This window comes from Sphingomonas sp. ABOLE (assembly GCF_003950455.1).
GTDB classification, from domain to species: Bacteria; Pseudomonadota; Alphaproteobacteria; order Sphingomonadales; family Sphingomonadaceae; genus Sphingomonas; species Sphingomonas trueperi.
This window is the reverse complement of the sequence record NZ_QQWY01000039.1, coordinates 1-44,303: the sequence shown is the minus strand read 5'-3', so window position 1 is coordinate 44,303 and position 44,303 is coordinate 1. Positions and strand designations below refer to the sequence as shown.

Sequence of the window (44,303 nt, the reverse complement as noted above, 5' to 3'; positions counted from 1 at the left end):
CCAGCGCCAGCGTACGATGGTAATTACCCGTCGCCTCGAACCCGACGATGATAGGGCGCCCGATAGCAGCGAGTTGCTCGGCAAAGCCGTCATAGTCCTGCCTGGTCGCCATGACGGTCATCCGCCGGCGCCGGCCGCCTTCCGGTCGCTCGATGAGAACCTCCTGTCGGCTCTTGGACATGTCGATGGCTACCAGCACGGCGCCGGCAGGCGTAGAGGTGAGCTTGGTCATGGTCGGTCGGCCTCCAAAGTGTTGTCTCGACAACCTCACTTTAGATACCTGCTGACCGGCCATGGCTTGCCCTGATGAAGTCTGCGGCCGCTACGCGGCCTTGTCTTCATCAGGGCCATAGCGGCTCCCGAACCAGCGCTTCCCAATGTGCTACGGTACCGAATTGACCAGTCACGCCGTCCTTGCCTGGTGCCAGGACACCGGGGTCGAGTGGCATTACATCGCGCCGGGCAAGCCGCAGCAGAACGGCTTCGTCGAAAGCTTTAATGGTCGCTTGCGCGACGAGTGCCTGAACGAGCACCTGTTCCCATCGCTGGCCGCAGCAAGACGGATCATCGAGGCATGGCGGACGGACTACAACACCGTGCGTCCACACAGCAGCCTTGGCGGATTGGCACCCGCCGAGTTTACGAGCCGCCCCCGCCAAGGGCATAGGGACACCGAAGCTAACTTATCGGCGGCCTGAAAACGGGGAGCAGGTCACGGGAAATCGTGTCAATCCCCTTGTCGGGAAACCTGGTGCGCTTAATGCCGTCAATACGCACCTGCGAACCGGTAGCGGTTGCCTCGGTATCGCTCACGTCCTCGTTGACGATGATGTCGGTCGCTGTTCCCATGTTAAAGCTGCGCGCCCGAAACCGACCATCTTCGAAGAAGACGCTCTGCACAGAGAGGTTCTCAAAATATTTCAAGCAGGTAAATCGCCCGAAGCCCTTACCACCATCCTTCGCTTTCAGCGCTGAGTAAATAGTGTCGAAGGAGTTCCTGTGCTGCTCGTTGAACCCGATCCCGTCATCAGACACGATAAATCCATCGACCTCGCCGATTCCGTCCTCAAGATCTGTCTGGCGGCTGCGGAGGATCATTACGTCGACTAGGCTGCCTTTGGCCTTGCTCAGCCGGATTGCCTGTATGGCATTGACGATGAGTTCTATGACGGGAGTATATACGGTCGTCCCGGACCGGATATTCTCTACAGCCCGTAGGATATTAACACCACTCATCTCGATCTTGCCCCAAGAATTTACTGCCCGTTCAAGCCGAATATGGAAGATACTGCAAGCGATGGGCACTGCCCGCCGTCCCGAGGATCTGAAATAGGCTAAGCCGTCCATCGATGAGATTAATTCGCTTCTGGCGCGTGAATCGCCTGGCGTACCACCTCTGGCAGCTCATCATCTGGCGCCTCTCACCCCACTCTCCCTGAGGAATCTGAGAGCTTTCTAGGCCGCAGCCGCTCAGATTCGGACAGAGGTGTGCGCCCATAACCGCGGGGATCCGGGCCCGTATATTTGACGTATATTTGACAAGTTTGGTGCTGAGCCAGCTAAGCCATTGAAAAATGGCGGACCAGGCGGTATTCGAACCTGTGGCCTCTGCCTTCGGAGCGATATGGCCGTTTAATCGTCAGCAACAGGTGATGTGAGCTTCGACTTTTTAGTGTCCTAGCTTGCCTTCAAGCGCTCGAGATAATCTGACCAGTATTGCATCATCCGAACGCGCTCGTCCCAATGCTCGCCGCGGAGATAGGCTCGACGCACGTCATTTCTCTCTACATGCGCGAGCTGCCGTTCGATCGCATCGGGGTGCCATTCCCTGCTTTCGTTGAGAAGGCTGCTGGCCATCGCGCGGAAGCCATGGCCCGTCATCTGCGTCTTGTCGTACCCAAGCCGGCGCAGGGCGGCGTTGATGGTATTGTCGGAAATCGGGCGAGCGTCTGACCGGACGCTTGGAAACAGAAGCTTCGACCTGCCGCTCATCTCCCGAAGCTCCGCTAGGAGCGCAAGCACCTGCTTGGAAAGGGGGACCCGATGCGGGCGGCCCATCTTCATCTTCTCGCCGGGGATGGTCCAGACCTTCGCTGACAGGTCGAACTCTGCCCACTCAGCAGCGCGCAGTTCGCCCGGACGCGCAAAGACGTGCGGGGCCATCCGAAGCGCCAGGGCAACTGATGGCTGACCTTCGTACCCGTCTATGGCGCGCAAGAGTGCGCCGACCTTGTCGGGTTCGATGATCGCGGCATGATGTTTGACCTTGGGCGTGATCAGGGCGCCCTGGAGATCGGCGGTCACATCTCTCTGCGCCCGTCCGGTGGCGATCGCGTAGCGAATTACGCTGCTACAGGTGCTGCGGAGGCGTCGTGCCGTCTCATAGCGGCCCCGAATCTCCACGGTCCTCAATACGGTGAGCAGCTCTGGTGCGCTGATGTCGCCGATCGGTCGAGTGCCGATCAGCGGGTTGGCGAACGCGATCAGCCAGCGGAGCTTTTCGAGGGTCGTCGCCGCTCGCCCTTCCGCCTCGATCTTCTTCAGCCATTCGTCGGCGACGGTGGCGAACGTATCTCCGGCCGAAATGCTGCCCACGCCGCGCGTCAGTTTGCCGTAGGAGGAGGGGTTAATGCCCTTCTCGAGCAGTTTCCGAGCGTTCTCTCGGCGCTCGCGCGCTTCCTTCAGGGAGACGTTAGGATATACGCCCAGCGCCACCGTGCCGCGCTTGCCGTCATGACGATAGTCCCATCGCCAGTACCGACCACCGCCAGGCTGAACGAGGAGGTACATGCCGTGCATGTCCTGAGTCTTGAACGCTTTGTCCCGCGGTTTGATTCGACGGACGGCTGCATCGGTGAGCATGACGGTATCTCCTCCGCTGGTGCAGTGCTGATACCGTCAAATATACCGCCAAGGGCCGCGGGTTCCAATGGATCGACCCGGATTTGGGTGGATCAGATACCGCCAAAACCCACGCAAATCCGCCAGTTTTGGATGCCCTTGAATATCTGTGGAAAGGTGGGGTTGCAGGAATCGAACGGCTAAAAAATAGATTTATAAATTAATTAGTTACCGCGCCGCAGCGGAAACTGAGCCCCACCTGCAAGGCCCCACTTCCTAATTATAAATGGGGTTCGAAGCATAAATGTGAGTTCATATGAGGCCTATAGCAACAGTATGGATTCCCAAGAAACTGTGATTTGCGCGGATCGGGTGCCAACAAAAAATGCCTTTAGGCAAAAAATATTATGGGATCTATCAAGAAATTATTTGTAACAATCTCATATTTGTTGCAGGTGTGTCGTAATACAACTGGCGGCAGCAGGGCGGCATGACGATGCGAGGTTCAGTGCTTTCCTGGCGGAGCGCCCACCTGCCTTCGAGAGGCTCCGAATCGCTTTTCGAGAGCGGTCATCAGGGATGAAGCCCATCAGGCTCTCTGGCATCGCGCGAGCACGCGAGCAGTTGTTGGCGAAACACCATTAACGGTCGACCTCTCCGAACACGATGTCGATCGAGCCCAGCACCGCGGTCACGTCCGCAAGCATATGGCCGGCGGTCATCATGTCCATCGCCTGCAGATGGCTGAACCCGGTGGGGCGGATCTTCACGCGATAGGGCTTGTTGGTCCCGTCGCTGATCAGATAGACGCCGAACTCGCCCTTGGGCGCCTCCGTCGCGACATAGACTTCGCCGGCCGGCACGTGGAATCCCTCGGTGAACAGCTTGAAGTGGTGGATCAACGCTTCCATCGACTGCTTCATCTCGCCCCGGCGCGGCGGTGTGACCTTGTGGTCGAGCACGGCGACCGGCCCTTCGGGCATGTCCCGGATGCACTGGTGCATGATCCGCGCGGACTGGCGGACCTCCTCGACGCGCACCATGATGCGGTCATAGCAATCGCCGCGGGTGCCGACGGGGATCTCGAAGTCCATGCGGTCGTACACGTCATAGGGCTGGGCGCGGCGCAGGTCCCAGGGCACGCCGCTGGCGCGCGGGCACGGCCCCGAAAAACCCCAGCGGATCGCGTCCTGCTGCGAGACGACGCCGATATCGACGTTACGCTGCTTGAAGATCCGGTTCTCGGCGAACAGCGCCACCGCATCCTCGAACAACGTCTTGAAGCGATGATCGAGCCAGTGCGCGATGTCGGTGAGCAGCTTCAGGGGGACGTCCTGCCGAACACCGCCGGGGCGAAAATAATTGGCGTGCATGCGCGCGCCGGACGCGCGTTCGTAGAAGTTCATGCAGTCTTCGCGCAGCTCGAACAGCCAGAGGTTCGGGGTCATCGCGCCGACATCCATGATGTGGCTGCCGATATTGAGCAGGTGGTTCTTGATCCGCGTCAGCTCGGCGAACAGGACGCGGAGATACTGGCCGCGCAGCGGCACCTCCAGGTCGAGCAGCTTCTCGATCGCCAGAACATAGGTATGCTCCATGCACATGGGCGAGCAGTAATCGAGCCGGTCGAAATAGGGGATCGACTGGAGATAGGTCTTGTACTCGCAGAATTTCTCGGTGCCGCGATGGAGCAGCCCGACATGCGGGTCCACGCGCTCGACGACCTCGCCGTCGAGCTCGAGGACGAGGCGGAGCACGCCGTGCGCGGCCGGGTGCTGCGGCCCGAAATTCACGGTAAAGGTCTCGATCGTGTGATCGCGATAATGCTCGGGAGCGACGGAATCCTCTTGATAGCGCGCTGGCGACGGGCGTCTTTCTTCGACCATGTGCATACTCCTGTACCGGGACCGGCCTGCGATCCAATGTGCGCACGCCGGTGGTTCCGGCTGCGCGGTCAGCGCGGCGGAGTCCGCGCGGCGTCTTCTGCCTTCATCCGTGCGCGTACGCCGCCTTCGACCGCGCGGCCCTCGGCCATCGGCCGATGGACGTTGCCGGCGGTCGGCGGTTGCGGCGTGCCCTTGCGCATCTCGGCGCGGTGGATGTTGGCGGAGATGCGCTCGGTCATATCGGGGAACAGGTGGTGCGCGCTCGACGCCATCTGCGCCTTGGCTCCGACCGGGAGTTCCTCGCGCGGGTGCAGCGACACCCAGACCAGCGCGCGAACGACCTTCTCCGGTCCGTCCATCATCGCCATCCGGTCGGCGGTGCCGCTGTAATTGGCTTCGTGCTGGAAGAAGGGGGTGTCGACCGCCCAGGGCATCACCGTCGCCACCCGGATGGTGCGGCCGCCACCGGCGTGGCGGATCTCCTCGTTGAGCGCGCGCCCCAGCGCGAGGATGCCGGCCTTGGTCGCGGCATAGGTGGCGTGATAGGCGAGGGGCACCTCGCTCTCCACCGATCCCATGTTGACCAGTGTGCCCTGGCCCTGCGCCACGAAGCGGCGGAGTGCCGCTTGGCTGCCATAGAGCGCGCCCTTGAGGTTGACGTCCACGATCCGCGCTTGATCGGCCACCGGCATCTCCCAGAACCGGCCGTTGGCGCCCACCCCGGCGATGTTCATCCAAACGTCGATCCGGCCGAAGTGGCGGGTGGCGGCTTCCGCCAGCGCTTCGACCTGCGCGGGATCGGAGACATCGGTAGGCACCACCAGCGCCTGCCCACCCGATGCGCGGACCCGTGCGGCCACTTCCTCGAGCGCATCGGCGCGGCGTGCGGCGAGGACGACATTGCCGCGCAGTTCGCCCACGCGCAGCGCCAGGCCACGACCGAAGCCGCTGGAGGCGCCGGTCACGACATAGGTTTGCCCCGCGACGCGGTTCAGATCGTGCCGCGAGACATGGGTGGAGACGGCGCAGCCCGGCAACGCCGTTGCCAGCAGCAACAGGGGCGCCAGCATGCCGACACGCACCGTCTCAAGCCTCGACGGGAAGGGCGACTTCGGCGACACCGAAGCTGGGGTCTGCCTCCGGCGCCGGCCTGTCCTGCCCCGGCACGGGCGGTGCCGCAGGTCCATAAGTGGCGCCGGCGCCGCCACGGCGCGCCAGGGCGACAGCAAGCGCACCGGCGCCCAGGATTGCCGCCGCCGTCAGCGCGGGGCGCTTGGTAGCCTTCACATAGAGGCTGCCGCCGCGCAGCCAGTGCGGCTCGTGCGTACCGCGTTCGTGACCGCCATAGCCAGCCTCGTACAGCGCCCGTTCGTGGTCGCCATCGACCTTGCGGGTGCGCGACTGCTGGCCGGTATACATCAGAACTTCCAGGATCCGGTCGGTCAACCGCGGCGCCACGGCGCCCATCATCGCGGCGAACTTGGCCTGGCTGCCGACGAACATGTCGCGCTTCGGGTGCGTCGCGCACCACAGGATCGCCTCCGCCACCGCTTCGGGCGGGTAGATCATGCCGCGATGCACCGGCTGCATCGGCATGTAGTTGCCGGCATGCTCGTTATACGGTGTGTCGATGCGGCCGGGATGAATCAGCGAGATCGACATCGGCCAGCCTTCGCTCTCGACCTCCTGCCGCAGCGATCCGGTGAAGCCGTGCACCGCGAACTTGGCCGAGGCATAGCTGCTCTGCACCGCCGGCGCCTTGTCGCCGAAGAAGCTGCCGATATTGACGATCGCGCCCGGCACAACGCGGTCGCGATAGTGGCGCACCGCCGCGAGCGACCCATGGACCGTGCCCCAATAGACGGTGTCGAACATCCGGTGCCAATCGTCCATCGGCACTTCCCACAATCGACCGAAGATCGAGATGCCGGCATTGTTGATCCAGGTGTCGAACCCGCCGAATTCACGGACGGCGGTCTCGACCACCCGCGCGATATCCGCCTCGCGCCCGACATCGCAGACGACATGGGCGGCACGGCCGCCCTCTCCGCGAATCGCGTGCACCAGGTTTCCCAGCGCGGCCCCGTTCCGCGCTGCCACGACGACGGCCGCGCCCGCCTGTGCCGCTAAGCGCGCCGTGACCAGGCCGATCCCGCTGCTGGCGCCGGTGATGACAATCGTCTGCTCGGCAAGCGGCTTTAACTTGGGGGTCATGCCAAGGCTCCTGATGTGTGTTATTTAAGCAGTTGATATTGTTGTATTTAAGATTGATGGTCCAACGAAGGGCGGGAGCAAGAGTTCACAAGCGCTCCGTGAAAAGAAGCGTGGACGCCGGTCCTGTATTCGTGCGCCATCACCGCGATGTTGCTCATTGGCATGCTGCTGAACGCAGGCGCGTCTTCGCCCTCGCATTGGTATTTGCAGGGGGGCGATGGAATGGACGGAGCCGCGTTGGCGATTACATGCACAGACCGACAAAGGTGGCGCCGGTACGGGCCTTTTCCTTCGCCGCCTCGAACGCTTCGTTGATCCGCTCCAGCGGGAAGCGGTGGCTGATCAGCTTCTGGGTCTGCAACTTGCCGCGCGCGAGGAGTTCGATCACTTCGGCCTGCTCTGCATAGAGATCGTGGAAGGCGAAGCTGGCGCTTGGGATCAATGTGATCTCCGACATCTGGATGCGCTGCCATTCGAGCGGGATGGCAATGTCTCCTGCATCGAACCCACCGACGATGACGACCTTCCCACCCCGCCGCACCAGCCGTGTCGCGAGCGGCAGGGTCTGCGGCATGGTCTCGCCACCCGAGCATTCGAAGACGATGTCCGCGCCGCGCCCATCGGTCATCGCCAGGATCGCGGCCTCGGGCGCGCCCTCCTCGGGCGGGGCCACCTGATCGGCGCCGAGGTCCTGCGCCAGCGCGCGGGCATGGGGCACGGGATCGATCGATAGCACGTCGGCGCCGCTCGCCTTGGCGAGCATCAGTTGCCCGAGGCCGATCGGCCCGGCGCCGATGACTGCGACCTTGGCGTTGATCGCCAGGCCCGAAAGATGCTGCGCATGCAGGCAGACGGCATAGGTGTCGAGCAGGGCTGCGTCGTCAAAACCAATCGCGTCGGGCAGCTTGTGCATCTTGTGCTGGGGACCGATCACGAACTCGGCATAGGCGCGCGAGACGCTGGCGCGGCGGGTGGGATAGAGATCGGGGCAACGGTTGTACTGCTGCACCCGACACCAGTCGCAATGGCCGCAGCCGAGCACGGACTCGATCAGCACCCGGTCGCCGGGGCGGACGCGGGTTACGTCCGCGCCGATTTCCACCACCTCGCCGGCGAGTTCGTGGCCCATGATGCAGCAGCGCAGATGCTGGTCGGGTTTCTCCCAGTGCCGCAGGTCGGTTCCGCAGATCCCGGCCATCCGGACGCGCGCCTTCACCCAGTCGGGGGCGGGCAGGCTTGGTTCCTCCACCTCCTCGACGGAGAAGCGTCCGTCGGCAGTCTTCAGCGCGGCCTTCATGGAGCGTTCTCCGATTGAACGGGGGCGACATGGAGTCCCGCCGCGCCCAGCTGCAGCGTGCCCCTCTCCAGGCGGCGGACGAGTTGCTTGCCCTCGCGAAGCCCGTGTTCCCAGCGCTGGCGCACCGAGGCGGGCGAGAAATCCATCGCCTTGCCGGCCACTTCGCGCTGCTGATTGGCATAGAGCAGCTGCGCCAGCGTGACCGAGCAGCCGCGAAAGGCGGGATCGGTGGCATAGTGCGCCTGCCAGCGGGCGATCGTGCGTCGCGTCTGGCTGGCGAAGGTCAGATCCTGCGCGCGCGCCGCCATCGCGCCCAGCGTATCGGGTCGGCCGCTGCGCATCGGCAGCAGGTCGACGGCGATGCACAGCGTGGGGCGTTGCGAAGGCGTCGACAGCGCAGGATCGAGCGGCAGGTTGGCGGAAAGGCCGCCATCCACATAGAGCCGCCCCTCCACCGCAACGGCCGGAAAGGCCGGCGGCAGTGCCGCACTCGCGCGGATATGTTCGGCGCCGATCGTGCGCTCGCGGGAGTCGAAGGTCATTTCCGCGCCGCTCTCCAGATCGACCGCGACGGCCGTGAAACGCGGCACGCCGGCGTTCAGTCGCGCGAAGTCGATGGAGAATTCCAGCGTCGCCCCGAGCGGGCCGGTGTCGTACAGCGCCGGAGTAGGCCCGGCGAACAGCGCAGTACCGAGCGGGCCGAAAAGACCTGGCCTGCCGCCGAGCAGCGTGGCGCTCGTCTCGATCGTCCGGCGCCAGGTCTCGGGCCAGGCCTGCCACCAGTCGAAACCGTCCGATCGCCAGAAGGCGGCGAGCTTCGCCAGCGCGACATCCGGCGTGTTGCCGGCCAAGATCGCGCCGTTAATCGCCCCGGCCGAGGTGCCAATGATCCACTCCGGTGCGATGCCGCCCTCGTGCAGCGCCTGAATGACGCCCGCCTGATAGGCGCCCAGCGCGTTGCCGCCTGCCAGCACCAGCACGATGCGGAGATCGTCCCTCGCCGTCAAAGCGGCTGCCCCGCCTGGCATTGCTCCAGCTCGACCGCGTCGTGCGCGCAGGCGATCGAAACATCCTCCCGGCCTTCGATCGAGAGGCGCCGCAGCCGCGCCTGGTTGTCCATCCGGCTGTCGGCATCGACTTCCATCAGCCGCTGATAGGCGCGCAATCCGGGCGTGCAGCGCCGCCGCGCCTGGCGCATCTCGCCGCGATAGAAATAGGCGTCGCCCGCATGGAGCAGCCAGCGGCCATCGTCGCGGCGGATCGCCACGCCGGCATGGCCCCAGGTGTGGCCGGGCAACGGCACGAGCAGGATCTCGGGCGCCAGCCCCTCCAGGTCACGGACCGCATCGAAGCCGAACCAGCGCTCGCCGCGCGCGCCATAGCCGCGCCATTGCTGGACGCCGTCCAGTTGCGGCAGCCGCCAGCGATTACGCGCAACCATTCCCGCATGCGGTCCGGTGGCGTCGTCATATTCGCGCTGCATCACATGGACGATCGCGTTGGGGAAATCCTCCAGCCCCCCGGCATGGTCGAAATCGAGATGGGTGACGACGATGTGGCGCACGTCGTCCGCGCGGAAGCCGAGCGCCTCGATCTGGCGGATCGCGGTCTCCGCCTCGTGCAGGCGGATGTTGAGCATCGCACGCCAGGCGCGGGTAATCCGCGGTACGCCGGGCCCATGCGGATGGGCGACGTCGCGCAGGCCGTAGCCGGTGTCGACCAGGACCAGGCCGTGCGCGTCCGTCTCGATCAGCAGGCAGTGGCAAACCAGCCGGCCGAGCGGCGCGATTGAGCGACCGTCGAACAGCGCACCGCCCAGCGGGCAATCGGTGCCGCAGTTGAGATGGTGGATGCGCATCATGCTCCTCGAAAGCACCGGGCTGTATGGCCTTCCCAACCGACGAGCGCCGACATCGTCCCGCGGCATTCAGGCTTTAATCCATATTTCTCGGTAACTTATGTTGGCGGACGGGTGCGGTTTGGGGCACCCGGGCGGCTGCCGCACGTTGCCGCGCGATGATCAGCCTGCAGCCGCAACCGGAAGTGTCGTCGGAGGACCGCGAGCGCGGGCTGCGGCTGCTCGTCACCGAGGCGATCTTCTCGGGCGGCACCGCAGCGCTGACTACGGGGGTGATCCTCACTGCCTTTGCGCTGCATCTCGGCGCGTCGAACGCGATGGTCGGTATCCTGGCCAGCGCGCCGTTTCTCGCGCAGCTGCTCCAGCTGCCGGCGATCGGGCTGGTCGAGCGGATGCGGGCGCGCAAGCGGATCGCGGTGTTCACCAGCCTGCTCGGCCGCCTGATGCTGGCGATCATGGCGCTGCTCGCCTTCTTCAGCGGGACCTTGCCGCTGCTCGCCTTTCTCGCGGCGCAGCTGGTGCTGTGCGGGCTGGGCGCAATCGGATCCTGCGCCTGGAACGCCTGGATGCGCGATCTCGCACCCGAGGACCGGCTCGGCACCGTCTTCGCCAAGCGGACGGTGTGGCTGACCGCGATCAGCCTGTTGCTGGGCCTCGCCGCCGCGCTCGCGCTGGACTGGACGGCGCCAGGATCGTTCGACCGCGACCTGGTCTTCGCCGGCATGTTCGCAGCAGGGTGCATCACCGGCCTGATCAGCGCGCGGGTCGTCGCCGGCATGCCCGAGCCGCTGATGCCGCCCGCGCCGGGGCCGGTCGACCTTGTCGAGCTGCTCCGCCGTCCTTTACGCGACGGCAATTTCCGGCGGCTGCTGGTGTTCGTCGCCAGCTGGCAGTTCGCGATCAACTTCGCGACGCCCTTCTTCACCGTGTTCATCGTCCGCCAGCTCCACTTCAACATCAGCTTCGTGATGGTGCTGAGCGTCGCCAGCCAGATCGCCAACATCCTAGCGCTCCGCCTCTGGGGCACGCTGAGCGACCGCTTCGCCAACAAGTCGGTGCTGGCGGTGTGCGCACCCGCCTATATCCTGGCGATCGTGGCGATGGCGGGCGCCTCGCAATTCGCGGACCGTGACCTGGTCAAGTTGTGGCTGGTCGGCCTGCACCTGCTGATGGGTGCGACGATCGCCGGGGTGACGCTGGCCAACACCAATATCGCGCTCAAGCTCTCGCCTAAGGGCGCCGCCACCGCCTATGTGGCGACCAACGCAATCGTGACCGCCGCTGCGGCGGGTCTGGCGCCGATCCTGGGCGGGCTGCTCGCCGACTTCTTCGCCGCGCGCCAGTTCGAGCTGCTGGTGCGCTGGAGCAGCCCCAACGGCGTGTTCGCGCTGCCCTTCGTGCTGACGCGCTGGGACTTCTACTTCCTGACCGCGGGGGTGATCGGCCTCTATGCGATCCACCGCCTGTCGCTGGTGGAGGAGCATGGCGAGATCGAGCGGCGCGAGATGGTGGGGCAGCTGCTCAACGAGACCCGCCGCACGATCCGCAACATCTCGAGCGTCGCAGGCCTGCGCTCGACCACCGATCTGCCCGCCGCGCTGCTTCGCGATGCCCGCGCGCGGATGCGGCAGCGGCGCACGGAACGATCGTAGCGCTCAGCTGGTCTTCTGGACCAGCGGCTCGATCCGCAGGTTGACCACGTCGCTCGCAGCACTGCGGGTGAGCACGAAGCGGATCGCCTCGGCGATTTCCCCGGCATGCAGCATCTCGGCCTTCGCGACCGCCTCGACCTTGTCCTCTTCGCTGCATTCCTGCATGTCGGTGTCGACCGAACCTGGCTGGATCACGCTGACCTTGATGTTCTTCTTCGCGACTTCCTTGCGCAGCGTCTCGGCGAAGGCCTGGATGCCGGCCTTGGTCGCCGCATAGACGCTCTCGCCCTTGGCCTTGATCTCGGTGCTGATCGAGCCGACGAACAACAGGTGCCCGCCGCCCTGCCGCTCCATGCGCGCGATCGCCGCCTTGGCGCAGGCGAGCGTGCCGGTCAGGTTGGTGTCGATCACATAGCGCCAGTCCGCATCGGCCATTTCGTGGATCGGCTGCGCGCCGAGCGCCGCGCAGGTCACCAGCATGTCGACGCCGCCCAGTTCCGCATCGGCGGCCGCGAAGACGCTGTCGACACCCTCCTGGGTCGCCGCGTCGGCGACGATGCCGGTTGCGCGCCCTTGGGTCAGCGCGAGCGCATCGTCCAGCGGTTCGCGATGCCGCCCGAAGGTGAGCAACCGGGCACCTTCGGAGGAAAGCAGGGCGAGCGTCGCCCGGCCGATGCCGGTGGTCCCGCCGGTGAGGACGATGCGTTTGCCGGTGAGTGCTGTTGTTTCAAGCGCCATGATCATTCCCAGATGAGGATCAGCCGGCCGTTCGCCGGCACGACATAGTCGGTGCGATCGTCGGACGTACCGCTCGGGCGGATCGCGTCGCCGCCGGCGGTGGTGAGGCTGCTCTTGGGCAGCGTGCGGCGCTTCAGCCGGACCAGCCGCACGTTGGCGGTGGCGGTCTCCCCGGCGTCAAGCTGGAGCGTGAGCGCCTTGTCGCCGGTCCGCTCCAAAGCGCGGACCAGGGAATCGCAGAACAGCAGGAACGGCGCCCCGTCGATGCGATGGAACGCGCGCGACGCGAAGATGAAGGCGGCACCGGCGCCATAGACTTCCTGCCCTACCTGACCCGCCTGCTGTCCGTCCGGGTACAGATCCTCCAGCGGGAAGGAGAGCGTGCGATCGATATGGCCGTTCGCCTCGCGCTGTTTCTCGGCGATGGCGTCGTCGGGCAGCGCGTCGGGATAATAATACCAGGCGCGCGAGAGCACGTATTTGCAATATTCGCCGATCAGCATTCGTGCTTCGGGTTCGAGCTCGGGCCCGCCATCGTCGAGATAATGGGCGAACGCCACGAAGCTGTCGAAGCACTCGTACATCGCCATGTAGGGCGCGTCCTGCAGGCATGTGACGGCCAGAAAGGTCTCGTACGATGCCGCATGGCCGATCTGGCTGTCCCAGATCACCGCATTGTGCAGGAAGCTGGCGAGATAGACATAGCTCTGCTGCAGATAGACGTCGCGATTGGTGATGCGCCACAGTCGCATGCACGCCGCCGCGCCCCAGGCGGTGAGGTTGGCCTGATAGTTGATGTCGAACCGCAGCCCCATCGCCGCGTCGATCGCCGCGCGCGCCTCGTCCAGATACTGCGTCTCGTCGGTCAGTTCATACGCCTGCAGCATCACCCAGGCATAGATGCCGCCGACGTCGGTCTGGCCGCGACCATCGGCCGGAGCTTCGGCGGTGATCACGCTGAAATCGGTGACATCGTACTGGATCGGCCAGCGATAGTCGAAATGCCGGGCGGCGCGGATGCCATAGTCGAGCGATGCGACGAACAGCTCGCGCGCCTCCGCATCGCCATCGAGGGCAAGGAACCCGAGGTTCACCAGCGGGTGGTAGAGATACCAGCTGTCGACGGCGTCGGCGTCCTTGTCCTTGCCGACATTGGGCAGATAGCGCCGCAGCGTCTTGAGGTCCGGATCGTAGAATTTGCGGAGGCCGCCCTTGAGCTCCGCCTCCAGCGGATGCGGCTCGCCGCGCCAATTGCCCCAGTCGTGCAGGGCGGCAATCACCGACATCTGCACCATGATGTCCGGATATTCGGCGGCGGTGTACGGGTGGACGTAGCGATGACCATAATGGCGGACGGTCGCTTCGGGCGCCTCTTCCAGGTCACGCAGCGACCGTTCGGCGCGCGCCACCCAATCGCGATATGCGACTGGCGGGGGCTCGAGCATCCTGTAGGCCGTGGCCAGCATCTGGAGGAACTGCCTCGCCGATTCCCGCTCGTGCGGCGGCGCTTCGTGGCGGAGCACCAGGATCATGTCCGACAGCGTGACCGTCTCGCCGGCGGCCAGCGCCACCTCGGCCGGGTCTGCGTCCTCGGACGGGACCGGCAGCTTGTAGCCGAGTTCGGGCCAGGCACCGCCCACCACCTCGCGTGGCTTGGTGCCGGTCGTACGGAAATAGTCGTTGGAGGCGGTCAGGTTCTGGACGTAGAGGACGTTGCCGAAGGCCGGTTCGTCGATGCGGAAATAGAGCAGCCCGGTGTTGATCCCCCGCTGCGACGCCTCCACGGTGCCTTCCGCGCGCAGGGGATCGTCGCGGCCACCCAGCGGATAGAGATCGCGGGGCACGAACGGCAGCACCGTCGCCACGGCCGGGGTAAAGCGGGTGACGATCCGGATCTGCTCCAGCGCGTCCTGCGCGGCGACGAACGCAATGACATGTTCGCCCAGCCGGCTCGTCACGCGCAGCCGCGCCGCCTCTTCCGGCGCCTTGCGGGCGGCAACGCAGTCGAAGGGGGCGGGGATGAATGCTGCACGGACGGCAAGGCCGCCCGCGCCCTCGCGACGGATAATGGCGAAGACGGAATCGCTGGTAGCCAGAATCTCCACCTGCAGCCCGCCGATCTCGAACGCTGCGATGCACGCTTCTGTCGCGCGCAGGGCGTCCCGCAGCGTGAGCAGATAGGGACTGCCGGGGGTATGGAGGATCGCCGCATCCGGCATGTGACTCTCCTGTGCAATTGCAGATCAAGGGCAAAGGATCGGGGAGGGCGCGGGTTCCGGGAAACAGGGCATTGCCTGATCCAGGCTAGGCTGTTTTTGCCGGCGTTGCCTGCGGCGGGGAGGCGGCGGCACGTTCGGCCCCTTTGGGTGTCACGCGAAGTGCTTAGCCCGCCGACAGGGCGGGGAGGTTGACGATGTATACCGGCACCGGGCGCGGCAGGTCGAAGCGCTGCTCGGCGGTGCCGTTTCCGGCGGGCGGGTGGCCGTCGAACAGCCAGTGGGCGAGGCGCTCCGCATCCTCCAGGCGCACGCAGCCGGAGCTGGCACGGCGGTCCGCATGCGCGAATGCCGCCTTCATCGGCGTGTCGTGCAGATAGATGCCGAGCCGATTAGGCAGCATGAACTTGATCTGGCCCATCATGTTGTCGGGACCCGGCAACTGGCGCATCCGGATCGTGCGGGCTCCGGCCGCAACCGCCTGCCAGTCGACGGAGGCGGGATCGATGGGGCGGGTATCTGCGCCCGCGGCGGAGAGAAGCTCGATCCGCTCGCGGGTGAGCAGGTCGGCATCGCCCGCCACGATCTTGCGGGCGCGTTCGCGAGCGAGGTCGGGCGGCAGGTTCCAATAGGGGGTGCGCACAGCATAGCGGATCAGCCCCGCCATCGGCGGCGTGGCCATGCCCGGCTTGCCGACGATCACGCGCATATGGTCCGCGATCCGGCCGCCGGCATCGAACATCCACAGCTCGGCCGAGGCGATGTTGACGACGATATGCCGGCGGCCGTCGCCGGGAAGCGCCCGCGCCGCATCCAGGCTCGCGCGGAGTCCGGGCGTCGAGGCGGCACCGGACGCTGCGACTGCCTGGTCGAGCCGGGTGTAGAAGGGGTGTCGGGCCTGCAGCCCTGCCAGATAGCGTTCCGGCGACGGCGCCTGTCTGGCTGCGTGCAGCACGGCTGCCGGCGAGGTGGGCGGTGCCAGTTCGGCATCGACATAGTAGAGGCGGTGCCCAGGGCTGGGCTGCGCCGTATCGGCCACGAAGGCGGCCAGCGCTTGCGACAGCGCCACATCGAACAAGCCCGCTTGCGCGGGACTTGCCGCGGCGAGCGCCTGCAGCCGGGGCAGGTCGTAGTGCGCGGAGTTGGGGATCGCTCGATCGCGCTCCGCCAGCAGGCCGATCAGGGTACGCGACGCGGGGGTCGGCTGGCCGCCGCTGGTCCAGAGCGGCCGATATCCGGCTTCGGCATAGGCAGGAGCAAGGGCCGGGTGCAGGCGCAGCGCCTCGGCCATGCCCGCCGGGATGCCGGCATGGGCGGTTGCATGCGGGGCATGGAGCCCGGTGCTCCCCCAAAGCTCCGCGGCAGCAACCGCGCAGAGCAAAAGGGATCCGGCCAGGCGGCGTCGCCTGGCCGGATCGTCTCCGCTACCGTCCCGGGGGCGAGGGGCGGGGGGAGAAGCGTGGAAGTCTGTCGTCAGCCGCGTTCCCCGGCGGCCGCGCCGCCGCCTGCAGCGCCGCTCGCGCCACTGCCGGTGGTGCCATAGCCGGCCCCGCCGCTGTTGGCGCCGCCGCTGCCGGACGTTCCGCTTCCCGTCGTGCCATAGGCGCCGCTGCCCGTGCCGCCGGACCCGGTCGCGCCCGTCTGGCTGGTGCTGCCGGAGCTGCCGCCGCTACTCGATCCCGTCTGGGCCACCGCAAGGCCGCCCGCGGCAAGTGCGGCCACCGCACCTGCTGTTGCAAGTCGTTTCAACATACGCCACTCTCCATCCGTTGATTGGCGCAAATAGAACTGAAGTGGAGGCAGCTGTGTTCCTGAAATAACTGCCTGAAATATGTCACTAAACTTTGTTGATCGGCAGGTTGAGGCGCCGATTGCGGCAAGCCTGCTGCGCTTGTCGCCAGCTGGCTTGCCGGCTGAAGTTCGAAGCGCCTTGGTTGATCTAAGTCACTGAAATGGTGAGGAACGCCTTTGTGCCGGCCGGGTTGAAGGTCCATCAGAGGAGGCGTTCGACATGGCGCAGAAGGGTGCGGGCGGAAATCCGGGAGCGGTCACGGCCAAGGGCGGCGACGGCGCGCGTGGAAGTACGGGTACAGGCCGGGGCGGCGGCTCACGCTCGGGTGCCAAGTCCACGGCGACCAAGAAATCGCCCGACAAGGTCGGCGGCAAGAACAAGAACTAGGCGTGACCTGGTCGTGGCAGGCTGTACGTGCGGACACATTGTCATAGGAGGGCGTGCGATATCTTTCGAGATTTGCAACGATCCAGTCGACGAGCAGGCGGGGCTAGTCGAGGCGGCTCTCGGCACGACGAAAATTCGATGCGGTTCCTAGCACCAACACGGTATTGAGGCGTTCTGCTCCTATGGATGACCTCGAAGAGCTGATGCGACGTCAGCAGGCGCTGGCCGAGTTTGGCGACTTCGTGCTCGATCATGAAGACCTCGACCAGATCCTGACCGAAGGGTGCCGCCTGATCGCCCAGGCGCTCGGCACCGATCTGGCAAAGGTCATGGAGATCGAGCATGATGCCGAGACGGCGTTCGTGCGCGCCGGCATTGGCTGGCGCGCAGGCGTCGTCGGCGCGGCGCGCGTGCGGTTGGACGATCGCTCCTCCGAAGCCTTTGCAATCGCGCAGGCTGGGCCGGTGATCACCAACGACATCGTCGACGAGGCGCGGTTCGTCTTCCCGCCCTTCCTGCGCGACCATGGCGTGTGCGCGCTTGTGAACGTGCCGATTCTGCTGCCCGGGCGCAGGCCGTGGGGCCTGCTGCAGGTCGATGCCCGCGAACCGCGCGCGTTCGACGACCGGAGCATCCAGTTTCTCAAGACCTATGCAATGGTGCTGGGCCCGGTAATCGATCGTCTGCGGGTCGCGGCGGAGCGCGAGCAGGCGCTGATGGGCGTGCGCGAGCGCGAGGAGCGGCTGCAGCTGGTGACGGACGCCATGCCCGGCCTGATCGCCTATATCGACAAGACATTTTGCTACCGCTTCGCCAATCGCCGCTACGAGGAATGGTTCGGGCTGCCGACCGGAACGATCCTCGGCCGACATTTGCGCGAGGTGCTTGGAGAAGCCGCGTTCGATCGCCTCCTTCCGCACGCGGAGGTCGCGCTCTCGGGCAAGCGCCACCGGTTCGAGGCCGAGGTCGCATTCAAGCTGGGCGGCACGCGGCACGTACAATCCGAGTTCGTGCCGGACATACGCGAGGACGGATCGGTCGCCGGCTATTACTCGCTTGTGCTCGACGCCACGCCCCGTCACGAGGCGGAACTGGCGCTGCGCGAAAGCGAGACGTTGCGCGGGTTGGCTCTGGAAAGCGGCGGCATGGGTGCGTGGCGGTGGGACACGCGGGCGCACACGGTGCATGCCGACGCCGTGGTCCAGAAGCTGTGGGGCGTCTTCGCCACACAGCAGCCCCATGCTGTGGCGCTTTATGCCGGCATGATGGATGCCGAAGGCCTGGCCTGGCTGGAAAGCGGGACGGCGGAGCAGGTTATCCCGGGCGAATCCTTCGGCACGCGCATGCAGGTCTCGCACGGTCGCAATGCCGGGCGTTGGGTGCAACTGCGCGGCAAGGCGGATCTCGAACGCCCGTGGATCATCAATGGCGTGACCTTCGACGTGACCGAGCAGGTGGTGGCCGAACAGGAACTCGCCCGCTACCGCACCGCGCTCGAACAACAGGTCCGGCAACGCACCGCGGAGCTCCAGGCGAGCCGCGACCTGCTGCAGGCGACGATGGACGCCTCGACCGACCTCATCCAGGTTTTCGAGGCCGAGCGGGACGCGACCGGCGCCATCGTCGATTTCCGCTGGGTGCTGATCAACCCCGAGGCCGAGCGACGGTTCGGCCCGGTCATTGGCGAGAGGCTGGTCGAGCGCAACCCCGGCGTTCAGGTGGAAGGAATTTTCGACGCGTTCCGGCGTGTAACCGAGACCGGCATATCCGAGCGCGCCGAACGCCATTATGTGCACGAGCAGTTCGACGGCTGGTTCTACCAGTCGGCGGTCAAGTTGGGCGACGGCGTCGCGACGACCACGACCGACATTTCCGAGTGGAAAGCGGCGCAGGCCGATCTCCTGCGCCTGCGCGATCAGGTGGCGCAGGCGCAGCTTCGGGCGAGCGAGGAACGCTTTCGCCTGCTCGTCCAATCGGTCCGCGACTATGCCATCTTCACCATGGATCGCGCGGGGAGGATCACTTCCTGGCCGGCGGGCGCCGTTGCCGTCTATGGCTGGTCCGAGGAAGAGATGATCGGCCAGTCGGTGGATCGGACCTTCGTGCCCGAAGACGTGGCGGACGGCGCGCCGGAATGGGAGCGCGCAGTCGCGGCATGCGACGGGGTGGCCCCCAATGTCCGCTGGCACCTCCACAAGGGCGGCACCCGAATCTTCATCGACGGCTCGACCCAGCCGCTGTTCGGGGCGGACGGAGAGATCCGCGAGTTCATCAAGATCGGCCAGGACGTGACCGAGGCACGACGCGTGCAGCAGGCACTGTCCGCGAGCGAGGAGCGGCTGCGCGCCGCCGTCGACGTGGGGCGGCTCGGGCTTTGGGACTGGAACGTGGCCTCCGGCGAGGTGCATTGGTCCGACGAGCATTTCCGCATGGAGGGATATGCCGTCGGCGAAGTGACACCGAGCTACGAGGCATGGGCATCGCGCGTCCATCCCGAGGATCGCGCCGAAACCGAAGCGGCGCTGCAGGACGCGCGCGAACAGAAGCAGGAGTTCACCAGGGAGTTTCGCGCGGTGCATCCCGACGGTTCGGTACACTGGCTCTCGGGCAGGGGGCGGTTCTTCTACGACGAGCAGGGCAACGCCGTGCGCATGATCGGGGCGATGGTGGACACGACCGAACGGCGCGAATGGGAGGAGCGGCAGCAGGTCCTCATCGCCGAACTCCAGCACCGCACCCGCAACCTGATGGGCGTGGTGCGATCCATGGCCGACAAGACGGCGCGGGCGAGCGGCGACTTCGACCAGTTCCGTGGCCGCTTCGGCGATAGGCTGGAGGCACTGGCGCGGGTGCAGGGGCTGCTCTCCCGTCTGAACGAGCATGACCGGGTGACGTTCGACGAACTGATCGAGACGGAGCTGGCGGCGATGGGTGGCAACCGGGACGGCATCCGGCTGGAAGGCCCCAAGGGCGTGCGCCTGCGCTCCTCGACCGTGCAGACGCTGGCGCTCGCGCTCCACGAACTGGCGACCAACGCCGTCAAATACGGCGCCCTCGGTCAGGCTGGCGGATGCCTCACCGTGACCTGGCGAATGGCTCAGGATGCGGCGAGCGGGCGGCCCTGGCTGCACATCGACTGGCGCGAGACCGGCGTCGACATGCCGCCGCCGGCATCGGGGGCGCGCGGCGGCGGGCAGGGGCGCGAGTTGATAGAGCGCGCCTTGCCCTATCAGCTCGGCGCGCGAACCAGCTACACGCTGGGCGCGGACGGGGTTCACTGCACCATCCTGATGCCGGTATCCTCCAAGCCGGCCAGGGAAAGCTGAGCATGGTCGATGCTCCTCTCCACGGCTGCCGCGTGCTCGTGATCGAGGACGAGTTCCTGCTGGCGGACGAACTGGCGGATGCGCTGCGCGACGCGGGGGCGACGGTGCTGGGGCCGGTCGGCACGGTGCAGCACGCGATCGACCTCATTCGTGCCGAGGCGCGGATCGATTGCGCCGTGGTCGACGTGAATCTGGGTGGCGAGATGGTGTTTCCCGCCGCCGAGCTGCTGCAGACGCGCGGCATTCCGTTCGTCTTTACCACGGGCTATGACGCTAGCGCGCTGCCGCCCTCCTTTCGTGCGGTCCTTCGCTGCGAAAAGCCGGTCGACCTGCGGCGCTTGCAGCAAGCGATCTCTGCAATGCGCTTGGATCGGTCAGAGGACGGCACGGTGATGCGGGTACCGACCCCGAACCGGTAAAGCGCCACAACATCGCGGCCAATGCGCGGGGAAGCGGGCCCGAACCTAAGAAACGTTAAGGACAGGGCGCCGGGGCCTGGTCACTATCGCGCAGGTCTCTCGCCCAGTCTGGGGGCTTTTGCCGATGCAGCAGCAAGTTCCGGTAGTTGAAGACGGCATCGCGGAAGGGCTGATTTCCGGCAGTCCCGCCGTCGCGCGATTGCGGGGGCTGGCGCGGTCGGGTGCGAGCGGCGAGCGGATCGTCCAGCAGGCGGAGGTGGAACTCGCGGCGCAGCGCGAAAGCGAGGAGCGCCTGCGGAGCGCGGTGGAAGCCGGGCAGCTCGCCTTGTGGGAGTGGAATCTCGACACCGGCGAAATGCACTGGAGCGACGAGAACTACCGGATGCTCGGCTATCCGGTCGGCGCGGTGGAGCCCAATTACCACGCCTGGGCGGACCGCCTGCACCCCGAGGATCGCGACGGCACCGAAGCGGCGATCCGCGCCGCGTTGAACGGCGACGGCAAGTACCGTCACGAATATCGCATCCTACGCCCCGACGGCACGATCCTCTGGACGCTGGGGCGGGGCAGCTTCTCCTATGATCGTGTGCGAAAGCCGGTCCGCATGATCGGCGCGATGATCGACATCACCGACCGCCGGAACGCGGAGGCATCCCGGAGCATGCTGATCGGCGAGTTGCAGCACCGGGTGCGCAATATCCTCGCCGTCGTCCGCTCGATCTTCGCGCGCACGGTCGAGGCAGGGGGGGCGATCGACGATATCGCGCTGCACTTCACGGGGCGTCTGGACGCGCTGGCCCGCACCCATGTGATCGCCACACGCAACCCCGGCACGACACTCGATCTGGAGAATCTGCTGCGCGAGGAACTGCTCGCCGCCGGCTTCGCCACCGATCCGCGGGTCACGTTGGAGGGCCCCGATGTGGCGCTCGATTCCAAGAGCGCGGAAATCATCGGCCTCGCGCTTCACGAATTGACCACCAATGCCGTCAAATATGGTGCGCTCAAGTTTCCGAATGCGCGCATAGAAATTTCCTGGGCAGTTAACCTGCGATATAGTTACGACCCGCAACTCATACTTACATGGCGGGAACAGGGTGTTCCCATCGTAGAAGTACTTCCCGTACATCAAGGATTTGGAAGTGAATTCATCCGTGAAGGCCTTCCGTACCGGCTGGGCGCCGATACGGAGCTCGTCTTCACGGGCGGTGGTGCGCGCTGCACGATTTCCCTGCCGTTGCCGGGCATCCCGGCGTGATCTGGCGCGCGATGGAAAGCCCCTTGCACATGGATACTTCGCTTTCCGGCCTGCGCGTTCTGGTGGTGGAGGACGAGTATTTCATCGCGACCGACGTGGCGCGGGCGATCACCGATGCGGGGGCCGATGTCGTCGGCCCCGTCCCCCAGCTGGACCAAGGTTTGGCGCTCGCCGATTGTGAGCAGCTCGATGCCGCGGTGCTCGACGTCCATGTGGAGGGCGGCTTCTCCTACGCGATCGCTGAATCGCTCACACGGCGCGGCGTGCCGTACCTGCTGCTGACCGGCTACGATTCCTGGGCACTGCCGGAGGCGCTTCAGGATGCACCCCGGCTCACCAAACCCATTCAGCTCCGTACGCTGACTGCGCACCTCCGCGCGCTTCTGGGAGATGCCCCATGTCCATGATGTTCGCGACGCCCCTATCCGCGACGGAGCCGCCTGCGCTCCATCGCCTGTCCCGCATAGCACCGCTGGGGGAAGCGGCGCGCGCCATGGTCGAAGCGGCGGTGCGGGACTCGCGGCGGGTGTCGATGCGGCGCGAATTGCTGACCGAGGGGCGGGCCTTGCCGGAGCCAATGCTGCTCGTCAGCGGTTGGGCAGCGCGAGTGCGCATCCTGGTCGATGGCCGCCGACAGTTCCTGAGCTTCCTGCTGCCGGGGGACCTGATCGGCCTGTGCCGACACGATCGTCCGCTCGCGGTATCCACGGTGCAGACGCTCACCGACGTGAAGGTCGCCACCGCGCCCGACAGCGACTTGTCCGATCTTCACCAGGCCTATGCGGCGAGCAACGCGCTGGAAGAGGCCTATCTGCTCGCGCAGATCACGAGGCTCGGGCGGCTGAATGCGCTCGATCGGATCTGTGATCTGATGCTCGAAATCCACGAACGGCTGGCGCTCGCGGATCTGATCCAGGGACGCAGCTTCGAGGTGCCGCTGACGCAGGAGATGCTCGCCGACGCACTCGGCCTGACGCCTGTCCACATCAACCGCATGCTCCAGCAGGCGCGGCGCGACGGCGATCTGGAATGGCGCGGAAGCCGGGTGACGTTGTCGGATCCGGCTGCGCTCGCACGCCGCATCGGCCGGACACCCGCGCGCGTGTCCGCCGACGTCTGAACGGTTCGTCGCACGCCCTATCCGAGGTAAGCGCAATGGCTTCGGCCATCGGTCAAGCATGTCATCGCGAGAAACGGAGACGATCATGCGGAATGTCGATGACTATCATGATGTCCGTGCGGTTGCCGAACTCGATACCCGCGCAGCGCTCGCTTTGCCCGGAGGCGGTGCAGGCGCACTAGACGTTGGCCGAACAGCATCTCGAGCGTGCGAGTGCTCGCCGTCCCCCCAATGTCGTCGAGCTGCGTGCCGCTTCCCCGGAGCCTGCAGGGCGATTCCGTCAATCTTTGGCGGAAGGCGGGTCCGTTGTGCCGTTGAGGCAGAGGCGAGGGAGAGATTGGGCACCGCAGCATGTCCGGCGCGGAACGGGAGCGGGCTTTGCCGTGGACGGGGCGGGAGGACATCTTCCGGGGGCGATGCCAGTTCTCCGCCCAGATGATGCCGGGGTGCAACGATTCTGTCGTCTCGCGCGTCTCCCATTGACGGGATTTCTCCCCGGTTTCGCTTGGAGTGCCGTTCTGTCGCGCCCTGATGTCTCGACGTTGCCGCAGGGCGGCGGCTCTTTTCCTAGCCAGCCCGCCGCCAGGCATCTGCCGGCGAGGATCAGGGTTCTGGCCGGCATGGGCGCCGGCATTGCAATCGCGGTCGGCGCCGTCGTGCTGGTCGGCTGGATATCGCGCACCTACCCGCTGACCCAGTTCTTTCACCAGCGCAGCGCGATGCAGCCCCTCACGGCGCTCTGCGCCGTCCTTGCCGGCACCGGCATCCTTGCGGCTGCGCGTCGGCATACCGACCGATGGCACGTCCGCATCCTCTGCGCGATCGTTCTGGCGATCGCGCTCCAGGCGTTGGTGCAACAGGCCGCCGAGCTGGACCTCGGGACGGATCGCTGGCTCTTTCCAGCCGCCATCGACAGCCAGCCGATCCCCTATGCCCATCCGGGCCGCATGGCGATGCCGACCGCGATCGCCTTCCTGCTGATCGGTGCCGGTCTGTATCTGTCGCAGGTCGCCGGCCGCATCGCGGGCCTGCTTCTCTCTGCAACATCGTCTGCGGTTCTGTTGCTGGCGGCGATCGCCTTTCTGAGCCACCTCTACGCCGTCGCTCCCTTCCAGGGGCCGTTCAGCTTCACCCAGGTGGCGCTTCCCACCTCGCTGGCGCTGGCGGGCCTGGGAACCGGGGTTCTCGCCTTGCGGCCGCGCCGCGGCTGGGTCGGCCTCCTCGTTGGCAACTCGGTTGGGGCGACGGCGGCCCGACTGCTGCTGCCGCTGATGACGGTGATCCCGATCCTTGTGGCGGGGCTTGCCCTGCGCGGATCCGAGGCCGGCCTGTACCCATCCGATTTCCGCCTGGCGCTAACCACGGCAATCACGGTCGTGTTGCTGGGCGCGCTCGCGTTGTGGGGTAGCGCGCAATTGGACAGCCTGGTCTCGGAGCGCCGCAGCGCCGAGATCCTGCGGCAAAACGAAGCCACGCTTCGCGCATTCTTCGACACCGAGGGCCTGTTCGCATCGATCGTCGAACGTCGGGGAGACGAGGTCCACTATATCGCCGCAAATCGCGCATTCTCCGCATTGTTCGGGCGCGACGACGTTGCCGGTCTGACGCAACGAGATCTCGATCCGAGCGCGCCTGCGCAGGCCATGGCCGACCGGCTGAGGGGGATCGAGGCAAACGGCGTCGCCCAGAGCATGGAGATGCGCCACGTTGCGGAAGCGGGCACGCGCTGGTTTCAGGTGACGATCAGCCCGATCGGCGGCAGTCCGATCGATGCGCCGCGCTTTGCAACCGCGTCGTTCGAGATCACCGAGCGCAAGCGGGCGGAAGCGCACCAGCAGGTGCTGCTGCAGGAACTCAACCACCGCGTGAAGAACACGCTTGCCGTCGTGCAGAGCCTTGCAGCCCAGACCTTCCGCGGCAATCAGGCCGATCCGGTGGCGAAGCGAACCTTCGAGGCGCGCCTGGCCGCCGTCGCCGCCGCCAACGATCTGCTCACGCGGCAGAACTGGGAGACCATCTCGCTGCGCGCGCTGGTTGGCAACACGGTTGGACCCGGCTGCGGTGCCGATAGTGCGCGCATCCACCTCGAAGGGCCGGAGCTCGCGCTCCCCGGCCGCATGGCCGTATCGCTCACGCTCGCCCTGCACGAATTGTGCACGAACGCAGTGAAGTACGGCGCCTTGTCGAACGAGGTGGGCGAAATCTTGGTGCGGTGGTCGGTCACATCCGGCGACGAACCCCGGCTCAACATCGCGTGGACCGAATGTGGTGGGCCGCCGGTCGTGGCCCCCTCGGACCGCGGGTTTGGATCACGGCTGATCGAGCGTGCCTTGTCGGCGGAGTTGCGCGGCCCTGTTCGGATCGAATTCCGTCCCACGGGCCTCGTCTGCGAGATCGATGCGCCGCTGCCGCAATCCTAGCGTAGCCGCTTAATCACCGGCACTGATTTTGGCGCAGCCCGTGCTTGACGAAGGCACCAGGGCTGACTGGTGCCCGCCATTGGGTCGGCAAGCATTGGCTGGATCTTCGGTGGGTATCGCAGGGAACCGCTCTTTTCGTGCCGCATTGATCTTCAATGATTTCAGGTGCTTCCCGCTGGCCGCGCCGTTTGTGGCTGATCCGCCATGGTCAAAGTGCCGGCAACGTCGCCAGAGACGCAGCCCACGCCGCAGGCGCGGAGCGGATCGCGCTCGATCAGCGTGACGTGGATGTGCCGCTATCCCCGCTGGGCGAGCGCCAGGCGATAGCGCTCGGGCGGTGGTTCGCCGCGGGGGAGGGGAATGGCAGGCCGGCCGTTATTCTTTGCAGTCCCTATGCGCGAGCCCATGCGACGGCGCGGCTGCTCCGCGACGCGGGCGGTGCGTTGCCGGACGCCATGCTGTGCAGCGACGAGCGGCTGCGGGAGAAGGAATTCGGGATTCTGGATGGGCTCACCACCGCAGGCATCGCGGCGCAGATCCCCGAGCAGGCCGAGTTCCGGCGCCTGCTGGGCAAGTTCTACCATCGCCCGCCCGGCGGGGAGAGCTGGTGCGACGTGATCCTGCGGCTCCGCTCGCTGCTCGACACCGTGTCGCTGCATTATGCGGGCAAGCCGGTCATGATCGTGGCACACCAAGTCGTGGTGCTGTGCATGCGCTACATTCTGGAAGGGATGAGCGAGGCGGAGATACTGGCGATCGATCGGGAGGGAGACGTCGCCAACTGCTCCGTCACCGAATATGCCTGCGGCGCGCGCGGACTGGAGCTGGTGCGCTACAACGTCGTCACGCCGATGGAAGCGGATGCTGCGGTTACTGCAGCGCCCGACGCCATGGTGGCAGCACGCGGATGATCGCGCTGGACCACGCCTGGCTCGCCGCCAACCCGCTGCCGCCCTTCGACGTCGAGACCGACAAGAATGCGCGCGGCAGGGTGCTGGTCGCCGGTGGATCGGAGCGTGTGCCGGGCGCCTTGCGGCTGACGGGCGAAGCGGCGCTGCGGACCGGCGCAGGCAAGGTCCAGCTCGCCACCGTGGAGCGGGCGGCGCTGGCCCTCGGCGTAGCCATGCCGGAAGCGGCGCTGTTCGGGCTTCCCGCGAACGGCGCGGGCGAACTGGGCAGCGAGGCGGGACAAACGCTCGCGGCCCTGCTGGAACGGTGCGACGCGCTGGTGTTGGGGCCGGGGATGGGCATCGACGCCGATGCCGCGCCGCTGCTCGATGCCATACTGGTCGAGAAGGGAGACGGGATCGCGCTATTGCTCGACGCCGCGATGCTGGCGGTGGTCGGCAGCCGGGCCGAAGCGATCGTCGCCCGGAGCGGCGCCACCGTGCTGACACCGCATCCCGGCGAGATGGCTAAGATGATGGACGAGGATCCCGAGCGCATCGTTCGGGAGGCTGCGGCGGTCGCGTGCGAGGCTGCCGCGCGGTTCGGTGCGGTGGTGGCGCTCAAGGGGCCGGACACGCATGTCGCGACGCCCGACGGTATCGTGCTGCACTATCCCGGCGGCGGGCCGGGCCTGGCCACGGGCGGATCGGGTGACGTGCTGGCCGGCGCGATCGGCGGCCTGTTGGCGCGGGGCGCGGCGCCGCTGGTCGCAACCGGCTGGGGCGTGTGGCTGCACGGGGAAGCGGGCCGGCGGCTCGCCGAGCGGCTGGGGACGATCGGCTTTCTGGGGCGGGAGCTTGCTCCCGAGATCCCGGCGCTGATGGCTTCGGTCTAGCGCGCGCCGCTGTATCGCCGCAGTGTGTACAGATAGGCGGCGATGTCGCGCGCGTCCCGCGGCGTCACGCCCTGCTCCGGCATGGCATTGCCGGGCACGACCTGCTGGGGATGCTGGAGCCAGCGTTGCAGGTTGGGCGAGTCGTTTGGGAGCGTGCCGGCAATGAAGCTGCGGGTCGCGATGCCGTTCAGCGCAGGGCCCGCCACGCCCGTCGCGGCACCGATGCCCGGAATGCGGTGGCAGGCGCCGCAATTGTAGCGTCCAATCGCCGCCTTCCCCGCTGCCACGCTGCCGCCGGTCATCGCCTCGGCATGGGTGCGCGACTGGGCACTGTCCTGGTAATAGATGCCCGCCACCGACAGCACGCCCGCTAGCGCGGCGAACGCCGTCATTGCATAGACGAAGCGCAACTCAAACGGCATCGGCGATCCTCGGTGGTGCGATGAGGGTGCGGAACAGCAGCAGCGCCGCGCCGAGATGGACGAGCCCGCCTGGCACCCACATGATCAGCCCTGCTACCTGCTGGTCCTCGGCCGGGCTGAGGCCAAAGGGGGCGAGCGCCAATCGCGCATAGCCGGCGTACCAGGGCGAGGTGGCGAAGGCCATCAGCGCGCCGAGCGCACCGGTGACGATCGAGGTGGCGAGCAGGCACAGCCCGGCGAGCGCGCGATCGGCGGCCGCACTTGCCCCTGCGCCGCGCCGTCCCAGCATCGCAGTCCAGAACAGCAGGGCGCTCGCCAGGAAGCAGAGGTGCTGGACAGCGTGGCAGGCTTCGTTGACGAGCGCGAGGTCGAACAGGCTGGGCATGTGCCAGATCCACAGCACCGCTGCTTGCAGTAGCGTCGCCACGATGGCGCCGCTCGCCCAACGATAGGCCGGCGCGATCGCCGTGCCGAACGCGCCTAAGGTGCGGCGCGCGCCTGGCGGGAAGGCCCAGAGCATCGCCGAAAGCGGCTCGGCCAGCACCAGCAGCGGGGCGGCGAGCAGCATGATCAGCTCATGCTCGGTCATGTGCGCGGTGAAGCTCCGCTCGCCCGCTTCGTGCAGGGGAGACACTAGCGCTGCGGCGAGCACCAGCCACCCGATCGCGAACCAGGCGCCGCGACGCTGGAGGCGCACTCGTCCGCCCGTCGAGCGCCCATGGAGACGAAGCCAGCCGCGGCTGAACGCCACCGCCGCGATCAGCAGCGGCAGCGTGATTGCCGGGTCCCAGGTCCAGGCCGGCGGGGCGGCATGGTCGTGCCCGGCATGGGCGAGGGCCATACCCGGCAGCAGGAGCAGCGGGACGGCGACGCTCAGCCGACGCATGGCGGCACGATCATCACGGCAAGCGTCTGGAAGGCGATCGCCAGCGCGAAAATGGCGGCGAGCAGCAGCGCGACGCGCGACAGCCAGGCGCGCGGCGGCGTCTGGTCGCCGGCGGGGCTGGCGCAGGGCCAGGCGATCGTCATCGCGGCCGCGCACACCGCAATGCTCGCGACGCCCCAGCCGAGCCCAAGCCCGTTGCCGACCGGCGCGCATCGCACCTTGAGCACGCTGCCCAGCCCGACTTCAAAGACATACCAGGCGAGCGGCGGCGGCAGCAGCGCCGCCCAGGGTCGGATACGGTCCCAGCGGCTCATCCCAGCCTCGGCGCCAGGTAGATCAGCGCGCCCACCGGCAGCCAGCTGAGCACCACGAAGGTCCAGTAATTGGCATTGTCCTCCACATCGGCGAACTGGTCGTCGCCTACCTCATGGGTGAACAGCCATACTGCCTGCACCGCCGTGTCTCCGATGTCGGTGATCAGGTGGCTGGTGTGGAGGATGATCAGCATCCAGGTCAGCGATCCATAGGCATTGTCGGACCAGTGGACGTTGAGATGCGCGAACTCGAGCGCGCGGGGGATCAGCAGCACGAGGCCGAAGATCGTCATGCCGAGCGTGCCGAAGCGCACGCCGCGCTCGTCCTTGGCGATGGCCCGACGGCGGACCCACAAATTGGGCAGCTCGCTGAGAAGGAGACCGAGCGTGAGGATTGCCGGCCAGAACAGGTCGGGCGGGCGGATGCCCGCAGGGGGCCAGCCGTGCGTCTGGCTCATCAGGTAGAGATAGGTACCGGCGGCGAGCGCGAAGGCGGTGCCCTCGATCGCCATGAAGCCGATATTGCCCCACCAGACGAGGTGCTTCGCGCCGCTTGCGCTCTCGGGAAGGCCCGAGACGTCGCCGACGATCGTGCAGGGGCGGGCATCGCTCATCGACGCACCGCCAAGGGGCCGGTGGTCGCCCGCTCGCGCTGTGGCCAGAACCAGGCGATCAGCGCTGCCGCGAGGGGTACCGCGCCCCAGACCAATGCCCAGGGCGTGAAGATGCTGCCGATGAACAGGATCGTTACCGCCAGCGCAGAGAAGAGCGGTGCGATCGAGGGCTTCGGGCTCTTCTGCCGATATTCCGGGGTCGCTTCAATGACGGAGGTGACCAGCACCTCGCGGCGTTCTACGGCAAGCCCGGTCATCACCTGCAGTGCCTCTTTCTGGGTCCAGAGCGGGGTGAGGCTGTCGACCACTGGGAGGTGATCGAAATTGTGCTGGGGCGGCGGCGAGGGGACCGCCCATTCGAGTGTCGAGCCGCCCCACGGATCGGGCCCGGCAAGCGCACCGTGCCGCCTGCTCCACCAGGCGTTGGCGACGAACACCAGCCCGCCTGCGACTGCGATTGCCGAGCCGAGCGTGGCGACGAGGTTGAGCGGCCCCCAGCCCATACCCTCGCTATAGGTGTAGACGCGGCGCGGCATGCCCATCAGCCCCAGCAGGTGCATCGGGAAGAAGCCGAGGTTGAACCCGCCGACGATCAGCCAGAAGGCGAGCTTGCCCAGCCGCTCGGACATCAACCGCCCGGTCGCTTTGGGGTACCAGTAGCAGAAAGCCCCGAGCAGCGGGAAGATTGCGCCGCCGATCAGCACATAGTGGAAGTGCGCGACGATGAAGTAGGTGTCGGTGATCTGCTGGTCGAGCGGGGCCGAGGCGGCCATCACGCCCGACAGCCCGCCGATCACGAAGGTGGCGATGAAGCCGAGTACCCAGAGGAGTGGCGTGTCGAAACGCGGGCGGCCGCTCCACAGCGTCGCGATCCAGCAGAAGATCTGGAGGCCCGCGGGCAGCGCCACCGCCATGCTCGCGGCCGTGTAGAAATCGTTGCCCAGCCGCGGCAGGCCGACCGCGAACATGTGGTGGACCCACAGCCCGAAGGCGAGCGCGGCGATTCCGAGCATCGACAGCACCACCGCAACATGACCGAACAGCGTGCGGCGCGAGAAGGTCTCGACGATCATCGAGACGAAGCCCGCGGCGGGCAGGAAGATGATGTACACCTCCGGATGGCCGAACCACCAGAACAGGTGCTGGAACAGGATCGGGTCGCCGCCCGCGGCCGGCGCGAAGAACTGCGTCGAGACCAGCCGGTCGGCAATCAGCATGCTGGTGACGAGCATCACGGCGGGCAACGAGAAGATCGTCATCAGCCCGGCGATCGCCTGCGACCACACGAATACCGGGATGCGTGCCAGCGTCATGCCGGGCGGCCGCATCTTGAGGACGGTGGCGACGACGTTCACCGAGGCGGCGAGTGCCGCGACCTCGGTGAAGGTGATCATCTGCGCCCAGATGTCGGCGCGGTGGCCGGGCGCATAGCCGGGGCCCGAGAGCGGCGGATATTCGAACCAGCCGAGATCGGGGGTGATGCCGACGGCGTGCGGCACCCACAGCATCAGCACGCCGCCCAGATACAGCCAGTAGCTGAACGCCGCGAGCCGGGGGAAGGCGAGCGCGCGCTGGCCGAGCATCAGCGGCACCAGCCAGATCGCCATCGCCTCCATCACCGGCACCGAGACGAGGAACAGCATCGTCGAGCCGTGCAGCGAGAAGCTCTCGTTGTAGAGCTGCGGCGTCATCCGCCCCATGTCGGGCCAGGCGAGCTGCAGCCGCATGTCGAGCGCGAGCATGCCCGCCAGGAACATCAGCAGCACGACGGTGAGGATATAGCGCGCGGCGATCCGCTTGTGGTCGACGGTGGTGAGGAAGCCCCACAGGCCCGGCGCGTCGCGCCACGAGACGGCGAGCCGATCGGCCTGTTCGGGGGTGAGCGGCGCGGTCATTGGAGTTCCATCAGGTAGCGCGACGCTGCGTCGGCATCCGGGCCGGAGAGCGCGACCGGCGGCATCATCGTGCCAGGCTTCAGCGCCTGGGGCTGGGCGATCCAGCCTTGAACCGCGCCGCGGCTCATCGTCAGCGTGCCGGCGGCCACCGAGCGCCGGCTACCGAAATGGGTGAGGTCCGGCCCGGCCCGTCCGGTGGAGGGCGTGCCGCGGATCGTGTGGCACATCGCGCATTGGCCGCCGGTCACCACCTGCTGCCCGCGCGCGGCGACGGGATCGGCAGGTATGGCGGCGGCCTTGGCCTGTCCGGCCAGCCAGCGCTCGAAATCCTCCGGCGCATCGACCTTCACGTCGAACGCCATGTGCGCGTGCTGGACGCCGCAGAACTCGGCGCACTGGCCGCGGAACCAGCCGGGTCGGGTGGGGGTGAGGTCGAGCAGGTTGATCCGGCCGGGGATCACGTCGAGCTTCTGCGCGATGTTCGGCACCCAGAAGCTGTGGATCACGTCCGCCGATCCCAGCGCGACGCGCGTCGTGCGGCCGAGCGGCAGGTGAAGTTCGTTCGCGGTCTCGATCCAGCCGCCGGTGCGCGGATCGCGATACTCGATGCGCCACCACCATTGGTGGCCGGTCACCCGCACCTCCAGCGCGTCGCGCGCGCGGGCGGCGGCGATGTTGCGCTCGACGAGGAAGCTGGCGGTGATCAGCACGGTGAGCCCGACCACGATCAGCCCCGCCCAGCCGAGCATTCCTCGGTTGAGCCCGATGTCCGGTGGATCGATCGTCGGCTCGCTCGCCGGGCGGCGCCTGCGGAACGCGCGCCACAGCGTCCAGGCGACTCCGCCAAGCACCAGCAGGTACATCGCGCCGCAGACGAGCATCATCAGCCAGAACAGGCCGTGGATGCCCGCCGCCTGTTCGCCCGCCGGTTCCAGTGCCGATTGCAGTCCGCTCAACGCACCGGACCCGTCCAGTTGCTCCCCTGCGGCTCGCCGACCTGGTCGAGATCCTGGCGGCGGCGTTTCTCCGGCGTCAGCCGCGGCAGGTTCCGCACATAGGCGGTGATCTGCCAGAGCTGCTCGGCAGGGATGCGCGCGGCATATCCCGCCGTCGCGCCGGGGTGCCGCTCGGCGATGAAGCCATAGACCTGATCGAGAGCGCCGCCATGCACCCAGACCCGGTCGCCGAGGTTCAGCGGCCCTTTGGCGGAACGACCATGACAGCTCCCGCACCCATACCAGGTGAAATAGCGTCCACCCTGCGCGACCTGATAGAGGTTGCGCTCATAGGCTGCGGCCCGCGAATCCTGCGCACCGTTGGGGGCGGTCTGGGGCAAGTCCGGCCCGGCGGATCGGCTCTCCGCGCTGCAACTCGCAACGGGCAAGGCGATCAGACCGGCAAGGAACGCGCGACGGAGAGAATTCACGCCGTTTTGTTGCGCGCCCGATCAGCCCCTTCAATCACACAAATTAGTTTTGCCACGCCTCAAAGGGTCGGGCGCGAAAGCGTCGACAGTTCGGCTGGCCGAACCTCGTGAACCAGCTGCTCCATGCGGCATTGCTCGGGCGCCTTGTCGGGCCGCCAACGCAGCAGCTTGGTGCCGTGACGGAAGCGGTCGCCGGTCACCTGGTCGTACAACACTTCCAGCACCCGTTCGGACCGCAGCGGCACCCATTCGCTCTCGGTGCCGTTGTTCCACCGGCTGGGGCCGCCCGGCGCCTTGCCGGTAAAACCTGGCGGCCCAATCAGCGGTTCCAGCGTGCGCAGGAGCGCCTGGCGCTCGGCCGCAGCGATGCCGGAGGTGAAGCCGACATGGTGGAGCAGCCCGGCATCGTCGTAGAGACCGAGCAACAGCGAGGCGACGCCGTCGCCTTTCTTGGTGCGACGGAAGCCGCCGACGACGCAATCGGCGGTGCGGTGCTGCTTCACCTTCAGCATCGCGCGCTCGCCGGGCCGATAGGGTTCGTCCAGCCGCTTCGCGACCACCCCGTCGAGCGCGCCGCCGCCTTGCGCAAGCCAGGCACGGGCGGTGTCCAGATCCTGCGTTCGGTGCGACAGTAGCAGGGACGGCCCGCCGTGCTTCCGGTGAAAGGTCTCCAGCGCTGCGCGACGATCGCGCAGCGGCGCGTCGAGAAGCGGCTGCCCGTCGATGCCAAGGCAATCGAACAGCATCAGCTGCGCCGGCGTCTCCTGCGACAGCCGCCGGATCCGGCTCGGCGCCGGGTGGAGCCGGGCCTGGAGCGCATCGAACGAGAGCACGTCGTCGATCGGCAGGATCAGTTCGCCGTCTAGGATGAACTCGGGGAACTCGACGGCCGCAATCATGGTGACGACTTCCGGGAAGTACCGGCTGAGCGGCTTTCCCGACTTCGACCGGATCTCGACGAGATCGCCGCGGCGGAACACGAGCGCGCGGAAGCCGTCCCATTTGGGCTCGAACTGCCAGCCCGGCTCCTCGGGCAGCGTCGCGACCAGCTTGGCCTCCATCGGCGACAGGTCTGGCATGGCCATGATGCTCCATTGCGCAGTGGTGCGGAGACCGAACGCGCGGTATCCCACCCGGTTCACGGGAGCAGATCTCGGGAGCGTTCGTTCCGGAAGCCGATAAGGCAGGGGAAGTGAGGCGGGGATGAAGATCGCGACCTACAATGTGAACGGGGTGAACGGTCGCCTGCCGGTGCTGCTGCGATGGCTGGAGGAAGAGGCGCCCGACATCGTCTGCCTGCAGGAGTTGAAGGCACCGCAGGAGAAATTCCCCGAGGCCCCGATCCGCGACCTCGGCTATGACGCGCTCTGGCATGGCCAGAAAAGCTGGAACGGCGTCGCGCTGCTCAGCCGGGTAGGCGAGATCCACGAAACGCGGCGCGGACTGCCCGACGATCCCGACCCCTCGCAGAGCCGCTATATCGAGGCGGCGGTCAGCGGGATCCTGGTCGGCGGGCTGTATCTGCCCAACGGCAATCCCCGGCCGGGCCCAAAATTCGAGTACAAGCTCGCCTGGTTCGAGTGCCTGATAGCGCATGCCGAGACGCTGTTGGAAAGCGGGCTGCCGGTGGCGCTCGCCGGCGACTTCAACGTGATGCCGACCGAGCGGGACGTCTACAAGCCCGAGCGCTGGCGCGACGACGCGCTGTTCGCACCCGAGGTCCGCGCGCTCTATGTGCAGTTGCTCGAACAGGGATGGGCTGATTCCCTGCGCAGCCTCCATCCCGATGCCACGATCTACACCTTTTGGGATTATTTCCGAAACGCGTTCGCGCGCGACGCGGGGCTGCGCATTGACCAGCTGCTACTGAGCCCGGTGCTGGCAGGCCGGCTGGTGGACGCGGGCGTGGACCGGCAGGTGCGCGGCTGGGCAAAGACCAGCGATCACGCACCCGCCTGGATCCGATTGCGCGACCACTGACCTTCGTCATTCGTCGCTCTCGGCCCTGTGCACCAACTCGTTGATGCTCGCTGCCAGCGTTTCCAGCTTGTACGGCTTGCGGAGGATCGGGAATTCGCGCTCGTCGCGCGGGATGAACTGCTTGCTGCTATAGCCGCTGGCCAGCAGCACCGGGAGGTTTGCGTATGTCTCTCGCACGGCGCTGGCGAGCTCCAGCCCGCTCATCCCCGGCATCACAATGTCCGAAAACACCAGGTCGACCGGGTTCTCCCGCAACAACTCGAGCGCTTCCTGGCCGCCAGCCGCTTCCAACACCGTGCAGCCGAGATCGTCGAGCAGCTGGTGCGCGAAATAGCGGACGTGCTCGCTGTCCTCCACCAGCAGGACTCGAAGCGCCGCAGGCAGCGAGATCTGCGTATCCGGCGCCGTTTCGCGCTGCAGCGGCTTGAACGTGCGCGGGATCCACAGCTCCACCCGGGTGCCCTTGCCCAGCTCGGAATCGATCCGCGCGGCGCCGCCCGACTGCACGGCATAGCCATGGATCTGCGACAGCCCCAGGCCCGTGCCCTTGCCGGTCGGCTTGGTGGTGAAGAAGGGCTCGAACACGCGCTTCAACGTCTCAGGCGGGATGCCTTCGCCGGTATCCTCCACCGACAGCAGGACACCGTCTCCCTCTGTGCGGCGCGCGTTGTGCGTAGCGATGGTGATCCGCCCGCCCTCCGGCATCGCGTCGCGCGCATTGAGCACGGCGTTGAGCAGCGCGGCTTCGAGCCCGGTGGGGTCGATCTCCACCGGCCACAGGGCAGGGGTCAGGTCGAGCCGCAGCTCATATTGGCTGCCGAGGGTCCGCTGGAGCATCTCGCTCAACGCATCCAGCCGGACGCTGAGATCGATCACTTCGGGCTCCAGCGGCTGGCGCCGGGCAAAGGCGAGCAGTTGCGAGGTGAGGCTGGTCGCACGCTCGGCGGTCTCCAGCATCACGTTCAGGTAGCGCGTGCGCTTCTCGCTGGGCATGTCGGGCTGTTTCAGCATGAAGTCCGCTGACCCGTGCATTACGGTCATCAGGTTGTTGAAGTCGTGGGCGATGCCGCCCGCCAGCTCGCCCAGCGCCTGGAGCTTCTGCGATTGCAGCAGCGCTTCCTGAGTGCGGCGAAGTTCCTCTTCCGCCTGCTTCTTCTCGCTGACGTCGCGGGTAATCTTGGCAAAGCCGACATGCGCACCGGCCTCGTCGTAGATCGGGTCGATCAGCACGTGCGCCCAGAACAGCGAGCCGTCCTTGCGGACCCGCTGCGCCTCCGCCTCGAATTTGCCCTCCGCCAGCGCCGTTCGGAGGGCAATGTCAGGCGCGTCGCGCGCCCGGTCGGCGGGGGTGTAGAATAGCGAAAAATGCTGCCCCAGCACCTCGCTTTCGGTATAGCCCTTGATCGCCTGTGCGCCGGAGTTCCAGCTGGTGATCCGGCCATCGGTGTCGAGCATGTAGATCGCATAGTCGCGGACGCCCTGGACCAGCAGTTTCAGCTGTAGCGCGCTCTCGTAGGTCGCCTGTTCAAGCCGACGCTTCTCGGTGATGTCGCGAGTGATCTTGGCGAAGCCGAGCAGCGTGCCGTCCTCGCTGCGGATCGCGTCGAGGATCGCGTGGGCCCAGAAGCGGCTGCCGTCCTTTCGAATGCGCCAGCCTTCGGCTTCGAAGCGGCCCTCGCGCGCTGCGGTGGCGAGGGCGCGGGCCGGCAGTCTCGACGCCTGATCCTCGGGCGAGAAAAAGCGGGAGAAATGCTCGCCCACGATCTCTGGCGCTACATACCCCTTGAAGCGCGCTGCCCCGCTGTTCCAGGTGACGATCCTGCCCTCGGGATCGAGCATGTACAGGGCGTAATCGGTGACCGCATCCACCAGCAGCTGGAAGACTTCTGCTGAGGGGTGTGGCTTGGCGTCGGCTGCTGACAAAACCTGATCCTGTGCAAAGCCCCCCCGGACTCACCACGGACCAAAGTCTGTATCGTCGCCGAAGCGGCATGCAACAGCTTTGTTTTTTCAGCTCAAGTTTTGCCGGTTAGAGATCCGCCTCGATCGCGAGGCGCATCGCTTCGCCGGACGTGGCAACCCCCAGCCGGCGGATCAGCGCGCTCCGGTGCATCTTAACCGTCTTTTCCGCCAGGCCGAGCTCGGCGCCGATCTGCCGGCTGCGCAGGCCGCGCGCCATTAGGTGCAGGACCGCCCGCTGCTGGTGGGTGAGACGCGCGATGCGACTCGCGGCTTGCGCCCGAGCAAGTCCGCCGGCGAGCGCGCCGACTTCCATCTGCGTACCGAGGAAGAAGAGGACATCGCCGTTGTCGTCGAGCACGGGTGCGACCATCACTGCGTTTCGGAAGCTGCTGCCGTTCTTGCGATAGTTGGTCAGTTCCACGACGTGGGGCGTCGCAGTGGCGATCGCATGGGCAAGCGCGTTCGAATGCACCGGCTCGGTTCCGGGACCGGCGAGGATGCGGCAGTTGCGGCCGAGCAGCTCCGCTTCGCCATAGCCGGTCAGGCGCTCGAAAGCGGTGTTGGCCGCGACGATCGGATTGTCGGGGCGGCGCGGGTCGGTCACGATCGAGGCGATCGGCGAAAGCCGGATGGAAGCTAATAGGGCGTGTTTGTCCATGCGCGGGTCCAGTCGGCTCCTCCGGCTGAGGGGGGCGATACGGTGATCACCCCCATAACGACTTTCTCCCGGTCCGGCTCCGACGCGATTGAAGGGCGGTGGCGCAGCCGAGGTATCCGGCCTGCCGACTTGCGACGCGCTTGCAGCGGCCCCTTGACCGCGCTGCAGCCATGTCGGACCGGCGTCAGGCCGGCTCCCTTCAACCGATTGGAATATCTTGAATTTCGTGGCGGGGCGCCGATATTGCCGGTCTTGTTCAACAACAGAAAGGAGGTGGTCGAATGTCTCATTGTCATATGCCGCTGAACACGGATCCTATGAGCATGGCGAACCTCGTCGAGGCTTGCCGCTTCTGACCTCCCGCCTTCAGTGGCAGGCAATGGAAGGGCCGCTCCAGCGATGGGGCGGCCCTTCGTGCTTCCGGGTCCCGGCAGCGGGGCGAGGACGGATCAGCTCGTAGCCGGGCGGCAGGATGGCCGATGCCAGGCAGACGAAAACGGCGCGACGCTGGCTTATGGGAACCTTGGCCGAGCCGATGCGCTCGGTTTGTCTGGCCGCCGCCATCCCGGCGACGCCGGCTCCGTTCCCCTGGCGCCGAGGTGACCCATGCCGATCCAAGCCGTTCTGTTCGATATCGACGGCACCCTTGTCGACAGCAACGACTTCCATGTCGCCGCGTGGCAAGAGGCGTTCGCGACGATCGGTGCGCGCTTCGAGGCGCAGGTGATCCACGATCAGATCGGCAAGGGCACCGACATGCTGGTCCCCGCGCTGCTGCCCGACCTCGACGAGGACAGCCAGCAAAAGCTCGGCGAGACCCATGGCGAGATCTTCAAGGCCAAGTTCCTGGATCGGGTCGAGCCATTCCCCGGCGCCCGCGAGATGCTTGCGCGGGTGCATGCCGATGGCCGGCGCGTCGTACTGGCGTCATCCGCCTCGAAGGCCGAGCTCGAGCACTATCTTGCGTTGCTCGATGCCCAAGCTCTCGTTTCGAAGACGACCAGCGCCGACGATGTCGAGCGGACCAAGCCCGCCCCGGATATCTTCTCGACCGCACTCGAAAAGGTCGCGCCGCTTGCGGCCGATGCGGTGATGGTCGTCGGGGACACGCCCTATGATGTCGAGGCCGCCGGCAAATGCGGCATTGCCGCGATCGGCCTGCGGTCGGGCGGATTTGCCGACGATGCCCTGCTCGGCGCCGGTGCCGTGGCGCTGTACGACGATGTGGCGCATCTGCTGCGTGAATATGCCCAATCGCCGATCGCCCGCTGATCTGCGAGGGTCGGGCCGCGTGGTGCGGGGAGCGACTTTGGAAGGAGGGAGATGATCTTGGCCACTTCTGCATCCACCGATGCGATCGTCCAGATCGGCCTGATGGAAGACGAGGCGATCGATATCGATGCGGCGGCGCTCCAGCTGGCGGCGCTGGACCATCCCGATACGGACCTGAGCCCCTATGTGGCCCAGCTGAACGCCTTTACCGAAAGCCTGGCAGCGGCCGGCGTGGATGCCGAAACCGTCGAGGAACGTGCGCAGGCGCTCGCCCGCGTGATGGCGGGGACCTTCGGGTTCAGCGGCGACCGGAACCAGTATGACGATCCGGCCAATGCCGATCTCCTCCGCGTGATCGATCGGAGGCACGGGCTGCCTGTAAGCCTGACTATTCTCTACGCTGCCGCGGCCCGGCGGCTCGGCTGGCGGGTGGATCCGCTGAACACGCCCGGCCATGTGCTCGCCCGCGTCGGCTCGGAGACCGACGCCGTGTTGATCGACCCGTTCAACGATGGCCGCATCGTCGCCGCGGACGAACTGGCCGCCCTGCTTCGCGGCGTGCTGGGGCCGGCCATGGTGCCTACGATCGAGCATGTCACCCCGATGTCGAACCGGTCGGTGCTGGTGCGGCTGCTGATGAACCAGGCGAGCAGGGCGGAAGCTTCGGGCGACGCCGCCCGGGCGTCGACGCTGTACGAGCGCATGACCGTGATCGCACCGGCGCATGGCCAGGGCTGGTGGGAACGCGCCCGTCTGCTGCTGCACGCAGGCGATGTGAGCGGCGCCCGATCCAGCCTGAGCGCCATGTTGGAAATCACCCGCGATCCCGCGCTCCGCACGCATATCTGCTCTGCCCTGGATGCGCTGAGCGGGCGCGACTGAACCCGCCTGCGGCATCGATACCTGCCGCCGATCAAGGGCTGCTCCCAGGCTCGATGTAGCTGACCCCGACGAGCATGCTTCAGTTGAGATTGACTCGCAGTATCGTTGCAGGATAGCTGCGCTCCCGTAACAAAGGGGGGCGCATGCGACATTATGGGTTTCTGCTCACAACGGCGTTGGTCGGGATGAGCGGGATGTCTGCCGCGCAAGCGCAGGAGGCGGCGGGGCCGGCGGCCGAGGAGATCATCGTCACCGGCGAGAAGAGCGACCGCACCCTGCAGCAGACCACCAGTTCGGTGGGCGTGACGACGGCCAGACGGATCGCGCAGGAGAATCTGCAGTCGATCCAGGAAATCTATCAACGGACGGCCAATCTTTCGGAGACCTACGGCGCCTCCGGCTTCTCGATCCGCGGGATCGACCAGCGGGGCGTTTCGGGCGGGAGCGGTGCCGCCACCGCGACGGTGTTCGTCGACGGGGCGCCGGTGCCGCAGGATCTGCTGTCGAACGGCCCGACCGACCTGTGGGACGCGGCGCAGGTGGAGATCTTCCGAGGGCCGCAATCGACGCTGCAGGGGCTGAATGCGCTGGCCGGCGCTGTGCACATCCGCACCGAGGAACCGAGCTTCGACTGGCGGCTCAAGGGGCAGGCGACGGTTGCCTCGTTCAACACCACGCAGTTCGCGGTCGCCGGCGGCGGCCCGCTGATCGGGGACCAGCTCGCCTTCCGGATCTCGGCCGAGAAGCGCGATTCGGACGGTTTCATCTACAACGTCACCCGCCGCGCGCCGGAGAACCCGGTGAACTCGATCTCGCTGCGCGGCAAGCTGCTCTGGACGCCCGCGATGCTGTCCGGCTTCGAAGCGCGGCTGAACTACCATCACTTCCACACCAAGGGCGGGTATCGTTTCACCTACGCCGATCGCAACCAGCCCGATTATCAGGACAATCCCACCAACAGTTCCAACGATCCCAACAGCAGCGACGTCGACGCCGACCAGGCGACGCTGGACCTGCGCTACCGGCTGGGCGGGGGCTTCTCGCTGACGGCGCTGAGCACTTATACCGACACGTCTTTCCTGCGCCATTATGACGGCGACGCGACCGCGGCGCGCCTCGCCTTTAGCGACCTCACCGGCACGTCGAAGATCTTCACCCAGGAGTTGCGCCTCAACTATGCGGGCGAGCGGCTGAGCGGGCTGGTCGGCCTGTTCTATTATGATCGCGACGAGACCGCCAATTCGCACCAGATCACGCTGGTGCCGACCCCGGCGGCGACGATCGTCAACCTGCTCAAGGGCTCGCTGGGCAGCACGCTGGCATCCCAGGTCGCGTCTACCTACACCCAGGCGCTGCCCTATATTCCCGTCGACTATACTTCGGATCTGCCGCAGCAGGTGCAAACCTATGCCCTGTTCGCCGACGGGCGCTATCGGCTGACCGATCGGCTGTCGCTGCTCGGCGGCTTCCGCGTCGATCGCGAGCGCAATCGCAATGCGGGAACGGCGATCGCCACCTTCGCCGGCACGCTGCCGACACCTGCCTCCTATGGCACGCTGGCGCCCGTGATCACCGCGATCAACCGGGCGGTGCTGGGGCTGGTGAGCGCCGCCAATGGCGCGGCGCCGCCGGGCGTGCGTACCTTCAACGCCTTCCTGCCCAAGGGCGGGGTAGAGATGGCCTGGACGCCCGATCTGTCGACCGCCTTCGTCGTCCAGCGCGGCTATCGCTCGGGCGGCAGCAGCTTCAACACCGCGCGTTCGACGCTGTTCGCCTATGATCCCGAATATACCTGGAACTACGAACTGTCGTTCCGCTCCGCCTGGCTCGGCGGGCGGCTGACCGCCAATGCCAACATCTTCTACATCGACTGGAAGGACCAGCAGACGACCGCAAATTTCGGCACCGGCACCTATGACACCAACACGGTCAATGCCGGCAAGTCGCATCTCTACGGCTTCGAGATCGAGCTGAATCATCGCGTCTCCGGCGCGTTCGACTGGTATGCGAGCGTCGGCCAGACCCGCACGAAGTTCGACTCCTTCGTCACCAGCGTCGGCTCGATCACCGACCTTTCCGGCGAGCAATTTCCCTACGCGCCGCGCTGGACGCTGGCGGGCGGCGCCAACCTCCGCTTGGCGGGCGGCTTCGAGGCCAATCTCAATGCCAATTATCGCAGCGCCGTGTTCACCGACGTGGCACGGCCGCAGAGCGACAACCGGGTGGGGCCGCGCACGCTGGTGAACGGGCGGATCGGCTATCGCGTCGATCGCTGGAGCGCGTCGCTGTTCGTCAACAATCTGTTCGATACGAAATACGACCAGTACGTCAACAAGTCGACCAACCAAGCGATCATCGGCACGCCCCGCACGGTGGGCGCGATCCTGGGCTTCACGCTGTGAGCGACGCGGCGCAGCTGGCGCTGGGCAGCGCCGCGATCCTGATCGTCGCCGCCGCCGCCGCCTGGCTGTTGCGCCTAGCGTGGCGCCGGAGCAGCGGCAAGGCGCCGTGGCGTGCCGCGGGGCTGGGCCTGGCGGCGCTGGCGATTCTCGCCCCGGCCGGCTTGCTGGGCGAGGCGCGCGGGCCGTTTGCGGCGCTCGCCCTGTTCTCGGTGGCGGCACTTTCGATCGTCGCCTCCGGGCGGACGCTGCGCAGCGCACAGGCAGGGCGCGGCGGCCGCGGCGACGGCGTCGCGCCCGAGCCGGCCGAACGCGCCTCCGCCCCGTGGCGCGGGCTGCTGCGCTGGCTGCTTGCCGGACCGATCGGCATGGTCGCCGCGATGGCCGTGGGCGTGTGCTACACGGTGTGGGGCGCGGGCGCGGTGCAGACCCGGCTGGTGGTCGGCGGCCTGCTGGTGCCGCTCGTCTGGGGCGCGGCGATGGCGTGGACGCTGGCCGACGACAAGCTGCTCCGTGCGGCGGCGGTGCTGCTCGGCACCGCGCTGGTCGGCTTCGGCCTGGCCCGCCTGGGAGGCGTGGCATGAGCCGCACGGGGAACAAGGGGCTGGCGCTGGCGCCCGACGTGGTGCGTGCGGTGCTGAAGGGGCATAGCAGCCTTGGGCTGGCCTTTGCCGCGGTGCTCTATCTGGTGTGCCTGACCGGCGCCCTTGCGGTCTTCGTCGCCGAATTCACACGCTGGGAAAATCCGGCCGCGCCGCGCGTCGCGACTTTAGCGCCCGATGCGCTGCCGCAGGCCTATGCCGAGGCGCTGGCGAAGGCAGGTGGGCCGGTGGATCGCATCCTGATGGTGCTGCCCAAGCCCGAGAACCCGCTGCTCCGCGTCCGTACCGAGGCGCAAGGGGCGGGGCAGCGCGAATGGTTCGCGGACCGGGCCGGCCATCTCGCCGCACCGGTGCGCGAGGGCTGGACGGAGCTGCTCGTGCGCCTGCACGTCAATCTGCACCTGCCGCGCGCCTGGGGCGGGTTCCTCGTCGGGCTGGCGGGGGTGGCGCTGCTGTCGTCGCTGATCTCGGGCATTCTTGCCCATCCGCGCATCTTCCGCGATGCCTTCCAACTCCGGCTCGGCGGATCGCGGCGCTTGCAGGAAGCCGATCTGCACAACCGCATCGGCGTATGGGCGCTGCCCTTCCACCTGATCGTCTCCCTTACCGGCGCCTTGCTCGGGCTATCGACGGTGATCATCGCCGTGCTGGGTATGGTCGCCTTCCAGGGCAATACCGCCAGGGTCTATGCCCTGTTCCGCACGCCGCGCGTCGCGACGGATACGCGGCCGGCGCCGCCGCTCGACCTGCGGCCGATGCTGGCGGACGCCGCGCGGCGAGTGCCTACCGGGCGGATTGACTATCTGCGCATCGAGCATCCCGCCCGACGCGACGGCAGCGTGGAGCTGCAGGTCGAGGACGGATCGCACCGCATCGCCGGTACCGACGCCTATGGCTATGATCGGCAGGGCAGGCTCTATCACGCCAAGCGCGCCGCGGAGAATAATCTGGGCGGACAGATTCTCGGATCGCTGGGGCCGCTGCATTTCGGCTGGTTCGCCGGGCCGATGGTGAAGATCGCCTATGGGCTGCTGGGCTTTGGGCTCGCCTATCTGGCGTCGGGCGGAGTGCTGCTGTGGATCGCCCGGCGACGCGATCGCGGCCGGCCGGTACCCGGGTGGGAGCGCATCTGGGTCGCCTTCGCCTGGGGGCAGCCCCTTGCACTCGCCGCCGGCGCCCTGGGTGCGGTCGCTGCGCCGGCCATGGTGCTTGTGCCGCTGCTCGCCTGGGCGTCGACCAGCCTCGCGATGTTGGCGGTGGCGGCAGCGATGGCGGCGCGACCGCTCGCGCGGTTCGGGCGCGGTGGCACGGGGCTGGTGCTGACCCTGATCGCAATGGTTCATGGCGGTTGGCGCTCGGCGGACGCCATGGTCGCTGCCGTCAATCTCGTGCTCCTCGCGGTCGGCGCAGCACTTATGTTCAGCGCAACGCGGCCGGCGAACGCGCCTCTCACGGGGGGCGTCAATGCGGGATGATGCCGGTGCCCAGGGCGCCCGATACATGCCCGAAAGGGTGGAAGGTCGCACTTCGCACTTTGCGAAACAGGTCTTGAGCTATTGGTGCGGATGGTTCCGCTCTGGACGTGGATGGTCGAGAAGGTGGGCGGGTTCACGGCGGCGAGCGCGAAGTTGAATCAGGATCACGCTGCTGCTGAAGGTTGAACCGCGCCGGGTCTGCCGGAGGCGTTGGGTTGTGAGTCACGCTGCCATATCGAGGTTGTCCGCGGCAGCATAATATTGCTCTTCGGCTTCGGCAGGCGGGATGTTGCCGATGGGTTCGAGCAG

Annotated in this window: 38 protein-coding genes and 2 pseudogenes; 17 read left to right on the top strand and 23 right to left on the bottom strand. The window is 66.8% G+C overall.

The features are described from left to right. A pseudogene (locus CA234_RS19360) lies at positions 1–232 on the bottom strand (IS110 family transposase); the annotation flags it as partial. A gap of 154 nt (positions 233–386) precedes the next feature. On the opposite strand from CA234_RS19360, the pseudogene CA234_RS19355 reads away from it, so the two are divergent. Further along, positions 387–698 (top strand): annotated as a pseudogene (locus CA234_RS19355) (integrase core domain-containing protein); the annotation flags it as partial. Here the strand turns inward: CA234_RS19355 and CA234_RS19350 are convergent. The 8 genes from CA234_RS19350 to CA234_RS19315 all read right to left on the bottom strand — a co-directional run bounded on the left by CA234_RS19350 (position 679) and on the right by CA234_RS19315 (position 10,099). Then, positions 679–1,347 (bottom strand): ATP-binding protein, encoded by a 669-nt coding sequence (locus tag CA234_RS19350; protein WP_125977429.1) that lies wholly within the window; start codon positions 1,345–1,347, stop codon positions 679–681. The pseudogene CA234_RS19355 and the gene CA234_RS19350 sit on opposite strands and share 20 nt — an antisense overlap. 330 nt (positions 1,348–1,677) lie before the next feature. Continuing rightward, complete coding sequence (locus CA234_RS19345) at positions 1,678–2,862, bottom strand: integrase arm-type DNA-binding domain-containing protein (RefSeq protein WP_126002524.1); 1,185 nt, start codon at positions 2,860–2,862, stop codon at positions 1,678–1,680. A 620-nt stretch (positions 2,863–3,482) separates the two neighbouring features. Next, entirely contained in the window at positions 3,483–4,727 is a 1,245-nt protein-coding gene (locus CA234_RS19340; protein ID WP_126002523.1) for an NADH-quinone oxidoreductase subunit D, read from the bottom strand. A 68-nt stretch (positions 4,728–4,795) separates the two neighbouring features. Further along, on the bottom strand, positions 4,796–5,797 hold the full coding sequence (locus tag CA234_RS19335; RefSeq protein ID WP_164521879.1) for an SDR family NAD(P)-dependent oxidoreductase: 1,002 nt from the start codon (positions 5,795–5,797) through the stop codon (positions 4,796–4,798). Positions 5,798–5,813: 16 nt separating this feature from the next. Next, positions 5,814–6,941: an SDR family oxidoreductase gene (locus tag CA234_RS19330; RefSeq protein WP_126002522.1), complete on the bottom strand. Its 1,128-nt coding sequence runs from the start codon at positions 6,939–6,941 to the stop codon at positions 5,814–5,816. Positions 6,942–7,185: 244 nt separating this feature from the next. Further along, a complete protein-coding gene (locus CA234_RS19325; RefSeq protein WP_126002521.1) occupies positions 7,186–8,238 on the bottom strand; it encodes an alcohol dehydrogenase catalytic domain-containing protein in 1,053 nt (350 codons plus the stop codon). After that, entirely contained in the window at positions 8,235–9,245 is a 1,011-nt protein-coding gene (locus tag CA234_RS19320) for a patatin-like phospholipase family protein (RefSeq protein ID WP_164521878.1), read from the bottom strand. The genes CA234_RS19325 and CA234_RS19320 overlap by 4 nt, the downstream gene beginning before the upstream one ends. Further along, complete coding sequence (locus tag CA234_RS19315; protein ID WP_241213587.1) at positions 9,242–10,099, bottom strand: MBL fold metallo-hydrolase; 858 nt, start codon at positions 10,097–10,099, stop codon at positions 9,242–9,244. The genes CA234_RS19320 and CA234_RS19315 overlap by 4 nt, the downstream gene beginning before the upstream one ends. 155 nt (positions 10,100–10,254) lie before the next feature. On the opposite strand from CA234_RS19315, the gene CA234_RS19310 reads away from it, so the two are divergent. Next, complete coding sequence (locus CA234_RS19310) at positions 10,255–11,748, top strand: MFS transporter (protein ID WP_126002519.1); 1,494 nt, start codon at positions 10,255–10,257, stop codon at positions 11,746–11,748. 3 nt (positions 11,749–11,751) lie between these two features. On the opposite strand, the gene CA234_RS19305 is transcribed toward CA234_RS19310, so the two are convergent. The 4 genes from CA234_RS19305 to CA234_RS19290 all read right to left on the bottom strand — a co-directional run bounded on the left by CA234_RS19305 (position 11,752) and on the right by CA234_RS19290 (position 16,454). After that, positions 11,752–12,486, bottom strand: a complete 735-nt coding sequence (locus CA234_RS19305; protein WP_126002518.1) for an SDR family oxidoreductase — start codon at positions 12,484–12,486, stop codon at positions 11,752–11,754. A gap of 2 nt (positions 12,487–12,488) precedes the next feature. Continuing rightward, complete coding sequence (locus tag CA234_RS19300) at positions 12,489–14,705, bottom strand: hypothetical protein (RefSeq protein WP_126002517.1); 2,217 nt, start codon at positions 14,703–14,705, stop codon at positions 12,489–12,491. Between the two features lie 163 nt (positions 14,706–14,868). Next, positions 14,869–15,993 (bottom strand): L,D-transpeptidase family protein, encoded by a 1,125-nt coding sequence (locus CA234_RS19295; protein ID WP_125977420.1) that lies wholly within the window; start codon positions 15,991–15,993, stop codon positions 14,869–14,871. 182 nt (positions 15,994–16,175) lie between these two features. Continuing rightward, the gene (locus CA234_RS19290) at positions 16,176–16,454 is read right to left on the bottom strand and encodes a hypothetical protein (RefSeq protein ID WP_125977419.1); all 279 of its coding nucleotides are present in this window, start codon (positions 16,452–16,454) and stop codon (positions 16,176–16,178) included. Between the two features lie 259 nt (positions 16,455–16,713). Between CA234_RS19290 and CA234_RS24465 the strand changes: the two genes are divergently transcribed. The 9 genes from CA234_RS24465 (at position 16,714) to CA234_RS19250 (ending at position 27,207) form a co-directional block, all read left to right on the top strand. Then, the gene (locus tag CA234_RS24465) at positions 16,714–16,881 is read left to right on the top strand and encodes a hypothetical protein (protein WP_164521877.1); all 168 of its coding nucleotides are present in this window, start codon (positions 16,714–16,716) and stop codon (positions 16,879–16,881) included. Positions 16,882–17,063: 182 nt separating this feature from the next. Continuing rightward, complete coding sequence (locus CA234_RS19285) at positions 17,064–20,207, top strand: PAS domain S-box protein (protein WP_126002516.1); 3,144 nt, start codon at positions 17,064–17,066, stop codon at positions 20,205–20,207. 2 nt (positions 20,208–20,209) lie between these two features. Continuing rightward, complete coding sequence (locus CA234_RS19280) at positions 20,210–20,626, top strand: response regulator (protein ID WP_126002515.1); 417 nt, start codon at positions 20,210–20,212, stop codon at positions 20,624–20,626. A 124-nt stretch (positions 20,627–20,750) separates the two neighbouring features. Then, the gene (locus CA234_RS19275; protein ID WP_126002514.1) at positions 20,751–21,884 is read left to right on the top strand and encodes a PAS domain-containing protein; all 1,134 of its coding nucleotides are present in this window, start codon (positions 20,751–20,753) and stop codon (positions 21,882–21,884) included. 29 nt (positions 21,885–21,913) lie between these two features. Beyond that, positions 21,914–22,291: a hypothetical protein gene (locus tag CA234_RS19270; protein WP_206431247.1), complete on the top strand. Its 378-nt coding sequence runs from the start codon at positions 21,914–21,916 to the stop codon at positions 22,289–22,291. Beyond that, the gene (locus CA234_RS19265) at positions 22,288–23,004 is read left to right on the top strand and encodes a Crp/Fnr family transcriptional regulator (RefSeq protein ID WP_126002513.1); all 717 of its coding nucleotides are present in this window, start codon (positions 22,288–22,290) and stop codon (positions 23,002–23,004) included. The genes CA234_RS19270 and CA234_RS19265 overlap by 4 nt, the downstream gene beginning before the upstream one ends. A 620-nt stretch (positions 23,005–23,624) precedes the next feature. Next, positions 23,625–25,424 carry an HWE histidine kinase domain-containing protein gene (locus CA234_RS19260; protein WP_164521876.1) on the top strand — a complete coding sequence of 600 codons (1,800 nt, stop codon included), beginning with the start codon at positions 23,625–23,627 and terminating at the stop codon, positions 25,422–25,424. Between the two features lie 155 nt (positions 25,425–25,579). Further along, the gene (locus CA234_RS19255) at positions 25,580–26,335 is read left to right on the top strand and encodes a histidine phosphatase family protein (protein WP_126002511.1); all 756 of its coding nucleotides are present in this window, start codon (positions 25,580–25,582) and stop codon (positions 26,333–26,335) included. Then, positions 26,332–27,207 carry an NAD(P)H-hydrate dehydratase gene (locus CA234_RS19250; RefSeq protein ID WP_126002510.1) on the top strand — a complete coding sequence of 292 codons (876 nt, stop codon included), beginning with the start codon at positions 26,332–26,334 and terminating at the stop codon, positions 27,205–27,207. The genes CA234_RS19255 and CA234_RS19250 overlap by 4 nt, the downstream gene beginning before the upstream one ends. On the opposite strand, the gene CA234_RS19245 is transcribed toward CA234_RS19250, so the two are convergent. Genes CA234_RS19245 through CA234_RS19215 form a run of 8 tightly spaced genes read right to left on the bottom strand, consistent with a single transcriptional unit; the run spans position 27,204 to position 33,849 of the window. Next, positions 27,204–27,629, bottom strand: coding sequence for a c-type cytochrome (locus tag CA234_RS19245; RefSeq protein ID WP_126002509.1), 426 nt, complete (start codon positions 27,627–27,629; stop codon positions 27,204–27,206). The two genes, CA234_RS19250 and CA234_RS19245, sit on opposite strands and share 4 nt — an antisense overlap. After that, positions 27,619–28,515, bottom strand: coding sequence for a cytochrome c oxidase assembly protein (locus tag CA234_RS19240; RefSeq protein ID WP_164521875.1), 897 nt, complete (start codon positions 28,513–28,515; stop codon positions 27,619–27,621). Before CA234_RS19240 ends, CA234_RS19245 begins: the two co-directional genes overlap by 11 nt. Continuing rightward, the gene (locus CA234_RS24460; RefSeq protein WP_164521874.1) at positions 28,503–28,829 is read right to left on the bottom strand and encodes a hypothetical protein; all 327 of its coding nucleotides are present in this window, start codon (positions 28,827–28,829) and stop codon (positions 28,503–28,505) included. The genes CA234_RS19240 and CA234_RS24460 overlap by 13 nt, the downstream gene beginning before the upstream one ends. Next, positions 28,826–29,443: a cytochrome c oxidase subunit 3 gene (locus CA234_RS19235; protein WP_126002507.1), complete on the bottom strand. Its 618-nt coding sequence runs from the start codon at positions 29,441–29,443 to the stop codon at positions 28,826–28,828. Before CA234_RS19235 ends, CA234_RS24460 begins: the two co-directional genes overlap by 4 nt. Continuing rightward, complete coding sequence (locus CA234_RS19230; protein ID WP_126002506.1) at positions 29,440–31,338, bottom strand: cbb3-type cytochrome c oxidase subunit I; 1,899 nt, start codon at positions 31,336–31,338, stop codon at positions 29,440–29,442. The genes CA234_RS19235 and CA234_RS19230 overlap by 4 nt, the downstream gene beginning before the upstream one ends. Continuing rightward, positions 31,335–32,294 (bottom strand): cytochrome c oxidase subunit II, encoded by a 960-nt coding sequence (gene coxB / locus CA234_RS19225; RefSeq protein WP_125977406.1) that lies wholly within the window; start codon positions 32,292–32,294, stop codon positions 31,335–31,337. Before coxB ends, CA234_RS19230 begins: the two co-directional genes overlap by 4 nt. After that, complete coding sequence (locus CA234_RS19220) at positions 32,291–32,764, bottom strand: cytochrome c (RefSeq protein WP_125977405.1); 474 nt, start codon at positions 32,762–32,764, stop codon at positions 32,291–32,293. The genes coxB and CA234_RS19220 overlap by 4 nt, the downstream gene beginning before the upstream one ends. 59 nt (positions 32,765–32,823) lie before the next feature. Beyond that, positions 32,824–33,849: an ATP-dependent DNA ligase gene (locus CA234_RS19215; protein WP_125977404.1), complete on the bottom strand. Its 1,026-nt coding sequence runs from the start codon at positions 33,847–33,849 to the stop codon at positions 32,824–32,826. Positions 33,850–33,967: 118 nt separating this feature from the next. Between CA234_RS19215 and xth the strand changes: the two genes are divergently transcribed. Next, the gene (xth, locus tag CA234_RS19210) at positions 33,968–34,744 is read left to right on the top strand and encodes an exodeoxyribonuclease III (RefSeq protein WP_126002505.1); all 777 of its coding nucleotides are present in this window, start codon (positions 33,968–33,970) and stop codon (positions 34,742–34,744) included. A 6-nt stretch (positions 34,745–34,750) separates the two neighbouring features. Here xth and CA234_RS19205 read toward each other — a convergent pair whose 3' ends face one another. Together CA234_RS19205 and CA234_RS19200 are read right to left on the bottom strand one after the other, a co-directional pair. After that, positions 34,751–36,667, bottom strand: a complete 1,917-nt coding sequence (locus CA234_RS19205) for a PAS domain S-box protein (RefSeq protein ID WP_241213586.1) — start codon at positions 36,665–36,667, stop codon at positions 34,751–34,753. A gap of 106 nt (positions 36,668–36,773) precedes the next feature. Further along, the gene (locus tag CA234_RS19200) at positions 36,774–37,364 is read right to left on the bottom strand and encodes a helix-turn-helix transcriptional regulator (RefSeq protein ID WP_126002504.1); all 591 of its coding nucleotides are present in this window, start codon (positions 37,362–37,364) and stop codon (positions 36,774–36,776) included. A 606-nt stretch (positions 37,365–37,970) separates the two neighbouring features. Here CA234_RS19200 and CA234_RS19195 point away from each other — a divergent pair. The 5 genes from CA234_RS19195 to CA234_RS19175 all read left to right on the top strand — a co-directional run bounded on the left by CA234_RS19195 (position 37,971) and on the right by CA234_RS19175 (position 43,994). Beyond that, positions 37,971–38,636, top strand: a complete 666-nt coding sequence (locus tag CA234_RS19195) for an HAD family hydrolase (protein WP_125977401.1) — start codon at positions 37,971–37,973, stop codon at positions 38,634–38,636. 57 nt (positions 38,637–38,693) lie between these two features. Next, positions 38,694–39,518 carry a transglutaminase-like domain-containing protein gene (locus tag CA234_RS19190; RefSeq protein WP_241213585.1) on the top strand — a complete coding sequence of 275 codons (825 nt, stop codon included), beginning with the start codon at positions 38,694–38,696 and terminating at the stop codon, positions 39,516–39,518. A gap of 194 nt (positions 39,519–39,712) precedes the next feature. After that, positions 39,713–41,920 (top strand): TonB-dependent receptor, encoded by a 2,208-nt coding sequence (locus CA234_RS19185; protein WP_241213584.1) that lies wholly within the window; start codon positions 39,713–39,715, stop codon positions 41,918–41,920. Further along, the gene (locus CA234_RS19180) at positions 41,917–42,501 is read left to right on the top strand and encodes a hypothetical protein (protein WP_126002501.1); all 585 of its coding nucleotides are present in this window, start codon (positions 41,917–41,919) and stop codon (positions 42,499–42,501) included. Before CA234_RS19185 ends, CA234_RS19180 begins: the two co-directional genes overlap by 4 nt. Next, on the top strand, positions 42,498–43,994 hold the full coding sequence (locus tag CA234_RS19175; RefSeq protein ID WP_126002500.1) for a PepSY-associated TM helix domain-containing protein: 1,497 nt from the start codon (positions 42,498–42,500) through the stop codon (positions 43,992–43,994). The genes CA234_RS19180 and CA234_RS19175 overlap by 4 nt, the downstream gene beginning before the upstream one ends. Positions 43,995–44,303: the final 309 nt, after the last annotated feature.

What these genes read in the sequence shown, in the direction of transcription:
- CA234_RS24465 (WP_164521877.1), top strand. Translation starts at nt 16,714, where the DNA reads ATGGCGCAGAAGGGTGCGGGCGGAAATCCGGGAGCGGTCACGGCCAAG.
- CA234_RS19255 (WP_126002511.1), top strand. Translation starts at nt 25,580, where the DNA reads ATGATTTCAGGTGCTTCCCGCTGGCCGCGCCGTTTGTGGCTGATCCGC.
- xth (WP_126002505.1), top strand. Translation starts at nt 33,968, where the DNA reads ATGAAGATCGCGACCTACAATGTGAACGGGGTGAACGGTCGCCTGCCG.
- CA234_RS19335 (WP_164521879.1), bottom strand. Translation starts at nt 5,797, where the DNA reads ATGCTGGCGCCCCTGTTGCTGCTGGCAACGGCGTTGCCGGGCTGCGCC.
- CA234_RS19175 (WP_126002500.1), top strand. Translation starts at nt 42,498, where the DNA reads ATGAGCCGCACGGGGAACAAGGGGCTGGCGCTGGCGCCCGACGTGGTG.
- CA234_RS19270 (WP_206431247.1), top strand. Translation starts at nt 21,914, where the DNA reads ATGGATACTTCGCTTTCCGGCCTGCGCGTTCTGGTGGTGGAGGACGAG.
- CA234_RS19195 (WP_125977401.1), top strand. Translation starts at nt 37,971, where the DNA reads ATGCCGATCCAAGCCGTTCTGTTCGATATCGACGGCACCCTTGTCGAC.
- CA234_RS19310 (WP_126002519.1), top strand. Translation starts at nt 10,255, where the DNA reads ATGATCAGCCTGCAGCCGCAACCGGAAGTGTCGTCGGAGGACCGCGAG.
- CA234_RS19325 (WP_126002521.1), bottom strand. Translation starts at nt 8,238, where the DNA reads ATGAAGGCCGCGCTGAAGACTGCCGACGGACGCTTCTCCGTCGAGGAG.
- CA234_RS19185 (WP_241213584.1), top strand. Translation starts at nt 39,713, where the DNA reads ATGTCTGCCGCGCAAGCGCAGGAGGCGGCGGGGCCGGCGGCCGAGGAG.
- CA234_RS19235 (WP_126002507.1), bottom strand. Translation starts at nt 29,443, where the DNA reads ATGAGCGATGCCCGCCCCTGCACGATCGTCGGCGACGTCTCGGGCCTT.
- CA234_RS19265 (WP_126002513.1), top strand. Translation starts at nt 22,288, where the DNA reads ATGATGTTCGCGACGCCCCTATCCGCGACGGAGCCGCCTGCGCTCCAT.
- CA234_RS19350 (WP_125977429.1), bottom strand. Translation starts at nt 1,347, where the DNA reads ATGGACGGCTTAGCCTATTTCAGATCCTCGGGACGGCGGGCAGTGCCC.
- CA234_RS19345 (WP_126002524.1), bottom strand. Translation starts at nt 2,862, where the DNA reads ATGCTCACCGATGCAGCCGTCCGTCGAATCAAACCGCGGGACAAAGCG.
- CA234_RS19280 (WP_126002515.1), top strand. Translation starts at nt 20,210, where the DNA reads ATGGTCGATGCTCCTCTCCACGGCTGCCGCGTGCTCGTGATCGAGGAC.
- CA234_RS19260 (WP_164521876.1), top strand. Translation starts at nt 23,625, where the DNA reads ATGGGCGCCGGCATTGCAATCGCGGTCGGCGCCGTCGTGCTGGTCGGC.
- CA234_RS19300 (WP_126002517.1), bottom strand. Translation starts at nt 14,705, where the DNA reads ATGCCGGATGCGGCGATCCTCCATACCCCCGGCAGTCCCTATCTGCTC.
- CA234_RS19230 (WP_126002506.1), bottom strand. Translation starts at nt 31,338, where the DNA reads ATGACCGCGCCGCTCACCCCCGAACAGGCCGATCGGCTCGCCGTCTCG.
- CA234_RS19295 (WP_125977420.1), bottom strand. Translation starts at nt 15,993, where the DNA reads ATGGCCGAGGCGCTGCGCCTGCACCCGGCCCTTGCTCCTGCCTATGCC.
- CA234_RS19340 (WP_126002523.1), bottom strand. Translation starts at nt 4,727, where the DNA reads ATGGTCGAAGAAAGACGCCCGTCGCCAGCGCGCTATCAAGAGGATTCC.
- CA234_RS19290 (WP_125977419.1), bottom strand. Translation starts at nt 16,454, where the DNA reads ATGTTGAAACGACTTGCAACAGCAGGTGCGGTGGCCGCACTTGCCGCG.
- CA234_RS19305 (WP_126002518.1), bottom strand. Translation starts at nt 12,486, where the DNA reads ATGGCGCTTGAAACAACAGCACTCACCGGCAAACGCATCGTCCTCACC.
- CA234_RS24460 (WP_164521874.1), bottom strand. Translation starts at nt 28,829, where the DNA reads ATGAGCCGCTGGGACCGTATCCGACCCTGGGCGGCGCTGCTGCCGCCG.
- CA234_RS19275 (WP_126002514.1), top strand. Translation starts at nt 20,751, where the DNA reads ATGCAGCAGCAAGTTCCGGTAGTTGAAGACGGCATCGCGGAAGGGCTG.
- CA234_RS19245 (WP_126002509.1), bottom strand. Translation starts at nt 27,629, where the DNA reads ATGCCGTTTGAGTTGCGCTTCGTCTATGCAATGACGGCGTTCGCCGCG.
- CA234_RS19240 (WP_164521875.1), bottom strand. Translation starts at nt 28,515, where the DNA reads ATGCGTCGGCTGAGCGTCGCCGTCCCGCTGCTCCTGCTGCCGGGTATG.
- CA234_RS19200 (WP_126002504.1), bottom strand. Translation starts at nt 37,364, where the DNA reads ATGGACAAACACGCCCTATTAGCTTCCATCCGGCTTTCGCCGATCGCC.
- CA234_RS19250 (WP_126002510.1), top strand. Translation starts at nt 26,332, where the DNA reads ATGATCGCGCTGGACCACGCCTGGCTCGCCGCCAACCCGCTGCCGCCC.
- CA234_RS19215 (WP_125977404.1), bottom strand. Translation starts at nt 33,849, where the DNA reads ATGGCCATGCCAGACCTGTCGCCGATGGAGGCCAAGCTGGTCGCGACG.
- CA234_RS19285 (WP_126002516.1), top strand. Translation starts at nt 17,064, where the DNA reads ATGGATGACCTCGAAGAGCTGATGCGACGTCAGCAGGCGCTGGCCGAG.
- CA234_RS19330 (WP_126002522.1), bottom strand. Translation starts at nt 6,941, where the DNA reads ATGACCCCCAAGTTAAAGCCGCTTGCCGAGCAGACGATTGTCATCACC.
- CA234_RS19315 (WP_241213587.1), bottom strand. Translation starts at nt 10,099, where the DNA reads ATGATGCGCATCCACCATCTCAACTGCGGCACCGATTGCCCGCTGGGC.